Source organism: Amycolatopsis panacis (assembly GCF_003600245.1).
GTDB lineage: Bacteria > Actinomycetota > Actinomycetes > Mycobacteriales > Pseudonocardiaceae > Amycolatopsis > Amycolatopsis sulphurea.
In genome coordinates, this window is record NZ_QZFV01000094.1 from 1 (window position 1) to 56,481 (window position 56,481).

General features: G+C 69.3%; 49 protein-coding genes, 2 pseudogenes and 1 riboswitch (1 of these 52 only partly in view). Of the genes and pseudogenes, 24 read left to right on the forward strand and 27 right to left on the reverse strand.

Annotated features, from left to right (window positions below; genetic code table 11):
* Positions 1-203: 203 nt before the first annotated feature.
* Positions 204-1,601, reverse strand: coding sequence for a class II fumarate hydratase (locus D5S19_RS19330; protein WP_120024753.1), 1,398 nt, complete (start codon positions 1,599-1,601; stop codon positions 204-206).
* Between the two features lie 183 nt (positions 1,602-1,784).
* On the opposite strand from D5S19_RS19330, the gene D5S19_RS19335 reads away from it, so the two are divergent.
* Positions 1,785-2,759 (forward strand): NAD(P)/FAD-dependent oxidoreductase, encoded by a 975-nt coding sequence (locus D5S19_RS19335; RefSeq protein ID WP_199730577.1) that lies wholly within the window; start codon positions 1,785-1,787, stop codon positions 2,757-2,759.
* A gap of 1 nt (position 2,760) precedes the next feature.
* Here D5S19_RS19335 and D5S19_RS19340 read toward each other — a convergent pair whose 3' ends face one another.
* The 6 genes from D5S19_RS19340 to D5S19_RS19365 all read right to left on the reverse strand — a co-directional run bounded on the left by D5S19_RS19340 (position 2,761) and on the right by D5S19_RS19365 (position 7,425).
* Positions 2,761-3,516 (reverse strand): S1 family peptidase, encoded by a 756-nt coding sequence (locus D5S19_RS19340; protein ID WP_120024754.1) that lies wholly within the window; start codon positions 3,514-3,516, stop codon positions 2,761-2,763.
* Between the two features lie 20 nt (positions 3,517-3,536).
* Positions 3,537-4,595 (reverse strand): class II fructose-bisphosphatase, encoded by a 1,059-nt coding sequence (glpX, locus tag D5S19_RS19345; RefSeq protein WP_199730578.1) that lies wholly within the window; start codon positions 4,593-4,595, stop codon positions 3,537-3,539.
* An 89-nt stretch (positions 4,596-4,684) separates the two neighbouring features.
* Entirely contained in the window at positions 4,685-4,912 is a 228-nt protein-coding gene (locus D5S19_RS19350; RefSeq protein WP_120024755.1) for an exodeoxyribonuclease VII small subunit, read from the reverse strand.
* Positions 4,909-5,316, reverse strand: a complete 408-nt coding sequence (locus D5S19_RS19355) for a hypothetical protein (protein WP_120024756.1) — start codon at positions 5,314-5,316, stop codon at positions 4,909-4,911. Before D5S19_RS19355 ends, D5S19_RS19350 begins: the two co-directional genes overlap by 4 nt.
* The gene (xseA, locus tag D5S19_RS19360; RefSeq protein WP_120024757.1) at positions 5,313-6,596 is read right to left on the reverse strand and encodes an exodeoxyribonuclease VII large subunit; all 1,284 of its coding nucleotides are present in this window, start codon (positions 6,594-6,596) and stop codon (positions 5,313-5,315) included. Before xseA ends, D5S19_RS19355 begins: the two co-directional genes overlap by 4 nt.
* Before the next feature lie 157 nt (positions 6,597-6,753).
* Complete coding sequence (locus tag D5S19_RS19365) at positions 6,754-7,425, reverse strand: lipid droplet-associated protein (RefSeq protein ID WP_120024758.1); 672 nt, start codon at positions 7,423-7,425, stop codon at positions 6,754-6,756.
* Between the two features lie 151 nt (positions 7,426-7,576).
* Between D5S19_RS19365 and D5S19_RS19370 the strand changes: the two genes are divergently transcribed.
* Positions 7,577-8,596 carry a 4-hydroxy-3-methylbut-2-enyl diphosphate reductase gene (locus D5S19_RS19370; RefSeq protein WP_199730579.1) on the forward strand — a complete coding sequence of 340 codons (1,020 nt, stop codon included), beginning with the start codon at positions 7,577-7,579 and terminating at the stop codon, positions 8,594-8,596.
* A 625-nt stretch (positions 8,597-9,221) separates the two neighbouring features.
* Here the strand turns inward: D5S19_RS19370 and D5S19_RS19375 are convergent.
* Together D5S19_RS19375 and rmuC are read right to left on the reverse strand one after the other, a co-directional pair.
* Positions 9,222-10,106, reverse strand: a complete 885-nt coding sequence (locus tag D5S19_RS19375) for a DUF6542 domain-containing protein (RefSeq protein ID WP_199730580.1) — start codon at positions 10,104-10,106, stop codon at positions 9,222-9,224.
* 1,167 nt (positions 10,107-11,273) lie between these two features.
* Positions 11,274-12,188, reverse strand: a complete 915-nt coding sequence (gene rmuC / locus D5S19_RS19380) for a DNA recombination protein RmuC (protein ID WP_120024760.1) — start codon at positions 12,186-12,188, stop codon at positions 11,274-11,276.
* A gap of 219 nt (positions 12,189-12,407) precedes the next feature.
* Here rmuC and D5S19_RS19385 point away from each other — a divergent pair, with 219 nt between their 5' ends.
* Positions 12,408-13,562: an exonuclease SbcCD subunit D gene (locus tag D5S19_RS19385; RefSeq protein ID WP_199730581.1), complete on the forward strand. Its 1,155-nt coding sequence runs from the start codon at positions 12,408-12,410 to the stop codon at positions 13,560-13,562.
* Complete coding sequence (locus tag D5S19_RS19390) at positions 13,559-16,522, forward strand: AAA family ATPase (RefSeq protein ID WP_120024762.1); 2,964 nt, start codon at positions 13,559-13,561, stop codon at positions 16,520-16,522. The genes D5S19_RS19385 and D5S19_RS19390 overlap by 4 nt, the downstream gene beginning before the upstream one ends.
* A 392-nt stretch (positions 16,523-16,914) precedes the next feature.
* Here the strand turns inward: D5S19_RS19390 and D5S19_RS19400 are convergent, their stop codons facing one another.
* Positions 16,915-17,418 (reverse strand): methylated-DNA--[protein]-cysteine S-methyltransferase, encoded by a 504-nt coding sequence (locus D5S19_RS19400; protein ID WP_120024763.1) that lies wholly within the window; start codon positions 17,416-17,418, stop codon positions 16,915-16,917.
* 722 nt (positions 17,419-18,140) lie between these two features.
* Positions 18,141-19,232 (reverse strand): annotated as a pseudogene (locus D5S19_RS34200) (bifunctional transcriptional activator/DNA repair enzyme AdaA); the annotation flags it as partial.
* A 114-nt stretch (positions 19,233-19,346) separates the two neighbouring features.
* Here D5S19_RS34200 and ychF point away from each other — a divergent pair.
* Positions 19,347-20,429 carry a redox-regulated ATPase YchF gene (gene ychF, locus D5S19_RS19415; protein WP_120024764.1) on the forward strand — a complete coding sequence of 361 codons (1,083 nt, stop codon included), beginning with the start codon at positions 19,347-19,349 and terminating at the stop codon, positions 20,427-20,429.
* Positions 20,430-20,842: 413 nt separating this feature from the next.
* Here ychF and D5S19_RS19420 read toward each other — a convergent pair whose 3' ends face one another.
* Both D5S19_RS19420 and D5S19_RS19425 read right to left on the reverse strand, forming a co-directional pair.
* Positions 20,843-21,058: a hypothetical protein gene (locus D5S19_RS19420; RefSeq protein WP_233574036.1), complete on the reverse strand. Its 216-nt coding sequence runs from the start codon at positions 21,056-21,058 to the stop codon at positions 20,843-20,845.
* A 723-nt stretch (positions 21,059-21,781) separates the two neighbouring features.
* A complete protein-coding gene (locus tag D5S19_RS19425) occupies positions 21,782-22,072 on the reverse strand; it encodes a 4a-hydroxytetrahydrobiopterin dehydratase (RefSeq protein WP_120024765.1) in 291 nt (96 codons plus the stop codon).
* Between the two features lie 24 nt (positions 22,073-22,096).
* A riboswitch (TPP riboswitch) is annotated at positions 22,097-22,208 on the forward strand.
* A 25-nt stretch (positions 22,209-22,233) separates the two neighbouring features.
* Here D5S19_RS19425 and D5S19_RS19430 point away from each other — a divergent pair.
* From D5S19_RS19430 to D5S19_RS19440, 3 genes are read left to right on the forward strand one after another with little or no spacing between them, the layout of a single operon-like run.
* Positions 22,234-23,301, forward strand: coding sequence for a thiamine ABC transporter substrate-binding protein (locus D5S19_RS19430; RefSeq protein WP_120024766.1), 1,068 nt, complete (start codon positions 22,234-22,236; stop codon positions 23,299-23,301).
* Positions 23,277-24,896, forward strand: a complete 1,620-nt coding sequence (locus D5S19_RS19435) for an ABC transporter permease (RefSeq protein WP_199730582.1) — start codon at positions 23,277-23,279, stop codon at positions 24,894-24,896. The genes D5S19_RS19430 and D5S19_RS19435 overlap by 25 nt, the downstream gene beginning before the upstream one ends.
* Positions 24,896-25,906 carry an ABC transporter ATP-binding protein gene (locus D5S19_RS19440; RefSeq protein WP_120024767.1) on the forward strand — a complete coding sequence of 337 codons (1,011 nt, stop codon included), beginning with the start codon at positions 24,896-24,898 and terminating at the stop codon, positions 25,904-25,906. Before D5S19_RS19435 ends, D5S19_RS19440 begins: the two co-directional genes overlap by 1 nt.
* A 48-nt stretch (positions 25,907-25,954) precedes the next feature.
* Here the strand turns inward: D5S19_RS19440 and D5S19_RS19445 are convergent, their stop codons facing one another.
* From D5S19_RS19445 to D5S19_RS19455, 3 genes are read right to left on the reverse strand one after another with little or no spacing between them, the layout of a single operon-like run.
* Entirely contained in the window at positions 25,955-26,833 is an 879-nt protein-coding gene (locus tag D5S19_RS19445) for an ABC transporter permease (RefSeq protein ID WP_120024768.1), read from the reverse strand.
* Positions 26,830-27,786 carry an ABC transporter ATP-binding protein gene (locus tag D5S19_RS19450; RefSeq protein WP_199730584.1) on the reverse strand — a complete coding sequence of 319 codons (957 nt, stop codon included), beginning with the start codon at positions 27,784-27,786 and terminating at the stop codon, positions 26,830-26,832. The genes D5S19_RS19445 and D5S19_RS19450 overlap by 4 nt, the downstream gene beginning before the upstream one ends.
* 41 nt (positions 27,787-27,827) lie before the next feature.
* Positions 27,828-28,916, reverse strand: a complete 1,089-nt coding sequence (locus D5S19_RS19455) for a LolA family protein (protein ID WP_120024770.1) — start codon at positions 28,914-28,916, stop codon at positions 27,828-27,830.
* Between the two features lie 145 nt (positions 28,917-29,061).
* Here D5S19_RS19455 and D5S19_RS19460 point away from each other — a divergent pair, with 145 nt between their 5' ends.
* From D5S19_RS19460 to D5S19_RS19470, 3 genes are all read left to right on the forward strand, one after another.
* Positions 29,062-29,772, forward strand: a complete 711-nt coding sequence (locus D5S19_RS19460; RefSeq protein WP_199730583.1) for a response regulator transcription factor — start codon at positions 29,062-29,064, stop codon at positions 29,770-29,772.
* Complete coding sequence (locus D5S19_RS19465; RefSeq protein WP_120024771.1) at positions 29,769-31,079, forward strand: sensor histidine kinase; 1,311 nt, start codon at positions 29,769-29,771, stop codon at positions 31,077-31,079. Before D5S19_RS19460 ends, D5S19_RS19465 begins: the two co-directional genes overlap by 4 nt.
* Before the next feature lie 145 nt (positions 31,080-31,224).
* Positions 31,225-31,614, forward strand: a complete 390-nt coding sequence (locus D5S19_RS19470) for a (deoxy)nucleoside triphosphate pyrophosphohydrolase (protein WP_120024772.1) — start codon at positions 31,225-31,227, stop codon at positions 31,612-31,614.
* Positions 31,615-31,669: 55 nt separating this feature from the next.
* On the opposite strand, the gene trpS is transcribed toward D5S19_RS19470, so the two are convergent.
* Positions 31,670-32,635, reverse strand: coding sequence for a tryptophan--tRNA ligase (gene trpS / locus D5S19_RS19475; RefSeq protein WP_120024773.1), 966 nt, complete (start codon positions 32,633-32,635; stop codon positions 31,670-31,672).
* Positions 32,636-32,837: 202 nt separating this feature from the next.
* On the opposite strand from trpS, the gene D5S19_RS19480 reads away from it, so the two are divergent.
* The 3 genes from D5S19_RS19480 to D5S19_RS19490 all read left to right on the forward strand — a co-directional run bounded on the left by D5S19_RS19480 (position 32,838) and on the right by D5S19_RS19490 (position 34,507).
* Positions 32,838-33,137 (forward strand): YciI family protein, encoded by a 300-nt coding sequence (locus D5S19_RS19480; protein ID WP_120024774.1) that lies wholly within the window; start codon positions 32,838-32,840, stop codon positions 33,135-33,137.
* A gap of 250 nt (positions 33,138-33,387) precedes the next feature.
* Entirely contained in the window at positions 33,388-34,044 is a 657-nt protein-coding gene (locus D5S19_RS19485) for a GNAT family N-acetyltransferase (RefSeq protein ID WP_120024801.1), read from the forward strand.
* A gap of 58 nt (positions 34,045-34,102) precedes the next feature.
* Positions 34,103-34,507, forward strand: a complete 405-nt coding sequence (locus D5S19_RS19490) for a nitroreductase family deazaflavin-dependent oxidoreductase (RefSeq protein ID WP_120024775.1) — start codon at positions 34,103-34,105, stop codon at positions 34,505-34,507.
* 292 nt (positions 34,508-34,799) lie between these two features.
* Here D5S19_RS19490 and D5S19_RS19495 read toward each other — a convergent pair whose 3' ends face one another.
* Positions 34,800-35,948 carry an FAD-binding oxidoreductase gene (locus D5S19_RS19495; RefSeq protein ID WP_120024776.1) on the reverse strand — a complete coding sequence of 383 codons (1,149 nt, stop codon included), beginning with the start codon at positions 35,946-35,948 and terminating at the stop codon, positions 34,800-34,802.
* A 70-nt stretch (positions 35,949-36,018) separates the two neighbouring features.
* Here D5S19_RS19495 and D5S19_RS19500 point away from each other — a divergent pair, with 70 nt between their 5' ends.
* On the forward strand, positions 36,019-36,900 hold the full coding sequence (locus D5S19_RS19500; protein WP_120024777.1) for a LysR family transcriptional regulator: 882 nt from the start codon (positions 36,019-36,021) through the stop codon (positions 36,898-36,900).
* A 32-nt stretch (positions 36,901-36,932) separates the two neighbouring features.
* Positions 36,933-37,898, forward strand: a complete 966-nt coding sequence (locus tag D5S19_RS19505; protein WP_120024778.1) for a DNA polymerase domain-containing protein — start codon at positions 36,933-36,935, stop codon at positions 37,896-37,898.
* A gap of 5 nt (positions 37,899-37,903) precedes the next feature.
* On the opposite strand, the gene D5S19_RS19510 is transcribed toward D5S19_RS19505, so the two are convergent.
* From D5S19_RS19510 to D5S19_RS19530, 5 genes and pseudogenes are all read right to left on the reverse strand, one after another.
* Positions 37,904-38,305, reverse strand: coding sequence for a VOC family protein (locus D5S19_RS19510; RefSeq protein ID WP_120024779.1), 402 nt, complete (start codon positions 38,303-38,305; stop codon positions 37,904-37,906).
* Positions 38,306-38,336: 31 nt separating this feature from the next.
* Complete coding sequence (locus D5S19_RS19515) at positions 38,337-38,933, reverse strand: TetR/AcrR family transcriptional regulator (protein ID WP_120024780.1); 597 nt, start codon at positions 38,931-38,933, stop codon at positions 38,337-38,339.
* 85 nt (positions 38,934-39,018) lie between these two features.
* On the reverse strand, positions 39,019-40,410 hold the full coding sequence (locus D5S19_RS33825; RefSeq protein WP_120024781.1) for a fatty acid desaturase: 1,392 nt from the start codon (positions 40,408-40,410) through the stop codon (positions 39,019-39,021).
* Between the two features lie 95 nt (positions 40,411-40,505).
* The gene (locus D5S19_RS19525) at positions 40,506-41,372 is read right to left on the reverse strand and encodes a LysR family transcriptional regulator (protein WP_120024782.1); all 867 of its coding nucleotides are present in this window, start codon (positions 41,370-41,372) and stop codon (positions 40,506-40,508) included.
* A gap of 10 nt (positions 41,373-41,382) precedes the next feature.
* Positions 41,383-42,177, reverse strand: a pseudogene (locus tag D5S19_RS19530) (NADP-dependent oxidoreductase).
* A 238-nt stretch (positions 42,178-42,415) separates the two neighbouring features.
* On the opposite strand from D5S19_RS19530, the gene D5S19_RS19535 reads away from it, so the two are divergent.
* Both D5S19_RS19535 and D5S19_RS19540 read left to right on the forward strand, forming a co-directional pair.
* The gene (locus D5S19_RS19535; protein ID WP_120024783.1) at positions 42,416-43,588 is read left to right on the forward strand and encodes an acyl-CoA dehydrogenase family protein; all 1,173 of its coding nucleotides are present in this window, start codon (positions 42,416-42,418) and stop codon (positions 43,586-43,588) included.
* A 15-nt stretch (positions 43,589-43,603) separates the two neighbouring features.
* A complete protein-coding gene (locus D5S19_RS19540) occupies positions 43,604-44,761 on the forward strand; it encodes an acyl-CoA dehydrogenase family protein (RefSeq protein WP_120024784.1) in 1,158 nt (385 codons plus the stop codon).
* Between the two features lie 261 nt (positions 44,762-45,022).
* Here the strand turns inward: D5S19_RS19540 and D5S19_RS19545 are convergent, their stop codons facing one another.
* A complete protein-coding gene (locus D5S19_RS19545) occupies positions 45,023-46,207 on the reverse strand; it encodes an FAD-dependent monooxygenase (RefSeq protein WP_233574037.1) in 1,185 nt (394 codons plus the stop codon).
* Between the two features lie 348 nt (positions 46,208-46,555).
* Between D5S19_RS19545 and D5S19_RS19550 the strand changes: the two genes are divergently transcribed.
* Entirely contained in the window at positions 46,556-48,055 is a 1,500-nt protein-coding gene (locus D5S19_RS19550) for an MFS transporter (RefSeq protein ID WP_158605572.1), read from the forward strand.
* 40 nt (positions 48,056-48,095) lie between these two features.
* On the forward strand, positions 48,096-49,724 hold the full coding sequence (locus D5S19_RS19555) for a long-chain fatty acid--CoA ligase (RefSeq protein WP_120024787.1): 1,629 nt from the start codon (positions 48,096-48,098) through the stop codon (positions 49,722-49,724).
* A gap of 82 nt (positions 49,725-49,806) precedes the next feature.
* On the opposite strand, the gene D5S19_RS19560 is transcribed toward D5S19_RS19555, so the two are convergent.
* Positions 49,807-50,547: an SDR family NAD(P)-dependent oxidoreductase gene (locus tag D5S19_RS19560; protein WP_120024788.1), complete on the reverse strand. Its 741-nt coding sequence runs from the start codon at positions 50,545-50,547 to the stop codon at positions 49,807-49,809.
* 185 nt (positions 50,548-50,732) lie between these two features.
* On the opposite strand from D5S19_RS19560, the gene D5S19_RS19565 reads away from it, so the two are divergent.
* A complete protein-coding gene (locus D5S19_RS19565) occupies positions 50,733-51,404 on the forward strand; it encodes a TetR/AcrR family transcriptional regulator (protein WP_120024789.1) in 672 nt (223 codons plus the stop codon).
* A gap of 13 nt (positions 51,405-51,417) precedes the next feature.
* Here the strand turns inward: D5S19_RS19565 and D5S19_RS19570 are convergent, their stop codons facing one another.
* Both D5S19_RS19570 and D5S19_RS19575 read right to left on the reverse strand, forming a co-directional pair.
* Positions 51,418-52,443 carry a phosphotransferase family protein gene (locus tag D5S19_RS19570; RefSeq protein ID WP_120024790.1) on the reverse strand — a complete coding sequence of 342 codons (1,026 nt, stop codon included), beginning with the start codon at positions 52,441-52,443 and terminating at the stop codon, positions 51,418-51,420.
* Positions 52,440-53,654: an acyl-CoA dehydrogenase family protein gene (locus tag D5S19_RS19575; protein ID WP_120024791.1), complete on the reverse strand. Its 1,215-nt coding sequence runs from the start codon at positions 53,652-53,654 to the stop codon at positions 52,440-52,442. The genes D5S19_RS19570 and D5S19_RS19575 overlap by 4 nt, the downstream gene beginning before the upstream one ends.
* A 142-nt stretch (positions 53,655-53,796) precedes the next feature.
* On the opposite strand from D5S19_RS19575, the gene D5S19_RS19580 reads away from it, so the two are divergent.
* The 3 genes in view from D5S19_RS19580 to D5S19_RS19590 are tightly spaced (at most 53 nt apart) and all read left to right on the forward strand, a layout consistent with a single transcriptional unit that may run on beyond the window.
* Positions 53,797-55,413 carry an AMP-binding protein gene (locus tag D5S19_RS19580; protein WP_120024792.1) on the forward strand — a complete coding sequence of 539 codons (1,617 nt, stop codon included), beginning with the start codon at positions 53,797-53,799 and terminating at the stop codon, positions 55,411-55,413.
* Positions 55,410-56,201: an enoyl-CoA hydratase/isomerase family protein gene (locus D5S19_RS19585; RefSeq protein ID WP_120024793.1), complete on the forward strand. Its 792-nt coding sequence runs from the start codon at positions 55,410-55,412 to the stop codon at positions 56,199-56,201. The genes D5S19_RS19580 and D5S19_RS19585 overlap by 4 nt, the downstream gene beginning before the upstream one ends.
* Positions 56,202-56,254: 53 nt before the next feature.
* Positions 56,255-56,481, forward strand: partial view of an enoyl-CoA hydratase/isomerase family protein gene (locus D5S19_RS19590; RefSeq protein ID WP_120024794.1) — the start only. It continues 547 nt past the right edge of the window; the window shows 227 of its 774 coding nt (coding positions 1-227); the start codon lies at positions 56,255-56,257; its stop codon lies off the right edge, out of view.

Consider the following 56,481-nt stretch of genomic DNA (forward strand, 5'->3'; position numbering starts at 1 on the left):
CATGTTCACCCACACCCACACCACCACCCAGACAACGTGATGGGCAGGGCCCGCGGCCCCGCCCAACCATCACAACCCCCCAACCACAACCGCCACCAACCAGCCAAACCGAAAACGCAACAGCCTCTCAGCGTCCGTGAAGGGTCCCTTCACAGCTTTGTACGGTGTCGCATGTGGACGGTGGGGCGGAACCGGTGGGGGGTTTACCGCCTGCGGCGCGCCATCCGCAGCACGTCGAGAGCCTCATCCAGCTGCGCTTCGGTGAGCTTGCCGTCCGTCACGAACCCACGCTCGATGACGACCTCACGAATCGTCTTCAGCTCCTTGAGCGCCTGCTTCGCGACCGCTGCGGCAGCTTCGTAGCCGATGTACTTGTTCAGCGGCGTAACGATCGAAGGCGACCCTTCGGCGTACTGCCGCACGCGGTCGACGTTCGCGGTCACCCCGGCGAACACCTTGTCCGCCAACAGCCGCGAGACAGCCGCGATCAGCCGTGCGGACTCAAGGACGTTGCGCGCGATCACCGGCAGGTTCACGTTGAGCTGGAAGTTGCCCGCGGCGCCGGCGAAGGCGACCGCCGCGTCGTTGCCGATGACCTGCGCCACCACCTGCAGCGTCGCCTCCGGGATGACCGGATTGACCTTGCCCGGCATGATCGACGAGCCCGGCTGCAGATCCGGCAGCGCCAGCTCGGCCAGCCCGGTGCGCGGCCCGGAACCCAGCCAGCGGAGGTCGTTGGCGATCTTGTTCAGCGACACCGCGATCGTGCGCAGCTGCCCGGAGGTCTCCACCACGCCGTCCTGCGTCGCCTGCGCCTCGAAGTGGTTGCGAGCTTCGACAAGCGGCAGCCCGGTCAGCTTCGCCAGCTCGGCGGACACGGCGGCGCCGAAGCCCTCCGGCGCGTTCAGCCCGGACCCGACCGCGGTCCCGCCGATCGGCAGCTCGCCCAGCCGCGGCAGGCCGGACCGCAGCCGCTCGATGCCGAATCGGACCTGCGCCGCCCAAGCGCCCGCCTCCTGGCCGAGCGTGATCGGGACCGCGTCCATCAGGTGCGTGCGCCCGGACTTGACCACGTCCTGCCACTCCTGCGCGCGCGCCTCGATCGCGCCGGCGAGGTGCTCCAGAGCGGGGATCACGTCGGTCAGCACGGCTTCGGTGGCGGCCACGTGGATGGTGGTCGGGAAGGTGTCGTTCGACGACTGCGACGCGTTGACGTGGTCGTTCGGGTGCACGTCGCGGCCGAGCGCGCGGGTGGCGAGGGTGGCGATGACCTCGTTCGCGTTCATGTTCGACGAGGTGCCGGAACCGGTCTGGAACACGTCGATCGGGAAGTGCGCGTCGTGCTTTCCTTCGGCCACCTCGTCGGCGGCTGCGGCGATCGCGTCCGCGACTTCGGCGTCCAGCACGCCCAACTGCTTGTTCACCCTGGCAGCAGCCGCTTTCACCAGGCCGAGCGCGCGGATCTGGGCTCGCTCCAGACCGCGGCCGGAGATCGGGAAGTTCTCCACCGCACGCTGCGTCTGCGCGCGGTAGAGCGCGTCGACCGGGACGCGGACCTCGCCCATCGTGTCGTGTTCGATCCGGAATTCCTGTTCAGCCATACCCCGATTCTGGCCCCGAATCGGTGCGACGGCGTGGTGGCGTCGCCCACCCGGCTACCGCACCGGGACTATCTCCGCCTTCCTCCCCTCCACCGCCCTCAACCGAGTGGCGTTGCCACACTGACTACTCTCAAATGTGTTCTCGATCACCGCCACCCCACCACTGGCTTTGGAGCGAGCTTCATGGATTCGTACGACATCGTGATCATCGGCGCCGGACCCACCGGCCTGTTCGCCGCCTACTACGCGGGATTCCGCGGCCTGTCCATGGCCGTGCTCGACTCGCTGCCCGAACCGGGCGGCCAGGTCACCGCGATGTACCCGGAGAAGATGATCTACGACGTCGGCGGGTTCCCGGCCATCCGCGGCCGGGATCTGGTGCAGGGCCTGGTCGAGCAGGCCGAGCCGTGGCATCCGGTCTATCTGCTGGGGCGCAAGGCGGAGAAGCTGGAAAGCGTCGACGGCGGGGTGGAACTGACCCTCGACGGCGGCGAGACCCTGCGCGCGGGCGCCGTGCTGATCACCGCGGGCATCGGTGAGTTCACCCCACGCCCGCTGCCCGCCGGAGACGGCTGGCTCGGCCGCGGCATGGTGCACTTCGTGCCGTCGCTGGCCGCGCACGCCGGGCAGCACGTGGTCGTGGTCGGCGGCGGCGATTCCGCCTTCGACTGGTGCCTGGCACTGCATCCGGTCGCGGCGAGCGTGACGCTGGTGCATCGGCGCGCGAAGTTCCGCGCGGCCGAGTCGATCGTGCGGCAGGTACGCGAGCTGGGCGTCCGCCTGGTCACCGACGCCGAGGTGACCCGCTTCGTGGCCGCGCCGGGCGGCGAGCTGACCGCTGTCGACGTCACGGTGAAAGGCGGCGAAACCGAACAGCTGCGCGCGGACGCCGTGGTCGCGGCGCTCGGTTTTACCGCCGACCTCGGCCCGATCGAAAGCTGGGGACTGGAAATCGACCACCGGGCGATCTCCGTCGACTCGACCATGGCGACCGCCCGCCCGCGGGTCTACGCAGCCGGCGACGTCGCCGCGTACCTGGGCAAGGTCAAGCTGATCGCCACCGGATTCGGCGAAGCCGCCACTGCGGTCAACAACATCGCTGTGGCCCTGAATCCGGAGGCACACCTGTTCCCGGGCCATTCGTCCAACGTGGAGTGAGTCAGCCCGTCTTCTCCGCGATCCACGGCTGGTATGCGACCACAGACGTGGCGATGGACGGCGCAGTCGCGCAGGTCGCCGAGCCGTTGCCCGGCCGGCTGACCAGCCCGACCAGCACCCAGCGGTCCCCGTCGCGCGCCAGCTCCGGGCCACCGGAATCGCCGTAGCACGAGCCCGCTTTGCCGTCCGCGTTGTCGGTGCACAGCTCGGTGGTGCCGTCGAATGCGGAGGTGCACTTCGCGCCGTCGACCAGTTTCGTGTCGAGTTGCTGCAACGACGAGGCGAGCGGGCCGCACTCCGGCGTCGCGCAGGTCTGGCCCCAGCCGAGCAGCCGCACGGTCGTGCCGGGGCTGGCGGTGCCGCCGATCGGGACCGGGGTGGCCTTCACCGGCTTGGCCAGCCGGACCAGCCCGAGATCCCCGGTCCGGTTGGCCACGTTGAAGTGCGGGTTCAGCACGAACTCGGCCGCCTCCGGCGTTTCCCCGCCTTTCCCGGCTTCGTTCGTGTCGACCCGCAGCTGGATCGTCTCGGGCCGCTCACGGGACAGGCAGTGCGCCGCGGTGACCACCCAGGTCGGCGTGATCAGCGAACCCGCGCAGTACAGCGTGTCGTCCGAGGTGTGCAGTGAAACGGCGTACGGATACGGCTGATCCGCTTCCGTGCCACCGACGATCACCGAGCCCGCGGTCGCACTGCCCGTGCTGAGCGCCATACCGGCGACGACTGCGAACAACAGGGTGAGCAACCGTTTCGGCACCGGGGACGCTCCTTGCAGCTCTAGGGAAGTGGCGGGGCCGTGCTGTCGTCTTCGTCGAGTTCGAGGTTGCCGTCGAAGTTGATGGACGAGTACGCCCGCAGCTTCTCCAGCCGGTGGTAACCGTCGATCATTCTGACCGTGCCGGACTTGGACCGCATGACGATCGACTGGGTCGTCGCGCCGCCGGCGCGGTAATGCACGCCGCGCAGCAGGTCGCCGTCGGTCACGCCGGTGGCGCAGAAGAACGTGTTGTCCCCGCGTACGAGATCGTCGGTGAGCAGGATCCGGTCCAGATCGTGGCCCGCGGCCAGCGCCTTCTCGCGCTCCGCGTCGTCCTTCGGCCAGAGCTTGCCCTGCAGCTCGCCGCCGAGGCACTTCATCGCACAGGCGGCGATGATGCCCTCCGGCGTCCCGCCGATGCCCAGCAGCAGGTCCACGCCGGTGGCCGGGCGGGCTGCGGCGATCGCGCCCGCCACGTCCCCGTCGGAGATGAACCGGATCCGGGCGCCCGCCTCGCGGATCTCCTTGACCAGCCGCTCGTGCCGCGGCCGGTCGAGCACGCACACCGTCACGTCGCTGACGCTGGAGTTCTTCGCCTTCGCCACCCGGCGGATGTTTTCCCCGACCGGCGCGGCGATGTCCACCTTGCCCGCCGCGTCCGGGCCGACCGCGAGCTTCTCCATGTAGAACACCGCGGACGGGTCGAACATCGCGCCACGCTCGGCGACCGCGAGCACCGCCAGCGCGTTCGGCATGCCCTTGGCCATCAGCGTGGTGCCGTCGACCGGGTCGACCGCGACATCGCAGTCCGGGCCGTCGCCGTTGCCGACCTCCTCGCCGTTGAACAGCATCGGCGCCTCGTCCTTCTCACCCTCGCCGATCACGACGATGCCCCGCATCGAGACGGTGGAGACGAGCTGGCGCATCGCGTCGACGGCCGCCCCGTCGCCACCGATCTTGTCGCCGCGGCCGACCCAGCGGCCGGCCGCCATGGCGGCCGCCTCGGTCACGCGAACCAGCTCCATGGCGAGGTTGCGATCGGGCGCTTCACCGCGGCGTGGGTCACTGGCTGTGGTCATACGGGCCTCCGGGATCACAGTTGCTCAGCGGATGACCAGTCTCTCAGATGACCGTGCGGCCTGACCGATTCAGTTGCGCATGGTGCAGGTCACTCTGTGTCGTCGTCCTCGACGGAGGACAGCGCCGCCTCGATCCGCTCGCGCGCGCCTTCCAGATGCCGCTCGCACACCTTCGCGAGCCGCTCGCCCTTCTCCCACAGCTCAAGCGACTGTTCCAGGGACAGCCCGCCCGCTTCGAGCCGCTTCACGACCTCCACGAGCTGATCGCGGGCCTGCTCATAGCCGAGGGTGGCGGTTTCGCCGGCTGATTCGCTCACGCTGGACGTTCTCCGACCTTCCGGTGCACGGGGCTGTGCGCGCAGACTACCGCGCTGGCCATCGCGTGGTCGTAGCCGACGAAAGCGAGGGCGAACTCCTGCCCGTCACCGTCGGCGATCGCGTCTTCGAGGTTCTCCTGCGCCCTGGCCACCCGGCGCCGGTGCCCGGTCCCTTCGGTCACCCACCAGCGTGCTCCGACCTGTTCCGAGGTCGCCTCGGAAAGCCGGCGCAGCTGTGGGGCGAGCCCGCGGCGCGCGGCCGTGCCACAGCCGGCGAGCAGCGCCGTCCAGCATTCGTCCGCCGCGCGGTCGGTGGCCAGGGCCTGCCGCAGCAGGGGACCGGCGCCGAGCCGAACCGCGGCGTCCACGGTGAGCGGGAGGAACGCCGATGCCCGGTGCGTCACGGTCTGTCCCCTTCCGCGGTCTTCTCGTTCGTGTTCGTTCCGTTCGTGGCTTCGACGGACTCGGCTACTGCGTGTACTGCTCCGTCCGCGACCCGTACACGCAGCTGCGCGCCGTCCCGAATCTGGGAGACGGACCGCAGTACCTGGAGGTTGCCCGCCGAATCGGTGAACTGGGCGACGGCGTAGCCGCGGGCCATGGTGGCCGCCGGTCCGAGCGCGGTGAGCTTGCCGCGGGCGCCGGCCACCTCGGCCTGGTCCTTGGCGAGCAGCCCGAGCATCGCGCGCCGCCCGCGTTCGCGGTGCAGCTCGACGTCTTCGAGCCGGCGCTGGACCGGCCCCAGCGGATCGGCCAGTGACGGGCGGCTGCGCAGCTGGCTGAGCAGCCGGGTCTCCCGGTCCACCCACCCGTGCAGCGCCCGGCGCCCGCGGTCGCGCATCTGCCGCACGCGGGCGCTCTCCTCGCGGACGTCGGGCACGATGCGTTTGCTCGCGTCGGTCGGCGTGGAACAACGCAGGTCGGCGACGTGGTCGAGCAGCGGGGTGTCCGGCTCGTGCCCGATCGCGCTGACGATCGGCGTGCCCGCGGCCGCCACCGCCCGGCACAACGCCTCGTCGGAGAACGGCAGCAGATCCTCCACACTGCCCCCGCCACGGGCCAGCACGATCACGTCCACCTCGGGGTCTTTGTCCAGAATGGACAGTGCGCGGAGGATCTGTGGCACGGCCTGCGGTCCCTGCACCGCGGTGTTGATCACCTTGAACAGCACATGCGGCCAGCGTGCCTGCGCGTTCGCCAGCACGTCCCGCTCGGCCGCCGACGCCCGTCCCGTGATCAGCCCGATTCCCTGGGGCAGGAACGGAATCGGCCGCTTCCGCTCGGCCGCGAACAGTCCTTCCGCGGCGAGCAGCTTGCGCAACCGCTCGATCCGCGCGAGCAGCTCCCCGATGCCGACCGCCCGGATCCGGTCGGCCCGCAGGCTGAGCGTGCCCCGCCCGAAGAAGTACGTGGGCTTCGCGTGCACGACGACGCGATCCCCTTCGCGCAGCGGCGTTTCCAGCTCCCGCACCAGCCAGATCGGGCAGGTGACCGACATCGACACGTCCGCAGCCGGATCGCGCAACGTGAGGAAGGCCGTCTGCGTTCCCGGGCGCGCGTTGATCTGCGTGACCTGCCCCTCGACCCACACCTCCCCGAGCCGGTGGATCCAGTCCCCGATCTTGCGCGCCACGGTGCGCACCGGCCAGGGCTGCTCCGCGCTGGTGGCCGGTTCGGTGCTCATTCCGCCTCCGGGGCGTCGGGTACTCACGGGCTGGTGTGACGCGTCGATGGTGGCCTTCTGACGGGCAGGTCGCTGGTCGCCGCGCCGTAACAGCGCCACCTTGCCCTCGTTCGCGCTGGTGGGCGCTCGCTGCGATTCGCTCGTGCCCGGCCGTGGCTCACTGGCCTTCCGCAGGACCCTCGCCCAGCTCTTCGGCCTTGCGCGCGTTGGCGATCCGCCGGGCGAGCATGCCGGTGAAGGACGCCCGGTCGGCGTGGTCCTTCTCGTAAACCAGCAGCTCTTCCAGTTGCGTCACGGTCAGCCGTCGCAACCGCGCCCGCAGCTGGGGCAGCGTGAGCTCGTCGTAACTACCGAGCCCCGCAGGTCCAGCGCTCGCTGTGTCCGCTTCGCCTTCCTCGGCCACCGCGGTCCCACTGTCATACTCGCCGTCTACGTGTTCTTCGCCGAGCGCCCTTGTCTCCGCGTCCCACGGGTCGTCGTCGACTGAAGACGCGAGGTCGAGATCCGGCGCGTGACCGTTGGTGTGCGGGGGCGGAAGGTCGTCCACGGGCACGAGCTTCGGACGGGCCGCGGCGAAATCGGGCTCGGCGTCCTCGTCGAACGTTGCCCAGCTGGGGGTGTCTTCGACCGGGCGAAGCATCGACAATGCGTCGTCGCCCTTGATGGCCAGTTCGGTGACGTGCTGCTGCACGCGCATGGACAGCTGCAGCACCTGGCTCGCCACGGTGACCGGCAGCCCGGTGAGCTGTTTCGGGAGCTCACGAACCCGCTCGGCGGTGGTGAGGGCGAGGCCCGCGGCGACCCGGATGGGGAGCGGGAATGGCTTCATGGATGACAGCGTGCCGCATCCGGGCCGTTCTGCCCAACCGAACGGGTGGTTGGTTCACTCGACGTGACCGCGGGCACACCCTGGACAGCGCAACCGGTCCATCCCAAAGAGGACTTCGAAGCCGGACCCGGGCAGCCCGTACCCTGATGGCATGACTTCAGCGAGTCCCGGAATCGAGCCCGCCGGCCGCCCGACGATCTCCTCGTCCGGCGCCGCCAAACGCGTGCTGCTCGCGAAGCCGCGTGGTTATTGTGCCGGCGTGGATCGCGCGGTCGTCGCCGTGGAGAAGGCACTCGAGCTTTACGGTCCGCCGGTGTACGTGCGCAAGGAGATCGTGCACAACCGGCATGTCGTGGACACCCTGCGGGAACGGGGCGTGATCTTCGTCGACGAGACGTCCGAGGTGCCCGAAGGCGCGCTCGTGGTGTTCTCCGCGCACGGTGTGTCCCCGGCCGTGCACGAGGAGGCGGCCGAGCGCAACCTGCGCACGATCGACGCGACCTGCCCGCTCGTGACCAAAGTGCACAAGGAAGTCAACCGCTTCGCCAAGGACGATTACGACATCCTGCTGATCGGCCACGAGGGCCACGAGGAGGTCGAGGGCACGGCCGGGGAGGCGCCTGACAAGGTCCAGCTGGTGGACCAGGCCGAGGATGTGGAGAAGGTCGCCGTGCGCGACCCGTCGAAGGTGATCTGGCTGTCCCAGACGACCCTGTCGGTCGACGAGACGATGGAGCGGGTGGATCAGCTCCGGGAACGCTTCCCGCAGCTGAGCGACCCGCCGAGCGATGACATCTGTTACGCCACGACGAATCGCCAGGTGGCGGTCAAGGCGATGGCCGCGGAGTGCGATCTGGTCCTGGTGGTCGGCTCGACGAATTCGTCGAACTCCAAGCGCCTGGTCGAAGTCGCCCTGAAAGCAGGCGCCCGCGCGTCCTACCTGATCGACTTCGCCACCGAGGTCGACGAATCCTGGCTGGACGGCGTGTCGACGGTCGGCGTGACCTCCGGCGCCTCGGTCCCGGACGTCCTGGTGATGGACCTGCTGACCTGGCTCGCCGAACGCGGCTACGGCCAGGTGGACGAGGTGACGACGGCGAACGAGAAGATCGCCTTCGCCCTCCCGCAGGAACTCCGGAAGGCGGCCAAGGCGGAATCCGGACCTTCCTGACGTTCGCGGTTTTTGTGGCTTTCGTGCGCGGGTCGGCGGTGTCTTCTCGGCGCCGTTCCCCGGCCGGTGGTTTGTGTTGCCTTCTGTTTGGTCCAGACCATAGAGGGCCACGTTTTGTGGGAATGTTCTTTTGTTTGGCTTTGGCGTCGGATGAAGTCCTTGTCAGCTTAAGGTTTTTTGGGGATTCTGAGGGCTGATGCCGCGCGGCATCGCGTGCCGCAGGGACGCGGTTCGCGTCGTGTCGCCTGCCGCAATGTCGCCTTCCGATCGCGGCGTCGCTCTCTCCACAGGTCATGGCTTCATGCCCACACCACAGGCGGCCACGACCGCAACACTGCACAGCCCACCCCGCCAATCGCACTGTTTCGTCCACTGAACCAGCCGATCCGTCACCGCGTTGCCCAAGATGCCCAATGTTGTCCTCCCTTCCGCACGTCGGCCACCAGGTTCGCCGACACTCGCATCCCATTGCGCGCTGAAGTGACTTCCTTGTGTCCTGGCGCCGCCAACCATCGCGGCTCCGCGCGGCCATGACTAAGAACCCCGGTCATGGCATAAGAAAAGCCGCCGATCCGGATTGGATCGGCGGCCCGCTTCGTGTGCTCCAATGGAAACGGCGGCCTGGTCAGGCCTCCTCGTCCCACGGACGCTGGCGGCGCGGCGGCTCCCGCCGGGGCGGACGCGGAGGACCGAGCGGCGGTTCGTCCGCACGCGGCCGGCGCCGTGGCGGCGGCTCTCCGCGCGGGTCCCGGCGCCGCGGGTCACCCTCCGGCGGGCGAGGACGGCCGGGCGGCGGGGGCATCCGCCCACCGCCGCGGGCGTTCGGGTCGATGGGTTCCCGTCGAGTCCGTGTGCCGGGATCGCCGGGCGGCCGCGGCCGACGCGGCGGTGGCCCGTCGACGCCACGTTCACGCGGCGGCCGGCGAGAACCGGGGGGCAGAGGCGTCTGCCCGGTACGTCCTGCAGGCGGCCGGTTGCGCGCACGTGCCGGACTTTCGTCCTCGTCCCGATCCTGCGGCGGTTTGCCGTCTTTGAGTTTGATCGGGGCGTTCGGATCGCGCTCGCGGTAAATGCGGAAAAATCCGAACAGCAGCGTGATCCCGGTGGTGATCGCCATCGTCGGGAAGCCGTTGATCAGCGGGGTGCCGATGTTGAGCAGCTTCGACAGGGTGTCGGAACCGCCGGAGCCACCACCGCTTACCAGCACCACGCACGGCACCGTGATGGCCAGCACCAGCGGCGGCTGCACCATCGGGCCGAACAAGGCGCGTCTCTGCACTGCGCCGACCGCGATCACGGCCCCGAGGAAGTATCCCGCCTTGAAGACGAAATCGAGGCTGCCCTTGATGTTCTCGTCGATGATGGCGCCGAGCACGGCCAAGCCGAAACCCACGAGCACGGCCGCCCACCAGGGCAGCCCGCGCCTCGCGCCGACGACGAGACGCTCGTCCCAGGGCACGGGAGCGTCATCGGCATCAGGATCGCTCTGGCGATCGCGTATCGCGGTCACAAAGCACACCGTAGCCCGTACTTGTCAGGATCTTGGCGGCACTGCCGGAGACGGCACTCAGCAGCCACTCAACCGCGTGATCCCGTGCGCTGTCGAGCGGCACCCGCCAGCTCGACCCTCCACCCGGTACTTGTGGCTATCCACCCCGCCAGTCAACCCTCTGACCAGCACTCATACCAGCGGTATGGGCAATCGAGCCGCTCGCCGGACCAGTGTCGGTCCCAGGCTATGCCACTCCGAGAGTTCTGCCGCACAAGCACCCGTGGCGCGTTCCGGAATATCCGTCACACTGGGAACTTGACCGGGAATTAACGTGACGCCCACCGCGACTGGCAAGCAACTCTGCCCGCACGATGCCGGCATCATGCCCTTTCGATCCCTCCGATACCCCACATTGCCCCTTTCACGTCGACCCGCCCCACTCCTTTCCCTTAGTCCACCCCGCCTGCACCGTCGTCGGCGCGCCCCTGACGGCCGATGGCCCTGTCGCGCTCGCCCTCCATCGCCGAGCGCCCGCGGTCATCCGGCGCCCACCGCCTGCCTCGCCCCGGCGGCGCAGTCCACTGGCGACGCCCAGCACCCGGCAACGAGTCCGAACGGTCGGTGTCCCATGGTCGCCACGATCGAACCATCGATACCGCACATTCGCCTCCGCGCGACCACCATCGCGTGCCCGTCAAACACGGCACCGGAAGGCCATCACCACGTACGGCCGTCGCGAATCGACGTACCAAGGCTGATCTGCTTTGCCAAGGCCGAACCGCCCGGCTCGCGCCGAGCCGCCTTGCCGGACCCGGGCCCGTCCACCGCAGAGCCGAACCGTTTCGCCGAGCCGAGCTGACCCGGCCCGAGCCGACCCGGCCCAAGGGATCCGAGCCCACCGACCGAAGCTCGAAGCGCCCAGTCGGACCCGAACCTGCTTGCCCGAGCCGAACCGCCATCGCTCGAAACCCGCCCGACCGTCCGTCGATCAACCGACCCGACGAGCACCCATCGACAAGACCGCCCGACGAATCCGTCGGCCAATCCCGGCCCACCACGGCCGATGCAAAGCCTGCCTCGCCAACCAATCCGCCACGCCCTCAGCGGCGAACCCATCGGCAACCCACGCAACCGTTGCGCGACAAGCCAAACGAGCACATGAAGCCCAGCCGCCGATGTTCCGGCTCAGCTAGCTGTCACTTCGTCTCCCTTCCGTAGCTGCGGAACCGGAGCCGGGCTGCCGGACGCATCGGTAAGTGGTGCCACGGTGGCGCGGAATGCCTCCAGTGCTTCCAATTCCCGCCGTCGCGCGGATACGAAGCGCTGCAGATGCGTAGTGGACAGGTTCAGGGCCTCCACGGCATTTCCGGCCGCCCGGTGCGCTGCGGCCGCACCGGTCCGGACCTGTTCCACGTCTTCCACGAGCGCTCGATCGCTGGCCGCGAACAATGCGGCCGAGGCCAGCACCCCGAATCCGGTTGGTCCACAAAGGAACACCCGGCGGTCGATGAGCCAGCGCAGCAACTCCGGGTCGGTGTCCAGCGCGGCGACCACCGCCGCATCGGACGGGACGAACATGATCGTGCCGTAGATCGCGTCCGCCCATCGCTGGTAGCCCTTGCTCGCCAGCTCCGCCGCGCGCGAACGCAGCTGCCGAACATGGACGCGCAGTGCGTCGAGCCGTTCTTCGGGGTCGTCGGTCTCTACTGCCTCCGCCCAGATCGCCATGCTCGCCTTTGCGTCGACCGGAACCGCCCGGCCGCCACCGACGTTGAGCACCAGGTCCGGTTTCGCGCTCCCGCCACCGCCGAGGTCGGTCTGGAGGGTGAAGTGCAGTCCTTCCCGCAAGCCCAGCGCTCGCGCGGTTTCCACCAGTACCTGTTCGCCCAGTTCGCCCCGGCCGTGGATGGACGCGAACGCCACCTCGTACCGGCGCAGAGCGAGTTGCTGCTGATCGCCCTTCGCTCGTTCGGTCGCGACGAGGCGCGCGGCTGCGTCGGCCCGGCGCATCCCGTCGTTGTACAGCCGCCACAGCACGGCGACAGCGACGCACAGGATCAGTGCGAGCACGACTGCCGCGGTGGTGATCACCGTTTCCACCCGGGCCTCCCTTCCGTCGGGGTGTCGGTCGAGGAGACATCATGGCGGAGCCCACCGACAAAACCGGCACGGGCGTTCGCACTCCGTAGCTGACCAGTGAGTTCACTATGTCGGGGACGGCGTGTCCGGAGCAACCCTGATCGGCTTCGTACACACGTTCGAGTGGGATACCGGCGAGCCTGCGGCATTTCGTCGGTCTCGGCTCCTAACGTGGTCGTCGTGATCGTTCTCCACACTTCCGACTGGCACCTCGGCCGCACGTTCCACGGCGCCGATCTGCTCGCCGAGCAGGAGGCCGTCCTCACGTACATCGCCGAACTCGTCGAGCGCGAGGCGGTCGACGTCGTGGTGGTGGCCGGCGACATCTACGACCGCGCGGTGCCCTCCGCCGAAGCGGTCCGGGTCGCCACGACCGTGCTCACCCGCATCCGCCGGGCGGGCGCGGAGCTGGTGCTGACCCCGGGCAACCACGATTCGGCGGCGCGGCTCGGCGCGTTCGCGGACTTCGCGGCAGCCGGTGGCCTGCACCTGCGGGCGACTGTCGCCGGTATCGAGGAACCCGTTCTGCTGCAGGACGAACACGGTCCGGTGGCGTTCTACGGCCTGCCCTACCTCGAGCCCGAGCCGTCGCGGCATGCGCTGGGCGTGCCGGAGGCGCGTGGCCACACCGGTGTTCTCGGCGAGGCGATGCGCCGGGTGCGGGCAGATCTGGCCGGGCGCCCGGCCACCCGGGCGGTGGTGCTGGCGCATGCGTTCGTGACCGGTGGCGAGCCCAGTGAGTCGGAGCGGACCATCGCGGTCGGTGGTGTCGAGCAAGTGCCCGGTTCGGTGTTCGACGGCGTGGACTACGTCGCGCTCGGGCATCTGCACGGCCCGCAGATCCTCGCCGAACACCTGCGTTACTCCGGCAGTCCGCTGGCCTACTCGTTTTCCGAGGCAAGGCAACGGAAATCGGTTTGGCTCGTGGACCTCGACGGCGACGGTCTCGCCGGTGTGCGCCGGCATGAGCTGCCGGTACCGCGGCCGCTCGCGGCCCTTTCCGGGGAACTGACCGCGCTGCTCACCGATCCGGACCACGAGCAGTGGCGCGAGCACTTCCTCTCGGTCACCGTCACCGACCGGGTCCGTCCGGTCGATGCGATGCGCCGATTGCGGGAGCGATTTCCGTATGCAGTGCACCTGGACTGGCGGCCGGAAGGAGGAATCCCCGGTGCGGAATTGAAGTACGGCGAAGCAGTGCGCGGCCGCAGCGATGTCGAGATCGCCCGGAGTTTCCTCGATGATTGCCGAGGCGCCGCCCCGAATGAGCGGGAGGAGCGGCTTGTGCACCTCGCACTCGAAGCGGCGAACCGGGCGGAGGTGGCGAAACTGTGAGACTGCACCTGCTGGAGGTGGAGGCATTCGGCCCGTATGCGCGTCGAGAGGTCATCGATTTCGACGTGCTCGGCGCCGACGGCCTCTTCCTCCTGTACGGCGACACCGGCGCGGGCAAGACCACGTTGCTCGATGCGATTGCCTTTGCGTTGTTCGGCGTGGTGCCGGGCGCGCGCGGGGACGTCAAGCGGTTGCGGTGCGATCTCGCCGGGTCCGAGCAGCGCACGGAGGTGGTGCTGGAGCTGACCGTGCAGGGGCAGCGGTTGCGGATCGTGCGCAGTCCGGAATACGAACGGCCGAAGAAGCGCGGCGCCGGAGTCACCACGCAGCAGGCCCGGGTCTCGCTGACCTGGATCGGTGCGCCGCCGACCGGGCTGCCACCAGACGGGCTGATCCGGATCGACGAGGTGGCGCGTGCGGTCGAGCGACTGCTGGGTATGACCGCTGCGCAGTTCTTCCAGGTCGTGCTGCTGCCGCAGGGTGAGTTCGCGAAGTTCCTCCGCAGTGACACCACCGAGCGGGAGAAGCTGCTGGAACGGCTCTTCGGCACGGAGCGGTTCTCCGGCGTCGAACGCTGGTTCGCTGACCTGCGTACCGAGCGTGGCAGGGAGCTGGAGAAGCGGCAGCTGGAAGTACGCGAGCTGCTGGCCCGCTACGCACAGGAAGCCCAGCAGGATCCGCCCGAAGAAGGGCGTGCGGACTGGGTGGAAACCGTGCTGGCCGAGGTCGCCGCTCAAGCTCTGGCGGCCGAAACCGAGGCGGAACAAGCACGTTCCGAGTCTGCGGCGGCGGATGCCTTGCTACGAGAAGCTGAGCAGGACGTGGAGAAGATCCGCCGCGTCCGCATCGCGCACACCCGGCTGGCGCAGCTTGCCGAGCAGGCGGATGAACGGGCCGGATGGGTCGACGAGATCGCGGCTGCCCGGCGGGCGTCCGCGGTGGTGCCCGAGGTCGAGTTGCTGGAACGACGCACCGCCGAGCTCGGCGACGCCCAGATACGCGAGGCAGAGCACAGTCGCGACCTCGCCGGTCTGGGATTCGATACCGCCGGATTCGCCGTGGCCGACCTGCGGGAACGAGCGGGTTCGCTGCGGGAGGAAGCCGGGGCGCTCGCCGAGCTGGCTGCGGAAGCCCGGCAGCAGGAGGTCGACGAGCAGCGCCGGGCAGCACAGGCCAAGGTCCTCGAAGAAGCCGCCGGGCAGGCTACCGATGTCACGGAGAAGCTGGCCGTGCTGCCGGAACAGCTCGCTGCGGCGCGCGCTGCGGCGGGAGCGGCCGGTGAAGCCGCGGCCAAATTGGACGGCGCAGTGGCGAAGGTGGATGAGCTGACCGCCGTGGCTCGTGCCGCCGAGGAACTGCCCGCCACGGTGGCCAGGGTCGAGCGCGGCGAGGAGAAGCTACGAGAAGCGATCGATGTGCACCAGTCGGCCCGGCAACACCGATTGGATCTGCGGGAGCGGCGATTGGCCGGGATGGCTGCGGAACTGGCGTCCGGGCTGGCGGACGGCGTGCCGTGTCCGGTCTGCGGTTCCGCAGCGCACCCGGCGCCGGTCGGGCACGAGGTCGAACTGGTCGATCCCGCCGAAGAACGGGCCGCCGAAGAGGCTGAACAGCGGGCCTCGGCGATGCGGCAGCGGGTGGTCTCCACCTTGGAGGAGGTCAAGGCCCGAGCCGAGGCATTGCGCGAACGGCTGGGCGGGCGAACCGCCGAATCGGTGGCGGCCGAGCTGGCCGGAGCACGGGCGGCGGTCGCCGGGCTGACCGAACAGGCCCGGCGCAAGGACCGCACGGTCCGGCAGGTCGGCGAGCTGGAACTTCAGACGGAACAGCTGGCCGAGCGCCGTCGCCGGGCAGAACAGGCAATGACCGAGACGACCGGTGAAATCCGCGCTTTGACGGAGCGGCTCGCCGAACGCGAGCAGCGGCTGGTGGCCGGCCGAGGCGACTTCCCGGATGTTCCCACGCGGCGGCAGCACCTCCTGACTGTCGCCGGTGCCTTCGACGAGACCGCCGAGGCACGGACTGCCGTCGAAAGCGCGGAGTCTCATCTCTCCGAGCAACGGGGCATTGTCGAGATTTCGTTGCACGCCAAGGGTTTCGCCACCCTTGAAGAGATGCGCGCCGCAGTCCGCGAGGACGAACAGATCACCAAACTCGAACAGGGCCTCGCCGAGGCCGAGGCGATGACCGCCGGTGCACGCGAGCTGCTTGCGCAACCGGAGCTGTTCGGGATCTCGCCGGACGACGTCGTGGAGGTCGCGCCGAAGGCCGCGGCCGCCAAGTCCGCACGCGAGCGTGCGGAGACGACATACGTGCGCCGGCAGGCGCTGACCGCGCAGCATCGGGAGCTGGAGAAACTCGCCGGCCGGATGGGCAAGGCGCTTGCCGAACTGGCTCCGGTCGAAGAGGAATACGCCGAGCTGCGTGCACTGTCCGAAGTGGTCAATGGGCGGGGACAGAACGCCCGGAAGATGTCGTTGCGCTCGTACGTCCTCGCTGCCCGGCTGGAGGAGGTCGCCCTCGCCGCGACCGCCCGTCTGCGCACGATGAGCCAGGGGCGGTATTCGTTCGTGCACTCGGATGCCGCAGGTGCCCGCGGCACTCGCGGCGGGCTGGGGCTCGACGTGCTGGACGACTATTCCGGCGCCATCCGGTCGGCGAAGACGCTGTCGGGTGGGGAATCCTTCCTTGCGTCATTGTCACTCGCACTGGGTCTCGCCGACGTCGTCGCAGGCGAGACGGGCGGTGCTCTGCTCGACACACTCTTCGTGGACGAGGGCTTCGGCACCCTCGACGCCGAGAGCCTGGACGTGGTGATGAACATCCTCGATGAACTCCGGGCCGGCGGACGCGTGGTCGGCCTGGTGTCCCACGTCGAGGAAATGCGCCAACGCATCCCGACCCGCCTCCGGGTGCGGAAGGCGCGCGCCGGCTCGACCGTGGAGCTGAACATGACCTGACAAACTCAGCGCCGGACGCTGAACAGTAGTGACGGCCTCCGCACCCGGTCAACCGGCTGAGACGGCGGACGTTGCGGCATATGGTGGCAGGCTTCCGGCTTCGCCGTTCCCGGTTTGTTGTTCTCGGTTTGCCGCTCGACGCGCGGCTGGAGTTGGGCTGGCTTGCCTGACCGAGCAGGCTGCCCCGGCCCGGCAGGCTGCTGCGGTCCGATTGCCGAGACAGCCTTCCCCGGGCTGGCATCGGATGGTGTGCTCCGGCCGAAGCCGAAGCCGAAGCCGAAGCCGAAGCCGAAGCCGAAGCCGAAGCCGAAGCCGAAGCCGAAGCCGAAGCCGAAGCCGAAGCCGAAGCCGAAGCCGCAAACCCTGCGCGGAGTGGTTGCCGGATCCGGTCGTCAGGCGGGCTGTTCGTGGGTGAGGAGCCAGCGTTTGGTGTCCGTGCCCCAGCGAAAGTTGCCCAGGCCACCGCCGGTGCGGATCACCCGGTGGCAAGGGACGAAGAGGGCGGCGGCGTTACGAGCACAGGCCGAAGCAGCAGCGCGAACGGCGTTCGGGTTGCCGGTCATGCCGGCGTACTCGGCGTAGCTGACAGGGCTTCCCGCTGGCACTCTCCGGAGCATTTCCCAGGCGTGCTCGCGGAAAGCGCCGGAGCGTTGGCGGACTTCGACGTCGGCGATGATGTCCAGATCGCCGGCGTGGTAGCGGTGCACGGCCGCGCTGACCGGGCCGAGGTCTCGGCGTTCGGTCAGCGTGGCCGGGGCGAGCGCCGGAGAAATGAGCGGCGTCAGCTCGGCGACGTCGGCCGTCCAGCCGGAGGCGAGTACGGCGCCGTCGCCGGCCACCACGGCGGTGAACGGTCCGGCCTTGGTGTCCATAGTGGACCAGAAAGCAGTGCTCACGAAAATTCTCCTCGAACGGCTTGAATAGCGAGAGTACGGAGGTACATGCCCGCATACGAACTCCACGGTCGCCATGCGCGTGCCGAAGTCGCCAGGTCGATGCCCAGCGCATCGGCACCTCGCCGGACGGCGGGATCGGCGGACAGCAGCACGTCGGGCGCGCCAAGCAGGCGCATCACGACGTAAGCGGTGGTCGCCGGATCGACGCCCGTGGTGAGCAGGTCATCGCGCAGCTCGTCCGGGTCGCGGCCGACGTGCAGGTCGAGGCTTCCCTCGGCCAGTGCGGTGGCGACTTTGCGGACCAACGGTGACACGTCGGCGTCGGCGACTGCCTCAGGTGTCGGGAACAGGGTGGTGAGAGTGTCCATCGGCGGCCCGGACGATCGGCGGGCGCAACGTGGGGCGGACTCGGATACGGCGGCACGGGATACGGCGGCTCCGGATGCAGCGGCAAGGGATATGGCGGACTCGGATACCTCGGCATGAGGCACGGCGGCACGGGATACGGCAGCTCCGGATACGTCGGCACGGGACACGGCGACCCCGGATACGGCGGGGGAGCCGGGCCCGTTCTCCACTGACGATTGGGAATCAGGCTCGGTTGCCTGAGCCGCCTCAGCCGAGGACAGCTCGGGCAGGTGCGGCGAAGTTGGCTCGCTGCAGCGGACCGGCGAGTCCGAGCTGGGGCGGATCGAGTCCCCCGCACTGGTCGCAGGCTCGCCGAGACCGTCCGAGGTCGGCGCGCTGAGGTGAAGTGACAGCGGCTCACCGAGGTGGACGAGGCGCGCCGCGCTGTTGCCCAGCAAGGTCCGGAGCAGGATCTCCGAGCCATCGACCGCGCCGGGAACCCGGACGCCGGGGGTGGATGTGACGAGAGGGGCCAGCGCCGGGTCGGCGGCCAGCACCCGGGCAACAGCCTCCGGATCCGCGTCCAGATCCAGCAACCGGCGGATCCGGGTGACTGCGCTGCCCAGGTCACGCAAGTCGGTCAGGGTCAGGTCGCAGCGGACATGATCGGGCTGAGGGCGGGTCCAGAACACGCCGGGGCCGTGGGGCAGCCGTAGCGTACGGCCGTAGCCGGCGACTGCAGTGCCGCCTTCGAAGGCTTCGATGCCGCGAAGCGCGCCTGAAGCGTGATAGCGCAGCACACCGTGTACGTCGAACGGCGCGCGGAACGGCAGACGCAGGCTAAGGCGCGTCGCAGTGCTTGGTTCGCTGCGACGGCCGCGGTGGAGGCTCGCTGCGCGTAGCTGGGACGGCGTCGTCGCGAAGACCTCGCGGATCGTCTCGTTGAACTGTCGGACGCTCGAAAAGCCCGCAGCGAACGCGACGTCGGTGAGAGGCAGTTGTGACATCTCGATCAACAGCCGCGCCGAATGCGCTCGGTGGGCGCGTGCGAGAGCGAGTGGGCCGGCGCCCAATTCGGCTGTCAGGACGCGGCCAAGCTGGCGCTCCGAGTAGCCGAGCCGTCGCGCGAGGCCGGGTACGCCGTCGCGTTCGACGAGGCCGTCGGAGATCAGTCGCATTGCGCGGGCGGCCAGGTCGGCGCGGACGTTCCAGTCCGGCGACCCGGGCACGGCGTCGGGCAGGCATCGGCGGCACGCGCGGTATCCGCCGGCCTGCGCGGCCGCCGACGTCGGGTAGAAACGCACGTTCTGCGCCTTCGGCGTGAGTGCCGGGCACGACGGGCGGCAGTAGATCCCGGTGGTGCGCACGGCCATGATGAACTGGCCGTCGAACCGCTGGTCGCGGGCGGTGACAGCCCGGTAGCAACGCTCGGTGTCGCGCCAGACCGGAGTGCTCGTGGAGGCCATGTGTTCGATGATGCCAGCAGGTGAGGAGGCCGACTGGCGGGAATCCGACACGACGCTGCACGCCCGCTCACCGGGTCGCCGGTGACCGGTGCGGGGCACGTAGACTCACTCGTCGTGAGTCTCACCCTCGGCATCGTCGGCCTGCCCAACGTCGGCAAGTCCACCCTGTTCAACGCGCTGACCCGCAACGACGTGCTCGCCGCGAACTACCCGTTCGCCACGATCGAGCCGAACGTCGGGGTGGTGCCGCTGCCGGACCCGCGGCTGGACCAGCTCGCCGAGGTCTTCTCCTCGGAGAAGACGGTCCCCGCTGTGGTGTCCTTTGTGGACATCGCGGGCATTGTGAAGGGGGCTTCCGAGGGAGCCGGGCTCGGCAACAAGTTCCTGGCCAACATCCGTGAGGCCAATGCGATCTGCCAGGTCATCCGGGTGTTCGACGATCCGGACGTGGTGCACGTGGACGGCCGCATCGACCCGTCCAGCGACATCGAGACGATCAACACCGAGCTGATCCTCGCCGACCTGCAGACGCTGGAGAAGGCGCTGCCACGGCTGGAGAAGGAGGCTCGGACCAAGAAGGAGTCCCGGCCGGCGCTGGAGAGCGCGCAGCAGGCCAAGGAGATCCTCGATGCCGGGCGCACGCTGTTCCAGGCGCAGAACGAGATCGACGCCGAGCCGCTGCGGGAACTGAGCCTGCTCACCACCAAGCCGTTCCTCTACGTCTTCAACGCCGACGAGACCATCCTGACCGACGAGGCGCGCCGCGAGGAGCTGACCAAGCTGGTCGCCCCGGCGGACGCGGTGTTCCTGGACGCGAAGGTGGAGGCCGAGCTACTCGAACTGGACGACGAGGAGTCCGTGCGCGAGCTGCTCGAATCCGTCGGCCAGCCGGAGCCGGGCCTGCACGCGCTGGCCCGCGCCGGATTCCACACCCTCGGCCTGCAGACCTACCTGACCGCGGGCCCGAAGGAATCCCGCGCCTGGACGGTCCCGCAGGGCGCCACCGCCCCGCAGGCCGCGGGCGTCATCCACACCGACTTCGAGCGCGGCTTCATCAAGGCCGAGGTGGTTTCCTTCGCCGACCTGATCGAGGCGGGCTCCATGGCCGCCGCCCGTTCCGCGGGCAAGGTCCGGATGGAAGGCAAGGACTACGTGATGGCGGACGGCGACGTGGTCGAATTCCGGTTCAACGTCTAGCCTGCGCCGAGCAGGTGTTACCGTGCCGGGAGCCTACCCGGCTTCCGGCCCGTTCCGTGAGGTCACGACCCGGCCCCACCGCCAGGCGCGGACAACCTGGCCGCGGTACCGGCATCGTTGGATATGCCTTTGTGCTCAAGAAAGACAATTCGCGAAGCCTGTCAGTGCAAGACCAGTGTTGGCCAAGGTGTCATCGTCCGCCGCAGGTCCTGCCACGCTTCGGTGTCGATCCGCACTAAAGTGCAGGTACCTCATTCCTGCTCCAGTCAAAAGAACCGTATTAAAACGTGAAAAAGGCAATCGGGAAATCCGCGACCACCACCCGGTGATCGCGGATTTTCTGCCTAGTGGCCACACTTCACCCGCGGAATGGTGGAATGCGCCGCATAGTGCTCAGTAGGTCGGCTGAACCATCAGCAGGTACTGGCCGTGGTTGTCGAGGTCTTGCAGGTCCAGCCGACCCAGCGGTGCTGCGGGAGGCCCGCGTTGCCCGCGGCGGCGCATGCGTCGGAGGACGGGTAAACCCCTGCAGGCACAAAGGTGGCGGCGGAAGCGGTGCCCTGGGTGGCGGCGATCGCGCCGGCGACCCCTGAAGCCGGCACGGTGCCCGAGACGAGTTTCCGGATCATGTGAACAGCTCTGTTCTTGGATCGTGTGCGCACGTTGCCTTGTGTTATAAGGACAGTGGGGCTCTGCGCGAGTGCACCGATTCTTTGTCCGGGCATTCCTGATGGGCAAGAGTGCAGTGCCGTGACGGCATGGTTAGGGCGGCTAAGTGGTCCGTTTCGCAACGTCGGCGACGAAGTTCTGAGGGAATCCCGGCCGCGAGTGGGGCCAAAAGAGTGATTCTCAATGCCTGGGACGGTTCGAACTGATCATGGCGTAACCGTCGATCGGGCAGGACGCCGATCGGGCAGGACGCGGGTAAACCGGATCGGGGCTCGTCACCGCAGAGGTGGCGAGCCCCGAGAGACTCAGCCGAGCAGGCCGAGCACGATGATCGCGAGCAGCGTGAACGCGGTCGCGTAGGTGGTGATCCAGGTGCGCTGGACGGTGGTGAGCTGGGCCGGCGTGCGGTGCATGACGTGTCCTAGTGGCCGAGTGCCGAACGATTCCGCCCGCATAGCGCCTTGATCATGACCGCTGTTACCAAGTGTGTCACGAATCACGCCGGGCGCGGGCGGTGTGCCAGACCACCCCACCCGCGGCGGCCACCATCAGGCCGAACGACACCATTCCCACCACGATTGCCTGCGTCATCTTCGCCACCCTCCGGTTCGCTTGTTTCCCCTGTCCAGGAGACGTGCGAGGCGGAGGGTGGTGTCGCCGGTGTTGCCGACGTCACGCTTGCCTCAGGTGGCCGCCAGCAGCGCGTCGATCTGGCGGGCCAAGGCGAAGTCGCGTTCGGTCAGGCCGCCGAGGTAGTGCGTGCTCAGCCGGAAGGTGAGGGTCCGCCAGCGGATGTCGATGTCCGGGTGGTGATCGGCGGCCTCGGCCAGCTCGGCCACCCGGTCGACCACCTCGATCGCGGCCGGGAACGAGGGCAGTTCGACAGTGCGGACGATGGTCTCGGCCTCGCGATGCCAGCCGGACAGGGTGCGTACGGCCTCGTCGGCGGCCGAGTCGCTCAGGAGTTCCGTCATCCCTCCATGGTGTCGGCTACGCTCCGAGGTTGCCACGGGAGTCCGGTACGCCGGGCTGAGAGGCGGGCAGCCGGTCCGCGACCGTTCGCACCTGAATCCGGATCATGCCGGCGCAGGGAGGCCCTACCCTCCTCCGCTGCCGGTGCAGCGCAGGAGGACAGATGATTCCGCGGACCGCACGCACGGTGCTGGGCCTTTTCACGGTCGCGGTGCTGGCGAGCGCCTGTTCGCTGTCGGGCGGCGACACCGGCGGCTCGGCGAGCTCCGAACAGCAGGAACCCACGCTGACGCTGGTCACCCACGATTCGTTCGTGGTACCGCAGGAGGTGCTCGACGCCTTCCACCGCCAGTCCGGCATCGCGCTCAAGATTCTCAAGTCCGGCGACGCGGGCGCGCTCACCAACAAGCTGGTGCTGACGAAGGGCAATCCGATCGGCGACGTCGCGTACGGGGTCGACAACACATTCGCGTCCCGCGCGCTCGGCGAGGGCGTATTCCAGTCGTACACCAGCCCTGAGGCCGACCGTGGGCCGCAGCGGTACGCGGTGGACACCCAGCACCGGCTTTCCGCGGTGGACGTCGGCGATGTGTGCGTAAACGTGGACACGGGCTACTTCGCGGCCAAGGGTATCCCGGCCCCCACCTCGTACGACGAGCTGGCCGAGCCCCAGTACAAGGACCTGATGGTCGCGGAGAGCCCGGCCACGGCCTCGCCGGGGCTGGCGTTCCTGCTCGGCACGATCGCGAAGTACGGCGAGGACGGCTGGCAGGCCTACTGGAACCGGTTGAAGGCCAACGGGCTCAAGATCGACAGCGGCTGGGAGGAGGCCTACACCAAGGACTTCTCCGGTTCGTCCGGCAAGGGACCCCGTCCGATCGTGGTCTCCTACGCTTCGTCGCCCGCCGCTGAGCTGGGCGAGGACGGCAAGCCGCGGACGAAGGCGCTGCTCGAAACCTGCTTCCGGCAGGTCGAGTACGCCGGTGTGCTGACCGGCAGCAAGCACGTGCCCGAGGCGCAGAAGGTGGTCGACTTCCTGCTGTCCCAGCAGTTCCAGACCACGGTCGCGGCGAACATGTACGTCTATCCCACGCGCACGGGTGTCGAGTTGCCCGCGGGCTGGGCGAACGCGGCACCGCTGCCGACTGCCTCGGCGACCATGCCGGCCGACAAGATCCAGGCCGGTCGCGAGAAGTGGATCGGTGCATGGCGCTCGCTCATGGGAGCCTGAGACCGGCTCGCACCGCCGGGCTGACGCTGCTCGGTCTGCTGCCGGTCGCGTTCCTGGTGGTGTTCTTCGCCTGGCCGGTGGTGGCGATCGTCGGCCGCGGGTTCTCCGCGGGCGGCGTGGACACCGTCTTGGGGGACCCGCAGACCTGGCGGCTGGCCGGATTCACGCTGGGCAGCGCCGCCGCCTCCACGGCGGTGGCGCTGCTGGCCGGGCTGCCCGTGGCGTTCCTGCTCGCCAGGGTCCGGCTGCCTGGCATCGGGCTCGCACGCACCATCGTGCTGATCCCGTTCGTGTTGCCGACGGTGGTCGTCGGCCTGGCCTTCCGCGCGTTGTGGCCGGACGGCGGAGTGCTGCCGCTCGTGCTGGCCAACGCGTTCTTCAACGTCGCGGTGGTCGCGCGGACAGTCTCCGGGCTGTGGGCGCATCTCGATCTGCGAGCGACCGAGGCCGCACGGGCGCTGGGTGCGTCGCCGTGGCGGGCGTTCCGCACGGTCACGCTGCCTGCGCTGGCGCCGGCAGTCGCGTCCGCGGCCGCAGTGGTGTTCCTCTTTTGTGCCACCAGTTTCGGCGTGGTGCTGATCCTCGGCGGCGGGAGCTACCGCACCCTGGAGACGGAGATCTACCTGCGGACCGTCGACCTGCTGGACCTCTCCGGCGCGGCCGCGCTCTCGTTGCTCCAGTTCGCCGCGGTGGTCGCGGCCCTCGCGCTCGGTGCCATGGCGCGGCGGCGCCGAGAGAGCGCCGTACGGCTGCGCGCGGCGCAGGTCACTGCCCGAAGGCCGCAAGGTGGGCAGTGGTACGTGGTCACGGCCGCGATGGTGGTGCTCGGGCTGCTGCTGACGCCGATCGTCGCGCTGCTCGTCGAGTCCGTCTCCACACCGGACGGTTGGAGCTTCGCCGGGTACCGCGCGCTGGCGGGTACTGGAGCGAACGGCGCGCTGCAGGTGACGGGGTGGGTCGCCGCGCAGAACTCGCTCGCGGCGGCGACCGACGCGACCCTCCTCGCGATGGCCATCGGGGTGATCGCGAGCGTGGTGCTGGTCGTTCTGCGCCGTTCGCCCGGACGGCTCGCGCGCGGCGTCGGGGAGACGATGGACGCCGCGTTGATGCTGCCGCTGGGGGTTTCCGCGGTGACCGTCGGATTCGGTTACCTGGTGACGCTCGACGCGCTGCCCGGCGACCTGCGGACGTCGCCGATGCTCGTGCCGCTGGCCCAGGCGCTGGTGATCATTCCGCTGGTGGTGCGGATGATCCTGCCGGTGCTGCGGGCTATCGACGAACGGCTGCGTCAGGCCGCGGCGACCCTCGGTGCCAGCCCGCTGCGGGTGTGGCGGGAGGTCGATCTGCCGCTGGCCGCGCGGTCGCTGGTGGCCGCGGCCGGTTTCGGTTTCGTGGTCGCGCTCGGCGAGTTCGGGGCGACGAGCTTCCTCGCCCGTCCGGACGCGCCGACCTTGCCGGTGGCGGTCGCCACGCTGATGGGCAGGCCGGGGGAGCTGAACAACCAGATGGCTTACGCCGCGTGCGCGTTGCTGATGCTGGTGACGGTCGCGGCCGTCGTGCTGATCGACCGGTTCGGTTCGGCAGGGGAGTTCTGATGGCGCTGTCGGTACGGGACGTGACTGTCCACTATGGATCTTTCACCGCGGTGCGGGACGCCCGGCTCGACCTCGCCGACGGTGAGGTGCTCGCGTTGCTCGGGCCGTCCGGCTCGGGAAAGTCGACGCTGCTGCGCGCGATCACCGGTCTGGAACCGATGTCCGTCGGCACGGTCTCCTGGGACGGCGCCGATCTGGCCGCGGTCCCGGTGCACAAGCGGGGTTTCGGCCTGGTCTTCCAGGACGGCCAGCTGTTCCCGCACCGTGACGTCGCCGCGAACATCGCGTTCGGGCTGCGTATGCACGCAGTACCGCGGGCGCAGCACGCGAAGCGGGTCGCCGAGCTGCTGGACCTGGTCGGGCTGGCAGGCTTCGAACGGCGGCGGGTGACCGAGCTGTCCGGCGGCCAGGCCCAGCGGGTCGCGCTGGCCCGCGCGCTGGCGCCGGAGCCCCGGTTGCTGCTGCTCGACGAGCCGCTGTCCGGGCTCGACGCCGGGCTGCGCGAACAGCTGGCGATCGACCTGGCGGAGTTGCTACGGCGCAGCAAGATCACCGCGCTGCTGGTCACGCACGATCAGGAGGAGGCGTTCACCCTCGCCGACCGGGTGGCGGTGCTCGACTCCGGAGAGATCCGCCAGGAAGGCGCGGTCGGCTCGGTGTGGCGGCGTCCAGCCGACGAGGTGGTCGCCCGATTCCTCGGCGTCAGCACGTTCCTGTCCGGTACCGCGGAGTCGGGCGTGGTGCGCACAGAACTGGGCGCCGTCGCCGTACCCGACGCTCCGGACGGTCCGGTCCGGCTGGGACTACGCCCGCACGGCCTGCGGGTGGCGGCCTCGGGGGTGTTCGGCGAGGTCACTGCCGCCGTGCACCGGCGTGATCACGTACGCCTCGTCGTGCGGCTTGCTGAGTCCACAGTGGACGCTATCGCGCCGGCCTCGGCGGACCTGCGCGCGGGCGACCCCGTCCACCTCACCATCGATCCCGACGGGATCACGGTAGTAGGGCTGTGAAGGGACCCTTCACGGACGCAGAGTCCGTGAAGGGACCCTTCACAGCTTTCAGCCATCTCGGGTCGACAGTCGGCCGTAGGCGATCGACAGGCCGACGACGAGGTAGCAAGCGGCGCGCAGGGCACCTTCGCCGAGCAGGGTCGAGGACATCGGGTCCTGCAGCACCTCGGCCGGCGCCATGGCCCAGTTGTTGGTGAGCAGGAACGGGTGTAGCCAGTCCAAAGAGGACAGGAGCCCGAGGATGGTGAACACGATGTTGCCCGCCAGCACCGAGGCGACCACCAGCATCGGGTGCTCGGTCCAGCTGGACACGGCCAGCGCGACCGCGCCGACCGCCCACATCTGCAGCACGATCCAGCCCGCCACGAGCAGGATCCGGACCAGCGCCCCGCCGAGGGACAACGTGGTGCCGGACAACGTGAACAGCGAGTCCGTGCCGTTCAGGATCAGCCCGGTGACCACCCCGGTCACGCACATCCCGAGCACCGCGACCAGCGTCACGACCCCCACACCGATGGCCTTGACCGTCAGCAGCCTGCCCCGGCTCACCGGCGCGATGAGCCAGCCACGCAGGGTGCCGTGCGCCGCCTCGCCGGCGATCGCGTCCGCGCCCGCCATCGCCGAGGCCAGCGGCAGCAGCAAGGTCAGCGTCATCACCATCGCTGCGATGGGCAGGACGAACGCGTTGTTGACCGCCGCCGAGATCAGCGCGCCCTCCTGGTCGCCGCCGCCGTTGCCGGACGCGTTCTGCCCGACCAGCGTCAGGCCCACGCCGATCACGATCGGTACCAGCGCCAGCAAGCCGAGTACCGCCAGCGTGCGCGGCCGCCGGAAGATCCAGCGCAGCTCCGCGGCGACCAGCCGGGCCAGTGGCACGGCGTCGTGTCCGGTCCGGCTTACCGGCGCGGTGAGCGTTGCGGGTGTCATGCAGCCCCCTCGTCTTCGCCGGCTTCCGATTCCCCTTCGGTGAGCCGTGCGAACAGATCCTCCAGCCCGGTGCGTGCCCGGGTCGCCTCGTGCACCTCGATGTCGCCCTGCACGAGCACCTGCAGCACGCGTGGCGCGGGCGTTGCGGTGAGGTCGGCGCGCACGCCGTCCGGGGTCAGCCGCGCGCCGATCCGGTTCTCCCGCAAGGTTTCCAGCGCCCGCTCGGCGTCCGGGGTACGGACCAGCAGCGCCGCGTTCCCGGATTCCAGCAGCTCGGCCAGCTCGCCCTGGGCGACCACGGTGCCCGACTGCAGCACCGCCACGTGCGTGCAGGTCGCCTCGACCTCGGCCAGCAGGTGCGAGGACACCACCACGGTCACGCCGTCCGCATGCAGTTCGGCGATGATCCGGCGGATCTCCCTGGTACCCGCCGGATCGAGACCGTTCGTGGGCTCGTCGAGCACGACCATCCGGCGGGGCACCAGCAGCGCGCCGGCCAGGCCGAGCCGCTGCTTCATGCCGAGCGAGTAGCCCTTGTACCGGCGCCGGGCGGCCACGGTCAGGCCGACCCGCTCCAGCGCCGCGTCCACCGCGGACGGAATGGCCTTCGCGGCCAGCCGTGGTTCCGCCGCGGCGAACCGCAGCAGGTTCTCCCGGCCGGACAGGAACGGGTGGAAGCCCGGCCCTTCGACCAGTGCGCCGACGTCCGGCAGCGCGTGCGCGGACTCATCCGGCATCCGCTTGCCGAGCAGCTCGACCTCGCCCTCGGTCGGCCGTACCAGCCCGAGCAGCATCCGGATCGTGGTGGTCTTGCCGGAACCGTTCGGGCCGAGCATGCCGAGCACCGCACCCTCGGGCACGTCCAGGTCCACGTGGTCCACCGCGACCGTGCTCCGGTAGACCTTGCGCAGGCCGCGGGTGCGGGCGGCCGGCGGGACCGCCGGGGCGGGCATCTCGTCCGAGATGCCCGCCCCGGTTTCGATCGTCGTGCTGGTCACTTGCTGCCCAGCGCTTCGAACAGGACCTGCTCCGGCACCGCACCGGCGGCGAAGCGGCCGTCATCGGTCAGCACGGCCGTGCCGACCTTGGTGGTGAGCAGATGGCCGCTGCCCCAGGTGCCGCTCACCGGCTTGGTGAAACGGTCCAGCAGCTTCTGCGGGTCCACGTTGCCCTTCTCGCCGTTCTGGCCCTGCTTCTGCTGCAGCGCTTCGGCCGGCAGCTTGCCGACGACCACGGTGTCCCAGCCGTTGCCGACGACCTTCGTGTCCTGCTTCGCCTGGTCGGCCGTCGACTTCGCCTTGTCGTCCGCCTTCGGGGTCTTCTCGGTCACCTTCGCGCCCTTGGGCGGGGTGAAGGTGAACAGGTCGGCCGACTGCGGTGCGAACTCGATCTGGTCGAACGCCAGCTGCAGCACTGGCGAAGTGGTTCCGTTGCCCATCACGGAGACACGCAGCGGCATCCGGGTCTGAGAGTCGACCGCGACGCGGATCTCACGCAGCAGGGTGCGCTCGGACGGCTTCGGAGTGAGCACCAGCTCGTACGCCGGCCGGTTGGCGACGTTGGCCGTGCCGTCGACGGCCACGGTGCTGGTCTCCTTGACCTTCGCAAGCAGGTCCTTGGCCGCGGTGGCCGGGTCGGCCGCCTTGTCCTCGCCCATGCCGTGCTGCCCGGTCGCCACGCCGGCCGGGATGGTCGTCTTCGTCGCGGTGTTGTCCTGCGACTTGTAGTCCCAGATGGTGTTGCCGTTGTGGATGAACGTCTCCTGCGAGGTGCCCCGGGCGAGCGAGACCTTCGCCTTGCCCGCGCCGTCGCTGAACACGTGCGCCGAATCGACGTTCAGCATCGCCGCGCCGGGGATCGCGTTGCCCACCTGCGGCAGGCCGAGGTCGTTGCTGACCTGCACCGTGCCGTCGAACGGGCCGGGTTTCGCCGTCATCACCGACTGTACGAGGTCCTCCGCGCTGACCTGCGGCAGCTGGGGGGCAGCCCCGGCGGAGGCCGGCATCGCGACCACAACCAGCCCGCCGACACCGAGGGCGGTGCCGACGACGGCCGCAGTGATGGCCTTCTTCTTCGGATCCATGTCGTCTCTCCCTGTGTTCCCGAGCCCGATTGTGCTCGGCTCCCGGCGCAGACGCTGCCTTCTCAAGGCTGAGATACCCCTGAATGGTCCGGCCCCGAGGCTGAGATCGCGCTGAGAACGCAGGCGTCAGCTGCGCAAACCGGTCATGATGAAGTCCGTGAAACCTCGGGTGCTGGTGGTCGACGACGAGCCGGGCGTGCGCAAAGCACTGCAACGCGGCCTGCGTGCGGAGGACATGGACGTGGTCACCGCCGCGGACGGGCCCAGCGGGCTGCAGCTCGCCCGCACCGGGTCGTTCGACGTCGTGCTGCTGGACATCATGCTGCCCGGGTTGTCCGGGTACCGGGTGCTGGAACGGCTGCGCGCGGAGGGCGTCAGCACGCCGGTACTGCTTGTGTCCGCAAAGGACGGTGAAATCGACCAGGCCGACGGTCTCGACCTCGGTGCCGATGGGTACCTCGTGAAGCCGTTCTCGTTCGTCGTGCTGGTCGCGCAGCTGCGGGCGGTGTTGCGCCGCGCCGGGCCGGAGGCGTCCCGCGGGATGCTGAAACTCGGTGCGCTGGAAGTGGATCGCGCGCTGCGACAGGTGCGCTGGGACGGCCAGGAGGTCCCGCTCAGCCCGCGCGAGTTCGCGTTGCTGGAGGTCCTCGTCGGCCGGTCCGGCACCGTGGTGACGAAGGACGAGCTGTTGCGTGCGGTGTGGGGAGAGGAGCAGTCGGTCACGCGCAACCTCGTCGAGGTGTACGTGGGGTACGTGCGGCGCAAACTCGACGGGGTCGGCGCCGGTTCGCTGCTGCGTACGGTGCGTGGGCACGGCTACCTCGCCTCGGACCCGCAGCCGGACGAGGTCAAGTGATCGGCTGGTGGCACGCTCGTTCGCTGCGCGTGCGGATCACCGTGCTGGCAACCGTGCTCACCCTGGTCGGCTTGCTGGGTCTCGCCACGCTGGCCGCCGGGCAGCTGCAGTCGTTGCTGACCGGCTCGGTCGACCACGAACTGGCCGAAGCAATCGGCCCAGCCACCGCGGAGGTCACCGCCGGCCGCCCGCTCGCTTCCACCGGCCCGGTGACCTTGCGAGTGCTCGACATCGCGGGCGGTCCGGTCGACGGGCAGCCGCGCCCGGAGCTGACCGGTCCGGAGGTCGCGCAGCTCAAGGCGGGCGCGTCAGTGCAGCACGGCAGTTCCCGCTGGCAGGGCCAGGTGGTGAGCGCGCCGGACGGCAGCCAGCGGCTCGTGGTCGCCGGCGCCGGGCTGGTCGGGTTCGCCGCGACGGTGCACTACGGCGGGGTGTGGCTGGTGCTCGTCGCAGTGCTCGGCACCGTGGTGGCGGGGCTTGCGACGTGGCTGGTGGTAGGACGCGCGTTGCGGCCGGTGGCCCGGATGCGCGGGCTGGTGCGCGCCCTGCCGTCGGGTTCCCGGCTGCCGGTACCGAAATCGCAGGACGAGATGCGTGCGCTGGCCGACGAGTTCAACGCGCTGCTCGCCCGGCAGGAGGAGGTGAGCGCGCGGTTGCGCCGGTTCACCGGGGACGCGGCGCACGAGCTGCGCTCGCCGGTCGCCTCGATCCGGGTGCAGGCCGAAGTGGCCGTGACGAACCCGGATCCGGAGCTGGCGCAGGAAACGCTGTCGGACATCCTCACCGAGGCCGAACGGCTTTCCGCGCTACTGGACGGTTTGCTCACCCTCGCCCGCTCGGACGCCGGCGAGGTGCCGCCCGCGGAACCGGTCGAGATGGTCTCGGAGGTGCGTGCCGCGGTCGGCAGGTTGCCCGCCGGTGCGCCGCAGACCCGGGTGAGTACCGCCGTGGCGCAGGCCTGGGCTTTTGCCTCGCACCAGGAGGTCGAACTGGTGCTGGACAACCTGCTGCGCAACGCTTGCCGGTACGCGGCGGGGCAGATCGTGGTGTCCGTGCTGGCTTCCCGCTCCAGCGTGCGGGTCGTGGTGGACGACGACGGGCCGGGCGTCGCGCCGGAGCACCGGGGGAAGGTGTTCGACCGGTTCTATCGGGCGGCCGACGATCGGGCGCGCAGCTCCGGCGGCACCGGGCTGGGGCTGGCGATGGTCGCCGAGGCGGTCCGGCGGCGCGGGGGCCGGGCCCGGGTCACGGAGTCCCCGGACGGCGGGGCCCGGTTCGAGATCACCTGGCGAGCCATCGGCCAGTGATGGGTCGGGCGCGGCGGCTGTGAAGGGACCCTTCACGGACCTCAAGGCTGTGAAGGGACCCTTCACAGCCCTAACGATGCCGCGAGCGGCCGAGCGTGGGGTGGGCGGCCGGGGTGGGGCATCCACCGTGCGGGAGACTGGGCGGATGGACGGGGTCATCGTCGGGGCCGCGCTGGTGCGCGAAGGCAAACTGCTCGCCCAGCAACGGGCCTGGCCACCGCACCACGCGGGGCAGTGGGAGCTGCCAGGGGGCCGGGTCGAGGCCGGGGAGACCGAGGCGTTCGCGCTGGCGCGGGAGTGCCAGGAGGAACTCGACGTGGTGGTGACCGTCGGTGCCCGGGTCGGGCCGGAAGTGCCGCTGCCCGGCGGGAAAGTGCTGCGGGTCTATGCCGCCGAGCTGATCTCGCCGGGTGCCGAGCCGCGCGCCGTCGAGCACACGGCGTTGCGCTGGGTCGGGCCGGACGAGCTGGACGACATCGATTGGCTCCCCGCCGACCGGGACCTGCTCCCCGCGTTGCACGGGTTGCTGGCCTGACGCGCCCTTCGACCGCCGACACAGGGGCAAGAACGCCACCGCCGAAACAAGCGGCTCACACCCCACCGATAAGCCGCAGCGCCGCAGAAACCCGATGCTCGCCACGGTCCGCCGCACGCTTGGCGCCGGCCTTGCGCACCCGCTCCAGCTCGGCGACGTCGTCGAGCAGTGCGCGGGTGCCTTCCCGCACCGGGCGCAGCTCCTCGATCACCGCGTCCGCCACGGCGTCCTTCAGCACCCCGTAGGACGGGTACTGCTCGGCCAGCGCGGCCGGATCACCGCCGGTGCACGCGGCGAGGATGTCGAGCAGGTTGGCGATTCCCGGGCGGGTCTCGGGGGCGTAGGCGGGTACCGAACCGCCGTCCGTGCGTGCCCGGCGGATCTTGCGGCGCACCTGGTCCGGGTCGTCGAGCACGAACACCACACCGGCCTCGTCCCTGGCGGACTTCGACATCTTGCGCGTCGGCTCGGCCAGGTCCTTCACCCGCGCGCCGGTGGGCGGCAGCACCGCCTCGGGCACGGTGAACACCTCGCCGTACGTGGAGTTGAACCGCCGAGCCAGCGTGCGGGCCAGCTCCACGTGCTGGCGCTGGTCCTCGCCGACCGGCACCTCGTCCGCGCCCTGCAGCAGGATGTCCGCCGCCATCAGCACCGGGTAGGTCAGCAGGCTCAGCCGGACCCCGGCCTGTCCCTTCGACTTCTCCTTGAACTGGATCATCCTGGCCGCCTCGCCGTACGCGCAGGTGCATTCGAGCACCCAGGTCAGCGCACCCAGCGCACGGGCGAGATCGGACTGCACGAACACGCGTTCCGGCTCGATCCCGGTGGCCACCAGCACGGCGAGCTGCTCGGTGGCCAGGGAACGCAGCTTCGCCGGGTTGTGCGCGGTGGTCATCGCGTGCAGATCGGACACGAAGTACAGGTCCTGCGGCCCGCCCTCGGCCGCCCAGCGCCGGGTGGCGCCGAGGTGGTTGCCGAGCTGGACGTGGCCGGACGGGGTGATGCCGGACAGCTGGACCATGGGTTTCCTCTCCCGGTTTCGGTCGTGCACCCGGGAGACGGACATGGAGAAGGCCGCCCACCGGGGCGGCCTTTGCTTGATCAGCGCAGAGCTTCGGGGCCGCCGTGGGGCGGCCACCACTGGGTGCTCGAAGCGCGCATGCCCCGAATATAGCCCACGAGATCCCTGCCGGACCGCGGACGAGGGGGCTACCGTCGAACCCATGTATGTCGTCTTGCTCAGCTACACCGCGCCGTCCGAGGAGATCGACGGTGCGCTGCCGGAACACCATAAATGGCTGGGAGAGCAGTACGACCAGGGACACTTCCTGGCCTCCGGCGCGCAGCGGCCCCGCGTCGGCGGGGTGATCATCGTCCGCCCGATGGACCGCGCGAGGCTGGATGCGATCCTCGCCACCGACCCGCTCGCCGTGCGGGGACTCGCGCAGTACGAGGTGATCGCGTTCTCGCCGACCAGGACCGCCCCGGAACTGCTGCTGATCAACGAGGCCGCGCCGCACTGACCCACGCGCGGAACCTTCGCTTCGGCCGCGGTGCCGTGAAGGGCACCTTCACGGACTCAGGGTCCAGGGCCCCGGCAAAGTTGGTCGGGGGCCCGGCAGCGGGCGATGCGGAGGTGTGTGTGCGACCACCTCGTGGCGTGCGCCGGACCGGTTTCGGGTCCGTGAAGGGACCCTTCACGGACTCTGAGTCTGTGAAGGGTCCCTTCACGGCTGTGGGCCGGCGAGTAGCATTTCCGCCGCAATGGTCGACATGTCCGCCCAACCCCTGCTGAGCCGGTTGACCCGGCGCGGCAGGCTGATGGCCAAGCGCAGCTGCGACCGCCGGGGCCATGCGTTCGCCCACGGCCGGTTCCTCTTCCGGACGCCGACGGCCTGGGAGTACGCCGCCGCGGTGGCGGGCGGCAGTGATCCGGCGGCGCAGCGATGGCTCGGCTGGCTGCCCGGCTCCGTGGTCGCCGAGCCGATGCGCGCCGAGGCGATGCGAGTGGTCCCCGGCACCGGGCCGGAGTGGACGACACCGGATCCGCATTCGGTCGACGTGGTCGCGATCGACCTCGCCGCCGGCCGCTGCGCCGGGCTGGTGAGCGTGCACGCGGGTGAGGACGGCGGCCCCGAGACCGGTGGCTACCTCGCCCCCGGCTACCGCGGCCGCGGGTTCGGCCGCGAGCTGTTCGCCGCCGGGCTGGTGCTCGCGCACGGGCACCTCGGGCTGGCCAGGGTGCGTGCGGGCGCCGAGGTCGGCAACGTGGCCAGCGGCCGTTCGCTGGCGGCGGCCGGGCTGCGCCGGGTGTCCGGACCGCCGCGGTACACGCTGCCGGACGGCCGGGTCTGCCAGGCATGGTGGTTTCAGCACGACGTGCCGTGGCCCGATCGGTGCGAGGGTCCGCCGGCGAGCTGGCTTGGCTGAGCGTGGAACAGCCACGCGGCGTTCACTGTTGGTATCGGCACGAGCTGAGGAGACCGAAATGGCGGACTGGAACCAGAAGATCATCGAGGAATTCCGTGCGAACGGGGGTAAAGTGGGCGGCCCGTTCGAAGGCGGCAAGCTACTACTGCTCACCCACATCGGTGCGAAAAGCGGCCAGAAGCGCGTCTCCCCGCTGGCCTACACCACCGATGGTGACCGGCTGGTGATCATCGCGTCGAAACAGGGAGCTGACACGAATCCGGACTGGTACCACAATCTGCGCGCGCACCCGAGGACGACGGTCGAGGTCGGCACCGAGGAGTTCCCGGTGACCGCGAAGATCGTCGAAGACCGCGCCGAGCGCGACCGGCTGTTCGCCGCGATGTCCGCGGAGATGCCCGGTTTCGCCGACTATCAGGAGAAGACGACTCGGGTCATCCCCGTCATCGTGCTGGAGCGCTGAGCCCGGCCGGCGCCGATCCCGCCCGCCTGAAGTCCGTGAAGGTGCCCTTCACGGACTCGGGGGCCAGGGTGTCGGCAAAGTTGGTCGGGGACCCGGCAGTGGGCGATGCGGAGGTGTGTGCGACCACCTCGTGGCGTGCGCCGGACCGGTTTCGGGTCTGTGAAGGGACCCTTCACAGACTCAGAGTCCGTGAAGGGACCCTTCACGGACCTCTACACCGACTTTGCCGGAACCCTGGACTCAGAGTCCGTGAAGGTGCCCTTCACGGCACCGCCGGAGTCGTGGCGTGAGGCTAATCGAGTGGTTGGCCGTAGACGAAGCTGCGCAGCCGCCCGGTTGCGGACGGGGTGAGCGGGGCGAACAGCTTCGCGTGTGCGGCTTTCACCGTGTCCGGGTCCGGATCGATCACGGACAGCGCGCGCACTGTGTAGCGCGAATCCGGGGTGAAGTCCGGGACGTTCGTGTCGCGGTATGCGCCGCCGAGAAGGTCGATGATCAGCACGGTGGGCACGGGTGCGTCCGGGCCTGCCTGGTCGAGCACGGTGGTGAGCACGTCGTCGGGGAGGGCGGGCAGCACCCGGTTGTCTCCGAGGTAGGCGTGCGGGTGCGGGGGTTCGGCGGCGATCGTGCCGGACTCGGCGAACGGCATGGTGGTCAACGTGTCGCGCAGCGGACCGAGCGCACGCAGCGGTGCGACCAGCCGGTCGCCTTCGGCCCCGGAACCGGTGAAGGCAACGCGGACATGGGCGATGTGCTTGCCGCGCAACGGGTCCGGCACCATCGGCAGATCCGGATACGGGATCAGCGCGAGCGAGGTGCCGAGAGTATCGGGCAGGTCGGCGGTCCAGTCGCGCCAGCTGCGCAGCACGTCGGCGAGCTGTGCGGGACCGAAGTAGAGACCGCCGCCGTAGATCGTGCGGACGGGGAAGAGGTCGAACTCCAGCGCCGTGACGATGCCCGCTTCGAGCGGGCCGCGGCCGGCGGTGCCGTCGGGGAGCACCACATCGGCGGAGCGGACATGGTCGGCGGCACGGCCGAACCGGCGGCCGAGCAGGCCGAAACCGCCGCCGAGGGTGTACCCGGTGACGCCAACGCCGGGCGCTGAACCGCTGAGCGGCGCGAGACCGTGTTCGGCGGCTGCGGCGAGCACCGTGCCCCAGGTGGCACCGGCGCCGACTCGGGCGAGCGCGCGGCCCGGGTCGATCGATACGTCGGCCATCCGCCGGGTCGAGATGAGCACGCCTTCGGCCGGGGCGCGCAGGCCGTGGCCGGTCGCCTGCACGGACACCGGCAAGCCGTGCGCCGCGGCGTGACGGACGGCTTCGGCCACGTCGTCGGCGCCGGTCGCGGCCACGACCAGTGCCGGTGTGGACGGCACGCCGGTCTGGAACCCGGCGATCTCTTCGCGGTAACCCGGCTGGTCAGGGGTGAGAGTCTGCATACCGCAAGACTGGGCGTACCCCGGTGAGAAGTCCAAGAGATACTGATTCCCTGAACTAGAATCACTGGTTATGGAGCTGCATCAGCTGGCCTATTTCGTCGCGGTCGCCGAGGAAGCCAATTTCACGCGCGCCGCCGAGCGGATGCACGTCGCGCAGCCGGGGGTCAGCGCCCAGATCCGGCGGCTGGAGCGGGAACTGGGGCAGCCGCTGTTCGATCGGTCCGGGCGTGCCGTGCGGCTCACCGGCGTCGGCGCCGCGGTGCTTCCGCACGCCCGTGCCGCGCTCGCCGCGGTGGAAGCGGTCCGCGAGACGGTTTCGGAGCATCGTGGACTGGTCCGCGGGCAGGTGACGATGGGCATGGTCACCTCGGCCGGGCCGGTCGCGCTGCCGGAGTTCCTCGCCGGCTTCGCCGAGCGCCACCCCGGGGTGGAGATCACCTTGGGGGAGGCCAATTCCGACGTGATGGTCGAGGCGTTGCGGGAAGGACGGCTGGACGTCGCGGTCATCGGTCTCGCCGACGGTGTGCCCGCCGGGCTTGTCACCCAAGTACTGCTCGACGAGGAAATCGTCGCGGTGACCGGGCTGGGGGACATCTTCGCCGAGCGGACCAGCGTGACGCTGACCGAACTCGCCGGACGGCCGCTCATCTGCCTGCCGCCGGGTACCGGCTTACGCGGGGTGCTGGACCGCGCGTTCGCGGCGGCGGGCCAGCGTCCACGGGTCGCGATCGAGGCCAGCGATCCGAACGTGCTGGCACAGCTGGCGATCCGGGACCTCGGCGTGGCCATGGTCCCGGACTCGCTGGCCCGCTACTACGCCACCGAGCTGCACCGGCTCCCGCTGCGCCCGTCGCTACGTGGACAGCTCGCCCTGGCCTGGCGGGCCGCCGGGCCGTCCGGACCGGCCGCGCGGGCGTTGATCGAGTTCGCCCGCGAAGCGCTCGGTGGTTGACCGGAATGCACCCCGTCGGCAAGGCTGGCGGGATGAGCGCGTCCGACGAGGAACGGCACGGCGTCCGGCTTACCCATCTCGACCAGGAGCTGTTCTCCGGGGCGGGGGTGTCCAAACGCGACCTCGTGGACTACCTCGACGCGGTGGCCGACCGGGTGCTGCCGGCGCTGGCCGATCGGCCGCTCTCGGTGATGCGGGTGCTGCGCGGGCAGGAAGCGTTCATGCAGAAGAACCTGCCGAAGTACACCCCGGAATGGGTGCCGCGCACGCGGATGTGGGCGGAAAGCTCGCGCCGCACGGTCACGTATGGGCTGTGCAACGATCGGCGCACCCTGTTGTGGTTCGGCAACCAGCGGGCGGTGGAACTGCATCCGGCCCTCACCCGTGTGGGGCAGGACGGTCCGGCCGAGCTGATCATGGATCTCGATCCGCCGGAGGGCGCGCCCTTCGGCGTCGCGGTGGCGGCTGCCCGGCTGGTCCGCCAGGCATTGGCCGACGTGGGGCTGTCCGGTGCGCTGAAAACCAGCGGTGCCAAGGGCGTACACGTGTTCGTGCCACTGGCGGCGGGTCAGTCCTTTGTGGATGTCGCCGCGGCCACCCGGGCGGTCGGGGTTCGTGCGGAGCGGCTCGATCCGGATCTGGCGACCACGGCGTTCATCCGGGAAGACCGGCACGGCAAGGTGTTCCTGGACTCGACCAGGGCGGGCGGCGCCACCGTGGCCGCGGTGTACAGTCCCCGGATCCGGCCCGGCGCACCGGTTTCGTTCCCGGTTCGCTGGGCTGACGCGGACGCCGTGATGCCCACGGACTTCACCGTGCGCACAGCGCCCGGGCTCCTTGGCGACACCGACCCGTGGGCGGAGGAACTTCCTGCCCCGCAACAGCTTCCGGCGGATCTGGTGGCCGAGGGGTACACCATTCCGGTGGCCAGGGTGGCGGCCATGCACGAGGGCAAGCGCCGGGCGAAGGCCCGGCGCGAGTCCTCAGCGGACGAATAGCTCGCTCACTTCGGGGCCGGCGCGCTCAGCTGCCAGGACACTCCCCAGCGGTCGTTCACCCAGCCGAACGGGCCGAACCCGTAGTCGTCCAGCGGCATCAGCGCGCCGCCGCCGTCGGAGATGGCTTCGAAGACCCGTTCGAGGTCTTCCTTGCTGTCGAGGGTGACGAACAGGGAGGCGGACGGGGTGAAATCGAACTGGTGCTGAACGAAGCTGTCGCTGCAGCGCACGCGCTGACCGGCCACAGTGAACTCCGCCATCACGATCGTGCCCTCCGGGCCGGGGCCGTCCGCGCCGTAGCGCTGGTCGGACAGCACCGTGTCACCGGGCAGCAGCGAGGTGTAGAACTCCATCGCTTCGGCGGCGTCGCGCTTCTGGAACATCAGGAACGGTACGAGGTCGGCCATGGCTCGAACCTCGCATTGACAACTCTATTTGTCAAGCGCCGGCGTCCAGCAGCCGTGCGGCCAGCCAGGCCAGCGCGTCCGCGGTGCGGGCGGGGGTGTCCGACGGCTGCATCACGTGACTGAGCACGGTCCGGATCACCACGTCGATCACCGCGGTGAGCCGCTCGCCGGTCAGCGGCGGCGCGTAGCCGCGGACGCGTTCGGTCAGCACGGCTTTCGCCTCGGTGAGCAGGGTGCCGGCGCGGGTGGTCAGCAGGGGCAGGAACTCGGTGCCCGTGCCGTGCGTGGCCGAGGCGATCGCCCGGAGCAGGACGTTGTCGTCGGCCAGTTCGAGGACGGCGCGGACGGCCTCGCGGATCGCGGCCACGAGATCGTCCGGGTACCGGTCGAAGGCGGCGCCGACGACGGCGAGGAACCGGCTCAGCTCGTGCGCGACCATCGCCTCGGCCAGCGCGGGTTTCGAGCCGATCTCGTTGTACACCGTCTGCCTGCTGACCCCGGCCAGCTCGGCCAGGCGCGCCATGGTCACCGCCGACCAGCCCGAACGGGCGGTCAGCTCGATCGCCGCGGTGATGATCGGCAGCCGGTACCGGCCGCCTTCGGCCGACGGCACCGGGAGCACGCTCATGCGCTCACCTTAGCTGCCACGGAGGCTGTGAAGGGACCCTTCACAGCCCCAGGGTCCGTGAAGGGACCCTTCACGGCGGTGAGTCTCACGCACGCATCCTGCCGGGCGCCACGAAATCCACCTTTTCCCTGACGCCGCAGTCGGGACAGCACCACGAGTCCGGGATCGCCGACCACGGCGTGCCCGCGGGGAACCCCTCGCGCGGGTCACCGCGGTGCTCGTCGTAGACGTAGCCGCATCCGGGGCACATCCCGCCTTCGGCCGCATCACCGTGCACATCGGACAGTTCAGCGAGCGGTTCAACGACGGAGGCTCCTTGCCGGGCAAGGATCTTTTCCCGCTTGCCCGGTTGGATGTTGGCCCGGCTGAGATCTCCGTCGAAATGCGCGCGGACCCTCGGGTCCATCACGCGGCGCCACAGCGGGGGAATCAGTGCGAGCACGATCATTCCGGCGTAGCCGGTGGGCAGTACCGGGGATTCGGCGAAATCACGCAAGGTCTGGTAACGCCGGGTCGGATTGGCGTGGTGATCGCTGTGCCGCTGCAGGTGGTACAGCAGCACGTTCGTGGCGATGTTGTTCGAATTCCAGCTGTGGCTGGGATTCACTCGCTCGTACCGGCGCCGGCCTTCTTGTCGGACCCGCTGCCGGAGCATCCCGTAGTGCTCCATGTAGTTCACGACTTCCAGCAAGGAAAACCCGACCACGGCCTGGATCAGCAGGTACGGCAGGATGCCGATGCCCAGCCAGGCGATCAAGGCCGCCCACAGCACCGCCGACATCAGCCACGCGTTGAGCACGTCGTTGCCGATCCGGTACGGATGCCGGCTGCGCCGCGCGTAACGCTTGCGCTCCAGCCGCCACGCCGACTTCAGCGAGCCGAAGACGGTGCGCGGCCAGAACCGGTAGAAGCTCTCGCCGACGCGGCTGCTGGCCGGATCTTCCGGGGTGGCCACGCGAACGTGGTGGCCGCGGTTGTGTTCGATGTAGAAGTGCCCGTAGAAGCTCTGCGCCAGTGCGATCTTGGACAGCCAGCGCTCGTGACTTTCCTTCTTGTGCCCCAGTTCGTGCGCGGTGTTGATGCCGATCCCGCCGATGAAGCCGATCGAGACGGCCAGCCCGATCTTGTCCATAACGGACAGTCCGCCGTGGACGATCAGCCAGCAGGCGAAGCCGAACCCGAGGTACTGGATGGGCAGGAACAGGTAGGTGATCCACCGGTAGTAGCGGTCCTGCTCCAGTGCCTCGATGACGTCGTCCGGCGGGTTGCTCCGGTCCAGCCCGGCGAGCAGGTCGATGGCGGGCACCACGATCAGGATCACGATCGGCCCGATCCAGAACCACACGCCCCAGCCGGTGGCCGCGTGCAGGCCGAGGGCGAGGAACGCCAGCGACGGGACCACGAGCCCGATCAGCCACAGGTACCGCTTGCGGTCGGTCCACTGCTCGGTCGAGCCGAGGGGCACCGTGCCAGTCATCGCGCCCTCCTCCGTCGGCTGGCTTTACAGAACGGTAAGCGATGTACAGCCACGTTGACAAGGGAGGGTCAGATGTAAAGACCCGATCGGGGACGTCAGCGGGCGTGCCGGAGGACCTCCACCACCGGGTCCATCGCGGACTGCGCGGTGCGGCGGAGCAGGAAGGTGGTCAGCGTCGCGGCGAGGTCCTCGACCGGCAGCACCGCGCATTCGGCCGGATCGAGCGCGAGCGCGGTGTTCGATTCGAGCGGCGCCAGTGCGAAGCTCTTCGTGCTGCGCAGGAAGATCAGCAGGCCGCTGAGATCGGAGAACTGCGCGTCCGGGTCGACCTGCACGCCACGGGCGGCCAGCTGTTCGGCCCGCCGCTCGCCGAGGTCCCAGTGGCGCGGACCCTGCAGATACTGGAAGCCACGCAGGTCGGCGAGGGTCAGCGAGGTCCGGCCGGGGAACAGGGAGGTGTCCACCACCGCGCCGAGCGGCTCGCGATAGAGCACGATGGTGGACAGCCGGTCGTCGGTGGTGCCCAGGTGCGAGATCGCCAGGTCGAGGGAGTTGGCCAGCAGCGCGGATTCCATGTTCAGCGACGGCATCTGGCGCAGGCTGAACCGGTAGCCCTCCCGCATGGATCGAAGCGAATCGCTGAGCCGGCGGCGGTGTGCGGGGTTGAGCACGTCGGGCACCGCCAGCCGCACGTCCGTGCGCCGGTCCCGGGACTGGATGCGCTCGGGAATCGCGTCGAACCCGGAAACGACCGACTCGGCGAGCGGCAGCAGCGCCTCGCCGGCCGCGGAGAGCCGGGTGTGGTGCGTGGACCGGTCGAACAGCGGCTCGCCCAGCTCCCGTTCGAGGTCCCGGATGCGCTGGCTGAGCGGCGGCACGGACATGTGCAACGACCGTGCCGCGCGGGTGAAGTTCAGCTCGCGCGCGACCGCGAGGAAGTACCGAAGATGGTGGATCTCCACCTCATGCAGCCTAGAGCGGCTTCGCGCCGGATGGTGCTGGGCCGAACGTGTAAGACGCCCCGCCGGTCACCAGGACGAGCTTCGCGCGTACGTGGCCCTCTTCGCTGACGCGGTGTGCTTCGGCGACTTCAGCCAGGGGGAAGGCCTGCACTGCCGGGGGTACGAAGCGTCCGGACTCGACCAGTTGGCCGATCTCGTCGAGCGCATGGAGGGCGCGGCCCGCGTCGCCGCGGCTGAACGGCACTCCGTACTTCTCCGCGCCGTCGAAGTCCGCGACGGTGATGACCGGTGCCGGTCCGCCCGCCAGCTCGATGAGTTCCGGAAGTATCCCGCTGCCGGCCACGTCGAGCGCGAAGTCGACGCCGTCGGGCGCGAGTGCGCGTACGCGAGGCCCTTCGCCGTACGTGGTGGGCTCTGCGCCCAGGGAGCGGAGGTAGTCCTGGTTAGCCGCGCTCGCCGTGCCGAGTACGCGAGCACCGCGTGCCACGGCGAACTGGACAGCTGCGCTGCCGATACTGCCCGAAGCGCCGTTGATGAGCACCGTGCTGCCCGCGGTGAAGCCGAACACCCGGTCGCCGACTGCCACGTCGTGGACGCCTTCGCCGAGTTCGTCGACGACGCCCGCGGCTTCGTGGCCCATGGTCTGCGGGAGGTCCTGAGCCATCAGGCCCTAGCGCTTCTTCCAGTCGCTGAGGTTGACCCCGGCCGCGCGTACGGCGATCCGGATCTGCCCAGGCTCGGCGTGTGGGTCCGGAAGCTCGACGATCTCCTGGACTTCCGGCCCGCCGAAGCGAACGGCCTTCACGACGTACTCCGATCTCGCAGAGTGCCGAGCACTCGCAGGAGCGGCGATCAAGGTAACACGATGAACGAGCTCAATCACGGCGTGGTGTTATCACTGTGGTCATACCGCTCTGAGGGACTCGGTCATTCCCCTGCCCTGGCAGGCTGAATAGCGTCGGAGGCGAAGCCTCGATCGGCACGAGACCCCGGGCGGACACCCGAGGTGCCCAGTGCCGCCGGCCGGAAGGGAACCTGAACAGATGGACCTGGAGCTTTCCCCCGCGGACCGCGCGTTCCGCGACGGGCTGCGCGAGGTGTTCCTCGGCAAGATCCCGGAGGACGTCCGCCGGCGCTCCGCGCTGGGCCGGACCACCCGCGAGGACATCGTCACCAGCCAGCGCGTGCTCAACCAGCACGGGCTTGCCGTGCCGCACTGGCCGAAGGAATGGGGCGGCCGCGACTGGACGCCGACCCAGTCGCACCTGTACTCCTCGGAACTGCAGCGGGCGGGCATCCCGCAGCCGCTGGCGTTCAACGTGAGCATGGTCGGCCCGATCATCGCCGAGTTCGGCAGCGACGAGCAGCGGCGCAAGTTCCTGCCCGCCACGGCGAATCTGGACATCTGGTGGTCGCAGGGCTTCTCCGAGCCGGAGGCCGGTTCCGACCTCGCCGGGCTGCGCACCACCGCGCGCCGCGACGGCGACCACTACGTGCTCAACGGCCAGAAGACCTGGACCACGCTCGGTCAGTACGGCGACTGGATGTTCGTGCTCGCGCGAACCGATCCGGGCGCCCCGCGCAAGCAGCAGGGCCTGTCCTTCCTGCTGCTCGACCTGAACACCCCGGGCGTCGAGCGCCGCCCGATCCGGCTGATCGACGGCAGCGCCGAGGTCAACGAGTTCTTCTTCGACGACGTCCGGCTGCCGGTGGAGAACCTGGTCGGCGAGGAGAACAAGGGTTGGAGCTACGCGAAGTTCCTGCTCGGCAACGAGCGCAACGGCATCGCGCAGATCGGTGCCTCCCAGCGGATCTACGCCGATCTCGCCGCGGCGGCCGGCCGGCGGCCGACCGAGGACGGCCCGCTCGCCGAGGATCCGCAGTTCCGCGCCGCGCTGCACCGGGTCAAGACCACCCTGCTCGCGCTGGAGGCCACCCAGCTGCGGGTGACCGCCGCGTCCGAGAACGGCAAGGCCAGCCCGGTGTCCTCGCTGCTGAAACTGGAGGGCACGCAGGCGTTGCAGGAGCTGAGCCTGCTCCGGATGCGTGCCGCCGGTTCGGACGGCATGCTGCTGGACACGGAGGCACCGCTGCCGTCCGGCGAGGCCGCCGCGGTCTCCGCGGCGCAGTACCTCAACCTGCGCAAGCTGTCGATTTTCGGCGGCTCCAACGAAATCCAGCGCGGCGTCATCGCCAAGACGATCCTCGGTCTGTAAGGAGCCCCGGAGACCATGAACCTCGAATTCACCGACGACCAGCGGCTCCTGTTCGAGACCGTGGACCAGGCGGTCGGCCGCGGTTACCCGGCCGGGGGCCGCGCCGCCGCCACCGGCAGCGAGCTGGGCTGGTCCGACCAGGTCTGGCAGACCCTCGGCGAACTGGGCCTGACCGGGCTGACCGTGTCCGCCGACCACGACGGCGCGGGCGCCGGACCGGTCGAGGTCTATGCGAGCCTGGCCGCGATGGGCAAGCACGCCGCCGCCGAGCCGCTGCTCGACGGCGTCTACCTGCCGTCCTGGCTGATCGCCGGGCTGGGCACGGCGGAGCAGGCCGGGCAGCTGTTGCCGCAGCTCGCCGCGGGCAGTACGACGATCGCCGTCGCACACGCCGAACCCGGCCGTCCGTGGGGCCTCGCCCCGGCGACGACGGGCGCCGCGGATGGTTCCCTCACCGGGGTGAAATCCCCGGTGCGTAACGCAGATCAGGCCGATCGGTTCCTCGTGACCGCGGCCGACGAGACCGGCCGCACCGGGGTGTACCTGGTCGAGGCGACCGCGGGCGGGATCACCCGCGCGGACGGCCGCGCCGCGGACTGGGGCCACACCTCGCGGGTCGAATTCGCCGGTACGCCCGCTGCCCGGCTCGGCGACGGGGCCGCGGACGCCGCTCTGCGCACGGCCTTTTCGCGGGCACGGGTCGCGATCACCGCCGAGGCGATCGGCTTGATGGAGGCCGGCCTCGCGATGACCGTGGAATACCTCAAGACACGCAAGCAGTTCGGCGTTCCGCTGGCCACCTTCCAGGCACTCGTGCACCGCGCGGTGGACGTCTACTCACGGGTCGAGCTGGCCCGGTCGATGGCGTTGTGGGCGACCGCCGTGATCGAGGCGCACGACAACGGCGGGGAGGTGGATCTGCCGGGCACCGCCGACGACGCGTTCGTCTTCGTGGCCGATGTGGCGACCGCCGTGGCCGAGGAGATCGTCCAGCTGCACGGCGGAATCGGCATGACCTACGAGTCCGAGGTCGCCCACCACGCGGCCCGGCTGATCGCCATCACGGAGAGCTTCGGCGGTGTGAGTTCGGCTCGCCGCCGGGCGATCGCGTCGGAGGCGCTGCTGGTCGCGCCGAGTGCGTTGCTCGGCAACGCGACGCCGGCGGCGCCGTGAAGGTGGCCTTCACGGACTCTGCGGCCAGGGTGTCGGCAAAGTTGGTCGGGGGCCCGGCAGTGGGCGATGCGGAGGTGTGTGCGACCACCTCGTGGCGTGCGCCGGACCGGTTTCGGGTCTGTGAAGGGACCCTTCACAGACTCAGAGTCCGTGAAGGGTCCCTTCACGGACCTCTATACCGACTTTGCCGGAACCCTGGACTCCAAGGCTGTGAAGGCCACCTTCACGGACTCTTCGGGCATGTTCGGTCCCCGGCGGCTCTCAAGGCTGACGGACCGCGCTGGCCAGCACGATCGGCGGATCCTCCGGGGTGACTCCCGCCGTGAGAAAGTCCCGGCTCCACGCCCGGCCGACGTCCACAAGGGACTGTACCGAATCGAGCCGCTCACGGTTGTACGCATCGAAAACCGAGCCGACGTCGCTACTCGCGCAGGTCCGCAGCGCCGCCCCGAGCGCGAGCGCGTCTTTGAGGGCCGCGGCGGAGCCGGCACCGGTGATCGGACTGGTGGCGTGCCCGGAGTCCCCGACGAGCGCGATCCGCCCGTGCGCGATCCTTGACGGCCGGAAGGTGTGAATCGCCGAACCCATCAGCGTTCCGTGGCGAAGTCCCCAGAGCAGCGCGTGCCGGATCGTCACGTCCCAGTCTTCATCCAGGTGGCCGGTCAGGGACTCGGCCGCGCCCGGTCGCCAGGCACCGGCCGGGACCGTGTTGCGTAACGTCCCGTCGGTGGACATGAACGCCGTTTCGAGAAGTTCCTGAGTCAACGGCAGGTACATGCCGGCGTTCGCGGTTCGTCGTCCTGGCTCGGCCACGCCGCCGGGGCCAGGGGTGGTGTACATCAATCCGTAGGCCCCGGGACGGTTGTGCAGATGCATCGCGTCGTCGAAGAAGGCGGCGTGGAACTCCGGCGGGCAGGCACTCTCCGGCATGACTGACCGGAGCAGGATGAGACCTTCGTAGTGCGGGGGTTCGGCGAGCGGGTCAACGAGCGAACGGAGTCTCGAACCGTACCCGTCCGCGAGGATCATTCCGTCGGCCGAATCCGTGGTGCCATCGGAGAGCCGAACCTCGACGTGGTCGCCCGCGTCGGACACCCCGGCGACCGCCACGCCCGAGGTGACGGGCGCGGACTGACTCCGCGTCAGATGCCGGTGCAGGCCGTTCCACGTGGTCGAGCCGAACGTCGCGGGGTGGTCCTGACGCGAGATCGCACCGGACTCGGTTTCCACCGTCACCCGCCTGCCGGTCACCGTCATCGCGCCGAGTGCGCCGGACGGACGCCCGGTCACGTCGGCGATCAGGTTTTCGTGGACGACGAGCCCGGCACCGCGATCCTGCAGCCGGCCCGCCAAACGTTCGTAGACGTGTACTTCATGGCCGGCGGCGCCGAGTACGCAGCTGGCGGCCATGCCGCTGATGGAGGCACCGGCAATGATGATCTTCACCCGCATCGCCCTCCCAGGGCTGTTCGCGCCAGGCAGCTGCCATTCGGTCAGGAAGCGGCACCGATTTCAAACCGACTGGTCAATCATATTCTGGCAGAGTAGGCCATGTCCTGCGGGCCACGCAACGAGCCGATGGCCCCGAAACTCGCCGACCCGGGATCCCGGTCGACGCCACCGGTCCGCCGATCCGTTCGGTGGAGTCCGCGCGACCCGTTGCGCTTCAGCCGGGGCGGTGGCTACAGTCACGATGCTTATCCTACCGGTTGGTCGTATTACGGTCGCAAAGGACTATCCCACCATCCATCCGCAACGGCCGTCAGGCCCTTGCTGCGTGACGGAGGACATCGCATGACGGAGCTTTCCGCAAAGGCGGGGGAAGCATCGCTTACTGCTCGGGGTGACAGCGTCGAACGACGTCTGAACGCGGTGCCGATCCCGGCCTCGCTCATGATCGGTTCTATCGGCTCGTTGCTGGTGATTTCCGCCGACACCGAGACGCTGAGCGTCGTTCCACTGCTCGGGTCCCTCAACGAGACCTTCCACATGTCGGCGGCGCAGGGAGCGTGGTCGCTGTCGGCCACCGGTATCGCGGGCGCCGCGGCGGTGCCACTTCTCGCGCGTCTGGGCGACATCTTCGGTATCCGGCGACTGTTGCTGATCAGCCTGTTGCTGGTGGTCGTCGGTAACGTCATGTGCGCAGTCGCGACCGGCCCGACGATATTCATCACCGGCCGCACGGTGCTGGGTATGAGCGCCGCGTATCCCTTGTTCTATGCCGTGCTCCGGTTGCGAGCGGCGACCACGGGCGGCGTGGACCGGGCCAGTGGGCTGATGACCGCCGCGATGGGCGCGGGCATCTCGATTTCCTTCCTGCTCGGCGGTTTCGTTCTCCAGCAGGGCGGCACTGTCCGGCTCGTGTTGTGGATCATGACGGCCCTCTCCGCGCTCGTTTTCGTGCTGTCGTGGGCGTTCGTCCCGGACAGCGTCACACGAACCCAGCCGAGGGTCGACTATCTGGGTGCGGTCCTGGTCGCCGGCGCGCTGTCGTCGTTGGTCATCGGTATCGGGCTGGGGAACAAGTGGGGCTGGACGTCGCTGGGCACGCTGGGCCTCATCGTCGCCGCGGTCGTGCTGCTGGGCGCGTGGGTACTCTGGGAATTGCACTGCGACAACCCGCTCATGGACCTGCGGATCATGCGCCGGCGCGAGGTCTGGCCGGCATATCTGGCGGCCGGGTTGGTGGCGACCCTCGGCATCAACAGCTGCCTGGCGGTCAGCAACTACGTCCAGACTCCGGCGAAGGCCGGATATGGCTTCGGTGGCACGGTTCTCACCGCCGGCCTCTACCTTCTCCCGGTCGGCCTGATCATCGCGTTCGGCGGTTCACTGATGGCTCCGGTCATCCGCGTGATCGGACCGCGAGCGTCCTCGGTGGCGGGGGGCGTGCTGTCCGCGGCCGTCTTCTTCTGGTTCGCCGGGAATCACACCCACACCTGGCAGTACATCGTGGAGATGGCCCTGTTCGGGGTCTCCTACGCACTGACCTACACCGCTGCCGTCACGAATTACCTGCGCGCCGCACGTCCGGGCGAGGGTGGCATGGTGACCGGCGGAGCGAGGGTGGCGAACACCGCCATCGCCTCACTGGGCCCGGCGGTCGTGACGGCCTTGCTCACCGCGTCGGTCGTCCCCGGCACGAAAATCCCGCAACCCGGCAATTACGACCGTGTCTGGATTTTCTTCGCCGTGTGCGGACTGGTGATCGCCGGTGTGGCGATGCTGATCAGGAACTCGTCCGTCGACCAGTCACTTCCCACCGACACCCAGATCATCGCCAAACGCGGCTGACGGATCACCGCTGATATTCGCTTCTGGAGAGGAGTCGTCCATGGCCGGACTGATGCAGGACCGTCCCCTGAGCCTGCCGCACGTCTTCCACCGGGCCGAGATGTTGTTCGCCGACAAGGAGATCGTGACCGCGACCGCGTCGGGTGAGCGTCGCTCCACCTATGGCGAGTGTTTCGAGCGCGTCCGCAGGCTCGCGGCCGCGCTCGACCGCCTGGACGTGCCGGCTGAGGCTCGGGTCGGCACTTTCTGCTCGAATACCCAGACGCACCTGGAGCTGTACTTCGCGGTGCCGTGCTCGGGGCGCGTGCTGCACACGATCAACATCCGGCTGTTCCCGGACCAGCTCGCGTTTGTCGTGGCCGACGCGCAGGACGACGTCGTGTTCGTCGACCGCGCTTTGCTGCCCGCCTTGTGGCAGGTCGCCGACCGCATGCCGTCGGTACGCCACATCGTGGTGATCGACGACGGCTCGAACGAGGCTGTGCCCGACGACCCTCGTGTCGTGGACTACGAGACACTGCTCGCCGGCGGACCGCCGCGCTCGGGCCGGTTCGTGATCGACGACGAGAATTCGGCGGCGGCGCTGTGCTACACCTCGGGGACGACCGGTGACCCGAAGGGAGTGCTCTACTCACACCGCTCGACGGTGCTCCACTCGCTGACCAGTCTCGCCGCCGACGTGCTGGCCATCGGTGAACGCGACCGCGTGCAACCCGTGGTGCCGATGTTCCATGTCAACGCCTGGGGCCTGCCCTACACGGCGGTCCTTGCCGGAGCGAACCTGATCCTGCCCGGCACCCAGACCGCCCCAGGCGAATTGCTGGCGCAGATCGAACGTCACCGGGTGACGATCAGCGCCGGCGTCCCGACGATCTGGATGGGTGCGCTGCCGCTGCTGCACGAGCACGATCTCAGCAGCCTGCGCATGGTGCTCTGCGGTGGCGCCGCGGTGCCGCAGAGCCTTTCCGAGGGCTGGCGCGCGGCGATCGGGCTGCCGATCACCCAGGCCTGGGGGATGACCGAGACCAGTCCGATCTGCACGGTGGGCGTGTTACGCAGTGCGGACAACGAGCTGGACGACGAAGAGCGCGCCCGGTTGCGTGCGACTCAGGGACGGCCCGTGCCCTTGTTCGACCTGCGCCTGGTCAACCCCGAGACGGGCGCGGAGCAGCCATGGGACGGGGTCTCGGCGGGCGAGTTGCAGGCGGCAGGGCCGTGGATCGCGTCGGGATACCTCAACGGGTCCGGGGCGGACGCTTTCACCGACGACGGCTGGTTGCGAACCGGTGACATCGCGACCGTCGATCCCCGCGGCTACCTGAACCTGGTCGACCGCACCAAGGATCTCGTGAAGTCCGGGGGCGAGTGGATCTCCTCGGTCACCCTGGAGAACCACATCATGGGACACCCCGCGGTGGCCGAGGCGGCTGTGGTCGCGAAGCCCGACCCGCGCTGGTCCGAGCGCCCGGTGGCCTTCGTCGTCCCCCGTGACGATGCGCGGCTCACGACGGACGACGTGCTGGCGCACCTGCGGCCACTGGTGCCGAAGTGGTGGCTGCCCGACGAGGTGCACTTCGTCGACGCCCTGCCCAAGACCGGAACCGGGAAGTTCGCCAAACGCGTCCTGCGCGCGCGGCTCGACGCGATCGTGCCCGAGGGGAGCACGTGATGACCGACGGTTTCCCTCCCCGCGCCACTTGATCGGGTCAAGCCCGTCCGGCGAGGTGAAGATCGTGCAGACCAACCGGCACTCAGGGCGCGATCCGCAGCGCGCCGTCGAGCCGGATGACTTCCCCGTTGAGCATCGGATTGGACGCGATGTGCAGGGCCAGCGCGGCGAACTCGCCGGGACGGCCGAGGCGGTGCGGATGCGGGACCTGATTCGTCACCTGTCGTGACGACTCCGGGTGCACCTGCGACAGGATGGGCGTGTCGAAGATCCCCGGTGCGATGCTGACCACCCTGATGCGCCGGGAGGCAAGGTCGCGGGCGGCATGCAGGGTCAGGCTGGCCACTCCGCCTTTGGACGTCGCGTAGGCGACGTGCCCCGTCGGCGCCTCGAAGGCCTCCGCGGATGCGGTGGTGACGACGACCCCGCGCTCCTCGTCGACGATCGGGTTGTGCTGCATCCGTTCGGCTGCGAGCCGCAGGACGTTGAAGGTGCCGACCAGGTTGACTTCGACGATCGACCGGAACCGGTCCAGGGACAGCGCTGAGCCCGACAGGTCGATGAGGCGTCCGGGGCTGCCCACGACCCCGGCGCAATGGACAACGAGCCGAAGGGGCGCAAAGCTTTCCGCCGTGTCCAAGGCGGCACGCACATCCCGATCGTCGAGCACATCGCAGGCCAGCGGTGTCACGCCCGCGACGGGTTGGGGGCGGAGGTCCGCGGCCACCACGTGAAAGCCGTTCGCGGCGAGCAGTTCCGCGGTGGCGCGGCCCAGGCCCGAAGCGCCTCCGGTGACCAGTGCCGACCGTGGGACGGATGCCATCTCGATCTCCTCCCCACCCAGGTGGGACCTGGCCCAGGTGCTTCGGCGCCGGGATCATCAGACCACAGGCGCGCGTCACTTCGCCTTCGCCGGTGTTCACGATCCGGTGTCGGCCGGACTGGTGACCGCGCCGATGCCGGACCTGAGATCCGGCCGACTGGTCGGTAGTTGCTAGGGTGGGGAAGATGTCCAGCGGCACGGGGACGAGCGGGGGTCAGATGCCGGCACGACGATCGACCGGAGCCCGGTCGGCCAAGCGTCAGCGGCAGATCAGTGACGCCGCGGCCAAGTTGTTCAGGGCGAACGGGTACGTCAACACCTCGATGCAGGACCTCGCCGACGAAGTCGGCATTCTCAAGCCGAGCCTGTACTACCACATTCGCTCCAAAGAGGACCTGCTGTACGAGATCTTCGCCGAGATCCATGAGGACGTCCAGCGGATCATGGCCGAGATCGACGCGCAGGATGATCTCGACGCTTCGGCGAAGCTGCGGCTGTGGGCGCGGCTCCATGTGCATCACGCGATCACCCATCGGGAGAAGATCGCCGTCTTCTTTCAGGAGGTCGGCTCGCTGAGTCCGGAGCGCATGGCGCCGATCATGGTCATGCGCCAGGCGTATGAGCGGTTCGTCCTCTCGCTGATCCAGGGCGAGCAGCTCGACGGCAAGATCGATCAGTCCCTCGACGCCAAGCAGCTGTCGTTGCTGGCGTTCGGCGTCCTCAACTGGATGCACACGTGGTACCAGCCCCGTGGTGGCGCGGCCGGCGACGACAGGCTCGCGGACCTGTGTGCCGACTTCATTCTCGGCGGGCTGCACAGCGTTGCCTCGCCCGGCGGGAAGCGGCCGCCGCGGTAGAGCCTGCCGGCGGTCAGCCCGTCATCGCATCACGCATCAGCGCGTGGCCCAGGTGGATGAGCTTTTCGGCCTTCATGCCCAGCCTCCCGGCAGCGGCGCTCGCGGACCGCGGGTCGATCAGCCACCTCTGGTGCACGCCTTGGATGATGATGGCCAGGCGCCAGTAGGCGAGCACCCTGAAGTACCCGAGGTCGGCCAGGTCCCGTCCCGACTGCGCCGCGTACGCCTCGACGATGTCGGCTTGGCCGGCGAAGCCTGGTTCAAGCGTGAGATCGTCGTCGGTGGCCGGATGCACGCCTGGCTCGTCGGGCCAGTAGGCGAGCAGCGTGCCGAGGTCGGCGAGCGGGTCTCCCAGGGTGCACAGTTCCCAGTCCAGCACACCCGATACGGAACCCGTCGGATCGAGAAGCACGTTGCCCAGGCTGTAGTCACCGTGGACGATCCGATGCTCGGCCTGTGGTGGCATGTGCAGCTTCAGGTACCGCGTGATCTCGTCGACCTGCTGGTCGGTTGCGTTGCCGATCGCGGTCCACCTCGGGGACCACCGGTTGATCTGGCGTTCGGCGTAGCTCGTACGCGGGCCGATGTGGTCGAGCCCGCACTGGTGCGGATCGAGAGCGTGAATCCCCGCCAGGCGCTCCGCCAGCGAGGGTCCGACCCGGGCACGGGCGTCGAGGGGCAACAGGCGCGCGTCGTCGATGGAGTCCATGACGGCCCCGGCGAGATGCGCCATCACAAGGAACGGCGCACCCGCCACCGACGCGTCCGTACACAGCGCCACCGGGGACGGCACCGGTACGTCCGTAGCGGCGAGCCCCGTCAGGATGTCGAACTCGCGCTTCACATAGCGCGCGGAGCCGTCGTCCGACCGTGGTGGATGCCGCAGCACGAGGTCGGGGAGCGAGCCCTCCGTGGTGAGCAGGTAGGTCAGGTTCGAGTTGCCCTCGCCCAGCCTGCGTGATCTGACCCGGTGTCCCAGCGCGATCCCTTGTTCGCCAAGCCAGTACTGCGCCGCATCGAGGTCGAACACCGCCGTCATGCGTCCTGCTTCGACCGGGACCGGATCTCATGGCGCGCGATCGCCATCCGATGCACTTCGTCGGGACCGTCGACGATCCGCATCGTCCGCAGATGTGCCCAAAGTTCGGCCAGGATCGTGTCGTCGGACACTCCGGCGCCCCCGTGGATCTGGATGGCCTGGTCGACGACGCGCAGTGCGACCTCAGGCGCCGCCACCTTGATCGCGGCGATCTTGGACGCCGCTTGCTTGTAGCCCACCGTGTCCATCAGCCACGCCGCTTCCAACGTCAGCAGGCGGACCATGTCGATGTCGATCCGTGCCTGGGCGATCCGGTCACCTACGTTCGCCCGGTCCGCGATCGCGGTGCCGAAGGTGGACCGGGACACCGAACGATCGATCATCATCTCCAGGGCTCGTTCGGCCGCGCCGATCGTACGCATGCAGTGGTGGATCCGGCCCGGTCCGAGACGGCCCTGGGCGATGGCGAATCCGTCGCCTTCGGCACCGATCAGGTTCGATGCCGGCACCCGGACATCGCGGAACTCGATCTCGCCGTGGCCCTCCCGGTGCCGGTAGCCGAACACGGGGAGGTTGCGCAGCACGGTGAGGCCTTCGGTGCCCATGGGGACGATGATCTGGCTCTGCTGCCGGTGACGCGGGCCGTCGTCACTGGTGCGGCCCATCACGATCAGGAACGCGCAGCGAGGATCCAGTGCTCCGGAGGTCCACCACTTCCGGCCGTTGAGAACGTACTCGTCCCCGTCGCGCACGAACCTCATCGCGATGTTCGTGGCGTCGGAGCTGGCCCGGTCGGGCTCGGTCATCGCGAAGGCCGACCTGATCGTTCCGTCCAGCAGCGGCTCCAGCCACTGCTTCTTCTGCTCGGGGCTGCCGTACCTCGCGAGCAGCTCCATGTTGCCCGAGTCGGGCGGTGAACAGTTGCAGGCCTCCGAGGCGAGCACGCTCCGCCCCATGATCTCGGCCAGCGGTGCGTACTCATGCACTGTCAGTCCGGCCCCATACTCGGAATCCGGGAGAAAGAGGTTCCACAGACCGCGAGCGCGGGCTTCGTGCTTCAGCTCCTCCAGGACCGCCGCCACGTGATGCGGATCGCCGGCCTCCGCCATCTGTGCGGCGTAGGTGGCCTCGCCCGGATAGACGCACTCGTCCATGAAGGTGAGCAGACGGTGCTGCGCATCGGCCACTCGCGTGCTGAACGAAAAGTCCATGTCCCGTTTCCTGTTCTCCGTGCCGTGCTCGGCCGGCCTCTTGTCCCGGCTACCGCTCCCGGCGTGCCGGAGCGATGGAGTCTGGCGACCTCTCCGAGAGTACCGTATTCTAACCGTCGGGTAGGTTAGAAATGGAGGACAGGTGAGGGGAACTCGGTACCCCGAGCCGCGGGTCGGCGACGGTTATCGCCGGAGCGGGGCGTGGGCGGATCTTGTCCTTGCCGGCGCGCTGGACGAGGCCGCGCGGAAGTGGCCGGACCGGCTCGTCGCCGTGGATGCCCAAGGTCCGGTGACGTTCGCCGAACTGCACGCGGCCGCGGCGCGGCTGGCTCGTACGATGGCCGACGCCGGTACGGTCGCGGGCGATGTCGTCTCGGTGCAGTTGCCCAACGGCCGTGAGGCGCTCGCCTACGTGTGGGCCGCACTCTCGCTCGGCGCCGTGGTCAACCCGATCGTGCCGATCTATCGCGGTCATGAGCTCTCGCAGATTCTCGACGAAGCCGTCCCCCGATTCGTGGTGGCGCCGGTCACGCATCGTGGCCGCGACTACCGGGAGGTCTACGCGGACCTGCCGGTGCCGGCCCGCACCGAGATCCGGCACGTCGAACTGGGCGCACCACTGGACACGGCCCCCGCGACGATGCCGAAGGCCGGCAGGATCGACGCCGACGACATCGCGCTGCTGCTCTACACCTCCGGGACGACCGCATCGCCCAAGGGAGTTCTGCACAGCCACAACACGTTGCGGTACGAGGTCTTCTCCCAGGCGGCCATCTACGAGCTGACCGAGGACGACGTCGTCTTCATGCCCTCGCCCGTCACGCACATCACGGGCTTCCTGTGGGGTTGCCTCGCGCCGGTGCTGCTGGGACTTCGTGTGGTCTTTCAAGACCAGTGGAGCGCGGAGACCGCGTGGCGGTTGATCCGAGAGCAGAAGGCGACCTTCACGATGGTCTCGGCCCCGTTCATCAGGGGCCTCACCGAATCGGCTTCGGCCCCGGCCAGTCCGCTCAGCCATGTCCGCGTCGTCGCGTGCGGGGGTGCCGACATGAGCGCCGAGCTGATCGCCTCGGCACAAGCATCGATCGGGCCGACCTACCGTCTGTACGGAGCGTCGGAGTGCCCCTCGGCCGTAGCCCAGTGGCCGAAAAGCCTTGATGGGCAACGAGCGGTCAGCGATGGATACCCGTTCGGGTCGACCACGGTCAAAGTGATCGATGAGAACGAGGTCGCGGTCACGCCCGGGAGACAAGGGCAGGTCGTGTGGCGGGGCCCGGACATGTTCCTCGGCTACCTCGATGCCGAACAGAACACCGGGGCGTTCACCTCGGACGGGTTCGGGCGAAGCGGCGACCTGGGAGTGCTGGCCGAGGACGGATCACTGCGAATCTCCGGCCGGGTCAAGGACATCATCAACCGTTCCGGCGAAAAACTCAGCGCGCGCGACATCGAGGAAGCGCTGGCGACGCACCCACGGATCGCCGAGGTCGCGGTCGTCGCCTCGCCGGACCCGCGGACCGGTGAGCTGGTGTGCGCCTACATCGTTCCGCTGGGCAACGGACCGACCCTGGCCGACGTGCGCGAACACCTGCTCGCGCAAGGCCTGGCCACGCAAAAGATCCCCGAACGCCTGGTCGTCGTGAGCGATCTCCCGCGCACGCCCAGTGGAAAGGTGCAGAAAAACGTTCTGCGGCAATGGGAGTGGGCGCCGGGCGATCGGATCGGGCATCTCCGGAGAAGCGAGGAAAGGACGAGATGAGTTCATCGTATGACTATCTGAAGGTGGACGTGGTCGCCCCGGGGGTCGCGGTGGTGACCCTGAATCGCGGCGCGGTCAACGCGATCAGTGAGGACATGTTCGACGAGATCCGGGCATTCTTCGAGAACGTGGGACACGACGACGGGCTCGACGCCGTGGTGGTCACCGGTGCCGGCGACCGTGCCTTCTCGGCGGGAAACGATCTCCATGAGTTCCTCGAACTCAACCCCGACAACGGCGACCAGCGGATGGCGCGCGTGTGGCGTTCCCTCAAGGCCGTCTATGAGGCGAGCATTCCGGTCATCGCGGCGGTCAACGGCCCCGCGCTCGGCTCGGGATTCGCGATCGTGTCCTGCGCCGACCTGGTCGTGGCGAGCGAGCGATCGACATACTGCCTTCCCGAGCTCAAGGTGGGAGTCCTCGGCGGTGCCAAGTTCGCCGCACGGATGATTCCCGAGCAGGCCATGCGGCGGATGCTGTTCACGGCCGATCCGGTGACAGCCGAGGAAATGGTTCGCTGGGGAGCGCCGTTCGAGGTGGTTTCCCACGATCGTCTGCTGCCCCAGGCCATCGAGCTGGCGACCCATGTCGCCGGCAAGGGCAAGAACGCTGTTCGGCTCGCCAAAAGCGCCATGAACGGGTGTGAGGCGCTGAGCCTGTTCGACGGGTATTCGCTTGAGCAGACCTACACCGTCCGTATGTCGGGATATCCCGAGGCAAGGATCGCCACCCAGGCCACGGTCGACCGGCTGGCCGCCAACCGGCTCCGGTCGGTCGAGAGCCGGTAGAGCCGGTAGAGCCGGTCGTAGCCGGGAGGGGAAAGGCATCGAGGAGGATCACCATGCTTGTGACACGCCTTGCTGAATACGCGCCGAAGTACCACCACGTCAAGCTCGAACGCGACGACTTGGGCATCCTTGTCGCCCGGATGCACACCGATGGTCAGGACCTGGTGTGGGGACACGATCCCGAGGAGGAGATGGCGTCGTTGTGGGAGGACATCGCGCGCGATCCGGAGAATCGCGTCGTCGTCCTGACCGGTTCGGGAGAGACGTTCATCGACAAAGA

What these genes read in the sequence shown, in the direction of transcription:
- D5S19_RS19330 (WP_120024753.1), bottom strand. Translation starts at nt 1,601, where the DNA reads ATGGCTGAACAGGAATTCCGGATCGAACACGACACGATGGGCGAGGTC.
- D5S19_RS19335 (WP_199730577.1), top strand. Translation starts at nt 1,785, where the DNA reads ATGGATTCGTACGACATCGTGATCATCGGCGCCGGACCCACCGGCCTG.
- glpX (WP_199730578.1), bottom strand. Translation starts at nt 4,595, where the DNA reads ATGACCACAGCCAGTGACCCACGCCGCGGTGAAGCGCCCGATCGCAAC.
- xseA (WP_120024757.1), bottom strand. Translation starts at nt 6,596, where the DNA reads ATGAGCACCGAACCGGCCACCAGCGCGGAGCAGCCCTGGCCGGTGCGC.
- D5S19_RS19365 (WP_120024758.1), bottom strand. Translation starts at nt 7,425, where the DNA reads ATGAAGCCATTCCCGCTCCCCATCCGGGTCGCCGCGGGCCTCGCCCTC.
- D5S19_RS19370 (WP_199730579.1), top strand. Translation starts at nt 7,577, where the DNA reads ATGACTTCAGCGAGTCCCGGAATCGAGCCCGCCGGCCGCCCGACGATC.
- D5S19_RS19420 (WP_233574036.1), bottom strand. Translation starts at nt 21,058, where the DNA reads ATGATCCGGAAACTCGTCTCGGGCACCGTGCCGGCTTCAGGGGTCGCC.
- D5S19_RS19425 (WP_120024765.1), bottom strand. Translation starts at nt 22,072, where the DNA reads ATGACGGAACTCCTGAGCGACTCGGCCGCCGACGAGGCCGTACGCACC.
- D5S19_RS19430 (WP_120024766.1), top strand. Translation starts at nt 22,234, where the DNA reads ATGATTCCGCGGACCGCACGCACGGTGCTGGGCCTTTTCACGGTCGCG.
- D5S19_RS19435 (WP_199730582.1), top strand. Translation starts at nt 23,277, where the DNA reads ATGGCGCTCGCTCATGGGAGCCTGAGACCGGCTCGCACCGCCGGGCTG.
- D5S19_RS19440 (WP_120024767.1), top strand. Translation starts at nt 24,896, where the DNA reads ATGGCGCTGTCGGTACGGGACGTGACTGTCCACTATGGATCTTTCACC.
- D5S19_RS19445 (WP_120024768.1), bottom strand. Translation starts at nt 26,833, where the DNA reads ATGACACCCGCAACGCTCACCGCGCCGGTAAGCCGGACCGGACACGAC.
- D5S19_RS19450 (WP_199730584.1), bottom strand. Translation starts at nt 27,786, where the DNA reads ATGCCCGCCCCGGCGGTCCCGCCGGCCGCCCGCACCCGCGGCCTGCGC.
- D5S19_RS19455 (WP_120024770.1), bottom strand. Translation starts at nt 28,916, where the DNA reads ATGGATCCGAAGAAGAAGGCCATCACTGCGGCCGTCGTCGGCACCGCC.
- D5S19_RS19460 (WP_199730583.1), top strand. Translation starts at nt 29,062, where the DNA reads ATGATGAAGTCCGTGAAACCTCGGGTGCTGGTGGTCGACGACGAGCCG.
- D5S19_RS19470 (WP_120024772.1), top strand. Translation starts at nt 31,225, where the DNA reads ATGGACGGGGTCATCGTCGGGGCCGCGCTGGTGCGCGAAGGCAAACTG.
- trpS (WP_120024773.1), bottom strand. Translation starts at nt 32,635, where the DNA reads ATGGTCCAGCTGTCCGGCATCACCCCGTCCGGCCACGTCCAGCTCGGC.
- D5S19_RS19480 (WP_120024774.1), top strand. Translation starts at nt 32,838, where the DNA reads ATGTATGTCGTCTTGCTCAGCTACACCGCGCCGTCCGAGGAGATCGAC.
- D5S19_RS19485 (WP_120024801.1), top strand. Translation starts at nt 33,388, where the DNA reads ATGTCCGCCCAACCCCTGCTGAGCCGGTTGACCCGGCGCGGCAGGCTG.
- D5S19_RS19490 (WP_120024775.1), top strand. Translation starts at nt 34,103, where the DNA reads ATGGCGGACTGGAACCAGAAGATCATCGAGGAATTCCGTGCGAACGGG.
- D5S19_RS19495 (WP_120024776.1), bottom strand. Translation starts at nt 35,948, where the DNA reads ATGCAGACTCTCACCCCTGACCAGCCGGGTTACCGCGAAGAGATCGCC.
- D5S19_RS19500 (WP_120024777.1), top strand. Translation starts at nt 36,019, where the DNA reads ATGGAGCTGCATCAGCTGGCCTATTTCGTCGCGGTCGCCGAGGAAGCC.
- D5S19_RS19505 (WP_120024778.1), top strand. Translation starts at nt 36,933, where the DNA reads ATGAGCGCGTCCGACGAGGAACGGCACGGCGTCCGGCTTACCCATCTC.
- D5S19_RS19510 (WP_120024779.1), bottom strand. Translation starts at nt 38,305, where the DNA reads ATGGCCGACCTCGTACCGTTCCTGATGTTCCAGAAGCGCGACGCCGCC.
- D5S19_RS19515 (WP_120024780.1), bottom strand. Translation starts at nt 38,933, where the DNA reads ATGAGCGTGCTCCCGGTGCCGTCGGCCGAAGGCGGCCGGTACCGGCTG.
- D5S19_RS33825 (WP_120024781.1), bottom strand. Translation starts at nt 40,410, where the DNA reads ATGACTGGCACGGTGCCCCTCGGCTCGACCGAGCAGTGGACCGACCGC.
- D5S19_RS19535 (WP_120024783.1), top strand. Translation starts at nt 42,416, where the DNA reads ATGGACCTGGAGCTTTCCCCCGCGGACCGCGCGTTCCGCGACGGGCTG.
- D5S19_RS19540 (WP_120024784.1), top strand. Translation starts at nt 43,604, where the DNA reads ATGAACCTCGAATTCACCGACGACCAGCGGCTCCTGTTCGAGACCGTG.
- D5S19_RS19550 (WP_158605572.1), top strand. Translation starts at nt 46,556, where the DNA reads ATGACGGAGCTTTCCGCAAAGGCGGGGGAAGCATCGCTTACTGCTCGG.
- D5S19_RS19555 (WP_120024787.1), top strand. Translation starts at nt 48,096, where the DNA reads ATGGCCGGACTGATGCAGGACCGTCCCCTGAGCCTGCCGCACGTCTTC.
- D5S19_RS19560 (WP_120024788.1), bottom strand. Translation starts at nt 50,547, where the DNA reads ATGGCATCCGTCCCACGGTCGGCACTGGTCACCGGAGGCGCTTCGGGC.
- D5S19_RS19565 (WP_120024789.1), top strand. Translation starts at nt 50,733, where the DNA reads ATGTCCAGCGGCACGGGGACGAGCGGGGGTCAGATGCCGGCACGACGA.
- D5S19_RS19570 (WP_120024790.1), bottom strand. Translation starts at nt 52,443, where the DNA reads ATGACGGCGGTGTTCGACCTCGATGCGGCGCAGTACTGGCTTGGCGAA.
- D5S19_RS19575 (WP_120024791.1), bottom strand. Translation starts at nt 53,654, where the DNA reads ATGGACTTTTCGTTCAGCACGCGAGTGGCCGATGCGCAGCACCGTCTG.
- D5S19_RS19585 (WP_120024793.1), top strand. Translation starts at nt 55,410, where the DNA reads ATGAGTTCATCGTATGACTATCTGAAGGTGGACGTGGTCGCCCCGGGG.